This is a genomic window from Pseudomonas sp. DTU12.3 (assembly GCF_004124275.1).
In the GTDB taxonomy this organism is placed as follows: Bacteria; Pseudomonadota; Gammaproteobacteria; order Pseudomonadales; family Pseudomonadaceae; genus Aquipseudomonas; species Aquipseudomonas helmanticensis.
Window position 1 is genome coordinate 5,792,501 of the sequence record NZ_CP027218.1, and the last position, 57,518, is coordinate 5,850,018.

At 59.1% G+C, this 57,518-nt stretch carries 52 protein-coding genes (1 of these 52 cut by a window edge); 27 read left to right on the top strand and 25 right to left on the bottom strand.

The genetic code is table 11. The features are described 5' to 3' along the window. Positions 1–114: 114 nt before the first annotated feature. Positions 115–1,314: a tyrosine--tRNA ligase gene (gene tyrS, locus C2E19_RS26730; RefSeq protein ID WP_129395737.1), complete on the bottom strand. Its 1,200-nt coding sequence runs from the start codon at positions 1,312–1,314 to the stop codon at positions 115–117. A 213-nt stretch (positions 1,315–1,527) separates the two neighbouring features. Here tyrS and C2E19_RS26740 point away from each other — a divergent pair, with 213 nt between their 5' ends. Both C2E19_RS26740 and C2E19_RS26745 read left to right on the top strand, forming a co-directional pair. Then, the gene (locus C2E19_RS26740; RefSeq protein ID WP_129395738.1) at positions 1,528–2,952 is read left to right on the top strand and encodes a peptidoglycan DD-metalloendopeptidase family protein; all 1,425 of its coding nucleotides are present in this window, start codon (positions 1,528–1,530) and stop codon (positions 2,950–2,952) included. A 3-nt stretch (positions 2,953–2,955) separates the two neighbouring features. Next, positions 2,956–4,047 carry an anhydro-N-acetylmuramic acid kinase gene (locus tag C2E19_RS26745; RefSeq protein ID WP_129395739.1) on the top strand — a complete coding sequence of 364 codons (1,092 nt, stop codon included), beginning with the start codon at positions 2,956–2,958 and terminating at the stop codon, positions 4,045–4,047. Positions 4,048–4,120: 73 nt separating this feature from the next. Here C2E19_RS26745 and erpA read toward each other — a convergent pair whose 3' ends face one another. Both erpA and argC read right to left on the bottom strand, forming a co-directional pair. Then, on the bottom strand, positions 4,121–4,471 hold the full coding sequence (gene erpA / locus C2E19_RS26750; RefSeq protein ID WP_003228776.1) for an iron-sulfur cluster insertion protein ErpA: 351 nt from the start codon (positions 4,469–4,471) through the stop codon (positions 4,121–4,123). 154 nt (positions 4,472–4,625) lie between these two features. After that, the gene (argC, locus tag C2E19_RS26755; RefSeq protein WP_129395740.1) at positions 4,626–5,660 is read right to left on the bottom strand and encodes an N-acetyl-gamma-glutamyl-phosphate reductase; all 1,035 of its coding nucleotides are present in this window, start codon (positions 5,658–5,660) and stop codon (positions 4,626–4,628) included. A 134-nt stretch (positions 5,661–5,794) separates the two neighbouring features. On the opposite strand from argC, the gene hemJ reads away from it, so the two are divergent. From hemJ to coq7, 6 genes are all read left to right on the top strand, one after another. Further along, a complete protein-coding gene (gene hemJ / locus C2E19_RS26760; protein WP_129395741.1) occupies positions 5,795–6,223 on the top strand; it encodes a protoporphyrinogen oxidase HemJ in 429 nt (142 codons plus the stop codon). Between the two features lie 33 nt (positions 6,224–6,256). Next, positions 6,257–7,225: a nitronate monooxygenase family protein gene (locus C2E19_RS26765; RefSeq protein ID WP_129395742.1), complete on the top strand. Its 969-nt coding sequence runs from the start codon at positions 6,257–6,259 to the stop codon at positions 7,223–7,225. Positions 7,226–7,303: 78 nt separating this feature from the next. Then, positions 7,304–8,254 (top strand): DUF805 domain-containing protein, encoded by a 951-nt coding sequence (locus C2E19_RS26770; RefSeq protein ID WP_129395743.1) that lies wholly within the window; start codon positions 7,304–7,306, stop codon positions 8,252–8,254. 61 nt (positions 8,255–8,315) lie between these two features. Further along, entirely contained in the window at positions 8,316–9,104 is a 789-nt protein-coding gene (locus C2E19_RS26775; RefSeq protein ID WP_129395744.1) for an SDR family oxidoreductase, read from the top strand. 80 nt (positions 9,105–9,184) lie between these two features. Next, a complete protein-coding gene (locus C2E19_RS26780) occupies positions 9,185–9,523 on the top strand; it encodes a histidine triad nucleotide-binding protein (RefSeq protein WP_003228789.1) in 339 nt (112 codons plus the stop codon). A gap of 246 nt (positions 9,524–9,769) precedes the next feature. Next, positions 9,770–10,417 carry a 2-polyprenyl-3-methyl-6-methoxy-1,4-benzoquinone monooxygenase gene (gene coq7 / locus C2E19_RS26785; RefSeq protein WP_008077993.1) on the top strand — a complete coding sequence of 216 codons (648 nt, stop codon included), beginning with the start codon at positions 9,770–9,772 and terminating at the stop codon, positions 10,415–10,417. A gap of 111 nt (positions 10,418–10,528) precedes the next feature. On the opposite strand, the gene speD is transcribed toward coq7, so the two are convergent. Together speD and C2E19_RS26795 are read right to left on the bottom strand one after the other, a co-directional pair. Continuing rightward, positions 10,529–11,323, bottom strand: coding sequence for an adenosylmethionine decarboxylase (gene speD, locus C2E19_RS26790; RefSeq protein WP_129395745.1), 795 nt, complete (start codon positions 11,321–11,323; stop codon positions 10,529–10,531). 237 nt (positions 11,324–11,560) lie between these two features. Continuing rightward, a complete protein-coding gene (locus tag C2E19_RS26795) occupies positions 11,561–11,983 on the bottom strand; it encodes an OsmC family protein (protein ID WP_003228794.1) in 423 nt (140 codons plus the stop codon). Between the two features lie 236 nt (positions 11,984–12,219). On the opposite strand from C2E19_RS26795, the gene crp reads away from it, so the two are divergent. Further along, a complete protein-coding gene (gene crp, locus C2E19_RS26800) occupies positions 12,220–12,864 on the top strand; it encodes a cAMP-activated global transcriptional regulator CRP (RefSeq protein ID WP_129395746.1) in 645 nt (214 codons plus the stop codon). Positions 12,865–12,873: 9 nt separating this feature from the next. Here the strand turns inward: crp and C2E19_RS26805 are convergent, their stop codons facing one another. From C2E19_RS26805 to C2E19_RS26820, 4 genes are all read right to left on the bottom strand, one after another. Next, positions 12,874–13,572, bottom strand: coding sequence for a lipoate--protein ligase family protein (locus C2E19_RS26805; RefSeq protein ID WP_129395747.1), 699 nt, complete (start codon positions 13,570–13,572; stop codon positions 12,874–12,876). A gap of 137 nt (positions 13,573–13,709) precedes the next feature. Further along, positions 13,710–14,546 carry an indole-3-glycerol phosphate synthase TrpC gene (gene trpC / locus C2E19_RS26810; RefSeq protein WP_129395748.1) on the bottom strand — a complete coding sequence of 279 codons (837 nt, stop codon included), beginning with the start codon at positions 14,544–14,546 and terminating at the stop codon, positions 13,710–13,712. Next, positions 14,543–15,592 carry an anthranilate phosphoribosyltransferase gene (gene trpD / locus C2E19_RS26815; RefSeq protein ID WP_007918805.1) on the bottom strand — a complete coding sequence of 350 codons (1,050 nt, stop codon included), beginning with the start codon at positions 15,590–15,592 and terminating at the stop codon, positions 14,543–14,545. The genes trpC and trpD overlap by 4 nt, the downstream gene beginning before the upstream one ends. 9 nt (positions 15,593–15,601) lie before the next feature. After that, the gene (locus C2E19_RS26820; protein ID WP_095050324.1) at positions 15,602–16,195 is read right to left on the bottom strand and encodes an aminodeoxychorismate/anthranilate synthase component II; all 594 of its coding nucleotides are present in this window, start codon (positions 16,193–16,195) and stop codon (positions 15,602–15,604) included. 408 nt (positions 16,196–16,603) lie between these two features. Between C2E19_RS26820 and estP the strand changes: the two genes are divergently transcribed. Next, a complete protein-coding gene (estP, locus tag C2E19_RS26825) occupies positions 16,604–18,511 on the top strand; it encodes an esterase EstP (protein WP_129395749.1) in 1,908 nt (635 codons plus the stop codon). A 320-nt stretch (positions 18,512–18,831) separates the two neighbouring features. Here the strand turns inward: estP and trpE are convergent, their stop codons facing one another. The 10 genes from trpE to C2E19_RS26885 all read right to left on the bottom strand — a co-directional run bounded on the left by trpE (position 18,832) and on the right by C2E19_RS26885 (position 31,388). Further along, complete coding sequence (trpE, locus tag C2E19_RS26830; protein WP_129395750.1) at positions 18,832–20,310, bottom strand: anthranilate synthase component I; 1,479 nt, start codon at positions 20,308–20,310, stop codon at positions 18,832–18,834. A gap of 71 nt (positions 20,311–20,381) precedes the next feature. Next, on the bottom strand, positions 20,382–21,200 hold the full coding sequence (locus C2E19_RS26835) for a phosphoglycolate phosphatase (protein ID WP_129395751.1): 819 nt from the start codon (positions 21,198–21,200) through the stop codon (positions 20,382–20,384). Further along, entirely contained in the window at positions 21,197–21,871 is a 675-nt protein-coding gene (gene rpe / locus C2E19_RS26840; protein WP_007918813.1) for a ribulose-phosphate 3-epimerase, read from the bottom strand. Before rpe ends, C2E19_RS26835 begins: the two co-directional genes overlap by 4 nt. Before the next feature lie 79 nt (positions 21,872–21,950). Continuing rightward, positions 21,951–23,099, bottom strand: coding sequence for an iron-containing alcohol dehydrogenase (locus C2E19_RS26845; RefSeq protein ID WP_016985241.1), 1,149 nt, complete (start codon positions 23,097–23,099; stop codon positions 21,951–21,953). A 288-nt stretch (positions 23,100–23,387) separates the two neighbouring features. After that, the gene (locus C2E19_RS26850; protein WP_129395752.1) at positions 23,388–24,212 is read right to left on the bottom strand and encodes an ABC transporter permease; all 825 of its coding nucleotides are present in this window, start codon (positions 24,210–24,212) and stop codon (positions 23,388–23,390) included. Between the two features lie 12 nt (positions 24,213–24,224). Then, on the bottom strand, positions 24,225–25,472 hold the full coding sequence (locus C2E19_RS26855) for an ABC transporter permease (protein ID WP_064119278.1): 1,248 nt from the start codon (positions 25,470–25,472) through the stop codon (positions 24,225–24,227). Between the two features lie 194 nt (positions 25,473–25,666). Continuing rightward, the gene (locus tag C2E19_RS26865; protein ID WP_129395753.1) at positions 25,667–26,710 is read right to left on the bottom strand and encodes an ABC transporter substrate-binding protein; all 1,044 of its coding nucleotides are present in this window, start codon (positions 26,708–26,710) and stop codon (positions 25,667–25,669) included. A 48-nt stretch (positions 26,711–26,758) separates the two neighbouring features. After that, positions 26,759–27,883, bottom strand: a complete 1,125-nt coding sequence (locus C2E19_RS26870) for an ABC transporter ATP-binding protein (protein WP_129395754.1) — start codon at positions 27,881–27,883, stop codon at positions 26,759–26,761. A gap of 353 nt (positions 27,884–28,236) precedes the next feature. Beyond that, positions 28,237–28,866 carry a response regulator transcription factor gene (locus tag C2E19_RS26880; RefSeq protein WP_008085218.1) on the bottom strand — a complete coding sequence of 210 codons (630 nt, stop codon included), beginning with the start codon at positions 28,864–28,866 and terminating at the stop codon, positions 28,237–28,239. Between the two features lie 125 nt (positions 28,867–28,991). Next, positions 28,992–31,388, bottom strand: coding sequence for a PAS domain S-box protein (locus C2E19_RS26885; protein ID WP_129395755.1), 2,397 nt, complete (start codon positions 31,386–31,388; stop codon positions 28,992–28,994). 73 nt (positions 31,389–31,461) lie between these two features. On the opposite strand from C2E19_RS26885, the gene C2E19_RS26890 reads away from it, so the two are divergent. Further along, positions 31,462–32,451, top strand: coding sequence for an alpha/beta hydrolase family protein (locus C2E19_RS26890; RefSeq protein ID WP_129395756.1), 990 nt, complete (start codon positions 31,462–31,464; stop codon positions 32,449–32,451). Positions 32,452–32,586: 135 nt separating this feature from the next. Here C2E19_RS26890 and C2E19_RS26895 read toward each other — a convergent pair whose 3' ends face one another. Genes C2E19_RS26895 through C2E19_RS26905 form a run of 3 tightly spaced genes read right to left on the bottom strand, consistent with a single transcriptional unit; the run spans position 32,587 to position 35,043 of the window. Continuing rightward, the gene (locus tag C2E19_RS26895) at positions 32,587–33,354 is read right to left on the bottom strand and encodes a TerB family tellurite resistance protein (RefSeq protein WP_129395757.1); all 768 of its coding nucleotides are present in this window, start codon (positions 33,352–33,354) and stop codon (positions 32,587–32,589) included. Position 33,355: 1 nt separating this feature from the next. Next, positions 33,356–34,027, bottom strand: coding sequence for an N-acetylmuramate alpha-1-phosphate uridylyltransferase MurU (murU, locus tag C2E19_RS26900; RefSeq protein ID WP_129395758.1), 672 nt, complete (start codon positions 34,025–34,027; stop codon positions 33,356–33,358). Beyond that, positions 34,024–35,043 carry an aminoglycoside phosphotransferase family protein gene (locus C2E19_RS26905; RefSeq protein WP_129395759.1) on the bottom strand — a complete coding sequence of 340 codons (1,020 nt, stop codon included), beginning with the start codon at positions 35,041–35,043 and terminating at the stop codon, positions 34,024–34,026. Before C2E19_RS26905 ends, murU begins: the two co-directional genes overlap by 4 nt. A 130-nt stretch (positions 35,044–35,173) precedes the next feature. On the opposite strand from C2E19_RS26905, the gene C2E19_RS26910 reads away from it, so the two are divergent. The 11 genes from C2E19_RS26910 (at position 35,174) to C2E19_RS26960 (ending at position 49,268) form a co-directional block, all read left to right on the top strand. Continuing rightward, entirely contained in the window at positions 35,174–37,972 is a 2,799-nt protein-coding gene (locus tag C2E19_RS26910; RefSeq protein WP_129395760.1) for an LPS-assembly protein LptD, read from the top strand. Then, entirely contained in the window at positions 37,953–39,269 is a 1,317-nt protein-coding gene (gene surA, locus C2E19_RS26915; RefSeq protein WP_164979457.1) for a peptidylprolyl isomerase SurA, read from the top strand. The genes C2E19_RS26910 and surA overlap by 20 nt, the downstream gene beginning before the upstream one ends. Then, positions 39,266–40,255: a 4-hydroxythreonine-4-phosphate dehydrogenase PdxA gene (gene pdxA / locus C2E19_RS26920; RefSeq protein ID WP_129395761.1), complete on the top strand. Its 990-nt coding sequence runs from the start codon at positions 39,266–39,268 to the stop codon at positions 40,253–40,255. Before surA ends, pdxA begins: the two co-directional genes overlap by 4 nt. Next, a complete protein-coding gene (gene rsmA, locus C2E19_RS26925; protein ID WP_129395762.1) occupies positions 40,252–41,070 on the top strand; it encodes a 16S rRNA (adenine(1518)-N(6)/adenine(1519)-N(6))-dimethyltransferase RsmA in 819 nt (272 codons plus the stop codon). The genes pdxA and rsmA overlap by 4 nt, the downstream gene beginning before the upstream one ends. A 113-nt stretch (positions 41,071–41,183) precedes the next feature. Next, the gene (apaG, locus tag C2E19_RS26930; RefSeq protein ID WP_095122614.1) at positions 41,184–41,564 is read left to right on the top strand and encodes a Co2+/Mg2+ efflux protein ApaG; all 381 of its coding nucleotides are present in this window, start codon (positions 41,184–41,186) and stop codon (positions 41,562–41,564) included. Then, positions 41,564–42,445, top strand: coding sequence for a symmetrical bis(5'-nucleosyl)-tetraphosphatase (locus C2E19_RS26935; protein WP_129395763.1), 882 nt, complete (start codon positions 41,564–41,566; stop codon positions 42,443–42,445). Before apaG ends, C2E19_RS26935 begins: the two co-directional genes overlap by 1 nt. A gap of 33 nt (positions 42,446–42,478) precedes the next feature. Next, a complete protein-coding gene (gene glpE / locus C2E19_RS26940; protein ID WP_016983139.1) occupies positions 42,479–42,808 on the top strand; it encodes a thiosulfate sulfurtransferase GlpE in 330 nt (109 codons plus the stop codon). Positions 42,809–43,105: 297 nt separating this feature from the next. Beyond that, on the top strand, positions 43,106–45,028 hold the full coding sequence (locus C2E19_RS26945; RefSeq protein WP_007910115.1) for a PrkA family serine protein kinase: 1,923 nt from the start codon (positions 43,106–43,108) through the stop codon (positions 45,026–45,028). A 121-nt stretch (positions 45,029–45,149) separates the two neighbouring features. Next, positions 45,150–46,421, top strand: a complete 1,272-nt coding sequence (locus C2E19_RS26950; protein WP_008085192.1) for a YeaH/YhbH family protein — start codon at positions 45,150–45,152, stop codon at positions 46,419–46,421. Further along, the gene (locus tag C2E19_RS26955; RefSeq protein WP_129395764.1) at positions 46,418–47,980 is read left to right on the top strand and encodes a SpoVR family protein; all 1,563 of its coding nucleotides are present in this window, start codon (positions 46,418–46,420) and stop codon (positions 47,978–47,980) included. The genes C2E19_RS26950 and C2E19_RS26955 overlap by 4 nt, the downstream gene beginning before the upstream one ends. A gap of 64 nt (positions 47,981–48,044) precedes the next feature. After that, positions 48,045–49,268, top strand: coding sequence for a multifunctional CCA addition/repair protein (locus C2E19_RS26960; RefSeq protein ID WP_129395765.1), 1,224 nt, complete (start codon positions 48,045–48,047; stop codon positions 49,266–49,268). 92 nt (positions 49,269–49,360) lie between these two features. Here the strand turns inward: C2E19_RS26960 and folK are convergent, their stop codons facing one another. Beyond that, positions 49,361–49,876, bottom strand: coding sequence for a 2-amino-4-hydroxy-6-hydroxymethyldihydropteridine diphosphokinase (gene folK / locus C2E19_RS26965; RefSeq protein WP_129395766.1), 516 nt, complete (start codon positions 49,874–49,876; stop codon positions 49,361–49,363). Beyond that, entirely contained in the window at positions 49,867–50,223 is a 357-nt protein-coding gene (folB, locus tag C2E19_RS26970) for a dihydroneopterin aldolase (RefSeq protein ID WP_129395767.1), read from the bottom strand. Before folB ends, folK begins: the two co-directional genes overlap by 10 nt. Before the next feature lie 74 nt (positions 50,224–50,297). Here folB and plsY point away from each other — a divergent pair, with 74 nt between their 5' ends. Further along, positions 50,298–50,867 carry a glycerol-3-phosphate 1-O-acyltransferase PlsY gene (gene plsY / locus C2E19_RS26975; RefSeq protein WP_129395768.1) on the top strand — a complete coding sequence of 190 codons (570 nt, stop codon included), beginning with the start codon at positions 50,298–50,300 and terminating at the stop codon, positions 50,865–50,867. A 23-nt stretch (positions 50,868–50,890) separates the two neighbouring features. Here the strand turns inward: plsY and tsaD are convergent, their stop codons facing one another. Then, complete coding sequence (gene tsaD / locus C2E19_RS26980) at positions 50,891–51,916, bottom strand: tRNA (adenosine(37)-N6)-threonylcarbamoyltransferase complex transferase subunit TsaD (RefSeq protein ID WP_129395769.1); 1,026 nt, start codon at positions 51,914–51,916, stop codon at positions 50,891–50,893. A 199-nt stretch (positions 51,917–52,115) separates the two neighbouring features. Between tsaD and rpsU the strand changes: the two genes are divergently transcribed. The 4 genes from rpsU to C2E19_RS27000 form a co-directional block, all read left to right on the top strand. Beyond that, the gene (rpsU, locus tag C2E19_RS26985; RefSeq protein ID WP_002551877.1) at positions 52,116–52,331 is read left to right on the top strand and encodes a 30S ribosomal protein S21; all 216 of its coding nucleotides are present in this window, start codon (positions 52,116–52,118) and stop codon (positions 52,329–52,331) included. Positions 52,332–52,816: 485 nt separating this feature from the next. Beyond that, positions 52,817–54,781, top strand: coding sequence for a DNA primase (gene dnaG, locus C2E19_RS26990; protein ID WP_129395770.1), 1,965 nt, complete (start codon positions 52,817–52,819; stop codon positions 54,779–54,781). Between the two features lie 67 nt (positions 54,782–54,848). Continuing rightward, on the top strand, positions 54,849–56,693 hold the full coding sequence (gene rpoD, locus C2E19_RS26995; protein WP_129395771.1) for an RNA polymerase sigma factor RpoD: 1,845 nt from the start codon (positions 54,849–54,851) through the stop codon (positions 56,691–56,693). 126 nt (positions 56,694–56,819) lie between these two features. Beyond that, positions 56,820–57,518 carry the start of a bifunctional diguanylate cyclase/phosphodiesterase gene (locus C2E19_RS27000; protein WP_129395772.1) on the top strand. It continues 3,048 nt past the right edge of the window, so the window shows 699 of its 3,747 coding nt (coding positions 1–699); the start codon lies at positions 56,820–56,822; its stop codon lies off the right edge, out of view.

A 57,518-nucleotide genomic window follows, 5' to 3' on the forward strand; every position in this document is an offset into this window, starting at 1 on the left:
GCTGCCGAAACCTGCATAACTCATTGAATCTCAAGGAGTTTTCCGTTTCGACTGCGCCGGAAGTGGGGCGAATTATAGACATCTGAAATTCGCTGTCAACCCCTATTTTCAGTTTTACTCGGATTTCAGCGTAATACGTGCAAATGCCTTCTTGCCGGCCTGGCAAACATGGGTAGCGCCCAGTACATATATAAAGGAGCGATCAACCACCTCACCATCAACGCGCACACCACCGGATGCCAGCAGGTCGCGCGCCGCCGCCGAGTTCTTCACCAGACCTGCCTTATTAAGGACAGCGGCGATCGGCATGTCTTCAGCGGAAGCCAGCTCGATCTCCGGCAGGTCGTCCGGCAGCTCGCCATCCTTCATACGGTTGCCTGCCGCACGATGAGCATTGGCAGCGGCCTCTTCGCCATGGAAGCGCGCAACGATCTCTTCAGCCAACTTGATTTTGACGTCACGCGGATTGGCGCCAGCCTCAACATCAGCACGCAATGCGTTGATCTCATCCATCGAGCGGAAGCTGAGCAGCTCGAAGTAACGCCACATCAGCGCATCCGGAATCGATACCAACTTGCTGTACATGACGCCCGGGGCTTCCTGGATGCCGACGTAGTTACCCAAGGACTTGGACATCTTCTTCACGCCGTCCAGACCCTCGAGCAACGGCATGGTCAGAATGCACTGCGCCTCCTGCCCGTAACCACGCTGCAGTTCACGCCCCATCAGCAAGTTGAACTTCTGATCGGTACCGCCCAACTCGACGTCCGCACGCAAAGCCACAGAGTCATAACCCTGAACCAGCGGATACAGGAACTCATGAATAGCGATTGGCTGATTGGTGGTGTAACGCTTGTCGAAGTCATCACGCTCAAGCATGCGCGCGACGGTGTACTGCGAGGTCAGACGAATAAAGTCCGCCGGCCCCATCTGATCCATCCAGGTGGAGTTGAACGCAACTTCGGTTTTCGCCGGATCGAGAATCTTGAACACCTGAGTCTTGTACGTCTCGGCGTTTTCCAGAACCTGCTCGCGAGTCAGCGGAGGACGTGTCGCACTCTTGCCGCTCGGATCACCGATCATCCCGGTGAAGTCACCTATAAGGAAGATCACCTGATGCCCCAGCTCCTGGAACTGGCGCAGCTTATTAATAAGCACGGTATGACCCAAGTGCAGATCCGGAGCGGTCGGATCGAAACCAGCCTTGATACGCAGCGGTTGGCCGCGCTTGAGCTTCTCGATCAGCTCGGACTCGACCAATAGTTCTTCCGCACCACGTTTAATCAGCGCTAGCTGCTCTTCAACCGACTTCATAACAGACCCGCAAGGCTCAGATTCAAAGGGAACCAACCATACAAGATCGCGCACCAATTACAAGTTTTGCCCGGCGCACGGACACCAATCCACAGACAGAGTGCCTGCAGACTTGCTTCAGAGATGATTTGGTTATATTTTATACAGTTATTTCATCTTCATCATGTCATTCATCTTTTCCAATTCATCTTTTTTCAAAGTCAAAAATTACTTATGACCACAGAACCGTCTAAAGCGCCTCCGCTTTACCCGAAGACCCACCTGCTTGCCGCAAGTGGAATCGCCGCCCTTCTCAGCCTGGCACTCCTGGTATTTCCTTCCAGTGATGTTGAAGCCAAAAAGACGACCCTGAGTCTGGAACTGGAAAGTCCTGCTGAACAACTGACACAAGATCAAGACGCTGCTGACGCGGCTCAGGCCACAAATGAGCCAGTGACATCGCCGTTTGCGCAAATCGAAAACGCTGACGAAAACGCCCCGCAAACAGCAGAGAGTGCGCCTGCACCGGCGCCAACAGCTGAAAAACCAAAGTCTCCCGGCCATCGCGAAGTCGTCGTCGCCAAGGGCGATACGCTGTCTACACTGTTCGAAAAGGTCGGTTTGCCGGCCGCCGCCGTGCATGAAGTATTGGCCAGCGACAAACAGGCCAAACAGTTCAGCCAGCTCAAGCATGGCCAGAAACTCGAGTTCGAACTGAACCCTGAAGGCCAGTTGACCAGCCTGCACAGCAAGGTCAGTGACGTTGAAACCATCACCCTGACCAAGAATGACAAGGGATACGCGTTCAACCGCGTCACCGCAAAACCGACCGTTCGCACCGCTTACGTTCACGGCGTCATCAACAGCTCCTTGTCACAGTCCGCCGCCCGCGCCGGGCTGTCTCACAGCATGACCATGGACATGGCCAGCGTGTTTGGCTACGACGTCGACTTCGCCCAGGACATCCGCCCCGGCGACGAATTCGATGTGATCTACGAACAGAAAGTGGTCAACGGCAAAGCTGTCGGTACCGGCCCGATCCTGTCGGCACGCTTCACTAACCGCGGCAAGACTTACACCGCCGTGCGTTACACCAACAAACAGGGCAACAGCAGCTATTACACGGCAGACGGCAACAGCATGCGCAAGGCGTTCATCCGCACCCCGGTGGACTTTGCCCGCATCAGCTCGAAGTTCTCCATGGGCCGCAAGCACCCTATCCTCAACAAGATCCGCGCCCACAAAGGCGTCGATTACGCCGCACCTCGCGGTACGCCAATCAAGGCGGCCGGTGACGGCAAAGTGCTGCTGGCTGGCCGTCGTGGCGGCTACGGCAACACCGTGATCATTCAGCACGGCAACACTTACCGTACGCTGTATGGCCACATGCAGGGCTTCGCCAAAGGCGTGAAAACCGGCGGCACCGTCAAGCAAGGTCAAGTGATTGGCTATATCGGCACTACCGGCCTGTCCACCGGGCCGCACTTGCACTATGAATTCCAGGTCAACGGCGTTCACGTCGATCCATTGGGTCAGAAGCTGCCAATGGCCGATCCGATCGCCAAAGCCGAGCGCGCTCGCTTCCTTGCTCAGAGCCAACCGTTGATGGCGCGTATGGATCAAGAGAAGGCCACGATGCTGGCTTCGAGCAAGCGCTAAGCCATGGCTTTTTATATCGGTGTGATGTCTGGAACCAGCCTCGATGGCCTGGACATCGCCCTGATCGAACAGACCTCGGCGATCAAACTGGTCGCCACGCACTACATCCCCATGCCTGAATCCCTGCGCGCCGAGCTGCTTGGCTTGTGCGCCAGCGGCCCCGACGAGATCGCCCGCTCGGCGATTGCCCAGCAACACTGGGTCAAGCTCGCAGCGCAGGGCATCCACACTCTCCTCGATCAGCAGAAACTCAAACCCGACGTCATTCGTGCGATTGGCAGCCACGGCCAAACCATTCGCCATGAACCGGCGCGCGGCTTCACCGTGCAGATCGGCAACCCTGCCCTGCTGACGGAATTGACCGGCATCACCGTAGTCAGCGACTTCCGCAGCCGCGATGTCGCTGCCGGTGGCCAGGGTGCACCTCTGGTTCCAGCCTTCCATGAAGCGTTATTCGAAGAGCGTACCGGTAACCAGGCCGTCTTGAATGTAGGCGGTTTCAGCAATCTGAGTCTGATAGTGCCGACCAGACCTGTAGCCGGTTTCGACTGCGGCCCGGGGAATGTTCTGATGGACGCCTGGATTCACCAGCAGCGCGGCGAAAACTATGATCGCAATGGCGACTGGGCGAAAACAGGTTCTGTTGAACCGTCCCTTTTGAAGGCAATGCTCAGCGATCCGTTCTTCGTCACCAAAGGCCCGAAAAGTACCGGCCGCGAAGTGTTCAACCTGCCATGGCTGGAACAACATCTCGCACGCCTGCCAGCCTTTGCTGCCGAGAACGTGCAAGCCACCCTGCTTGAGCTGACCGCCCTGACCATTATCGAATCGCTGCAGAGCGCTCAAGCCGATACGCAAGAGCTGCTGGTCTGCGGCGGCGGCGCGCACAACGCCACACTGATGAAACGCCTGGCCGACCTGCTACCACATACAACCGTTGCGAGCACCGCGACCCACGGCGTTGATCCCGACTGGGTCGAAGCCATGGCTTTCGCTTGGCTGGCTCACTGCTGCCTCGAAGGCATCGCCGCCAATCGCCCCAGTGTCACCGGTGCACGCGGTCTTCGGGTACTCGGCGCCATCTACCCAGCCTGACTGAATCGCACACAGCAAAACGCCGCAGAACCGTAAGGCTCTGCGGCGTTTTGTTATCTGGAACGAAAAACGATCAGATCGAGAACGAAGACCCACAACCACACGTCGTGGTGGCGTTCGGGTTCTTGATCACGAAGCGCGAGCCTTCCAGACCTTCCTGGTAATCCACTTCAGCACCGGCCAGGTACTGGAAGCTCATCGGATCAACCACCAGACTTACGCCTTCGCGCTCGACGATGGTGTCGTCCTCGGCCACATCTTCATCGAAGGTGAAACCGTATTGAAACCCTGAACAACCGCCGCCCGTAACGAATACGCGCAGCTTCAAGCGATCATTCCCCTCTTCATCGACCAGGCTCTTCACCTTGTGCGCAGCACCTTGGGTGAATTGCAAAGCCGTGGGGGTGAAGGATTCGACGCTCATGCTGACTATCTCCCGGCGTTACGCCGCCATAATGCGTGATGACGCGCATTATCCGCTTGTCCTAGAAAATCGGTCAACTATTAGAGGAGCAGCGGCAAGATTCAAGCTGCGAGCTTCAAGCTTGCGGCTCACAACTTGAAGCTTGTAGCTGCCCTTATGGCAGCATACCGGCGTGCGACAGACCGAAACGCTCGTCCAGCCCGAACAGGATGTTCATGTTCTGTACCGCCTGGCCCGAAGCGCCTTTGACCAGATTATCGATCACCGACAGCACCACCACCAGATCGCCATCCTGCGGACGATGCACCGCGATTCGGCAAACGTTGGCGCCGCGCACGCTACGGGTTTCCGGATGGCTGCCAGCCGGCATCACATCGACGAACGGCTCGTTGGCATAACGCTTTTCAAACAGCGCCTGCAGGTCCACCGAGCGATCAACCACAGTCGCGTAGAGCGTGGAGTGAATGCCACGGATCATCGGCGTCAGGTGCGGAACGAAAGTAAGGCCAACGTCCTTACCCGCTGCGCGACGCAGGCCCTGGCGAATTTCCGGCAGGTGACGGTGACCTTTCACCGCGTAAGCCTTCATGCTTTCCGACGTCTCGGAGTACAACGAGCCTACAGAGGCGCCACGGCCGGCACCGCTGACGCCGGATTTGCAGTCGGCGATCAGACGCGAAGTATCCGCCAGACCGGCTTCCAGCAGCGGCAGGAAACCCAGCTGCGTAGCGGTTGGATAGCAGCCCGGCACGGCGATCAGGCGAGCTTTTTTGATCTGCTCGCGATTGACTTCCGGCAGGCCATAAACCGCTTCGTCCAGCAACTCCGGCGCGCCGTGCGGCTGACCGTACCACTTGGCCCATTCCTCAGCGTCTTGCAGACGGAAATCCGCCGACAAATCGATCACCTTGGTGCCGGCAGCGAGCAGTTCGCCAGCCAAGGCATGAGCAACGCCGTGCGGGGTGGCGAAGAACACCACATCGCAAGCGCCCAGGGTCTTGATGTCCGGCACGCTGAAAGCCAGGCCGTCGTAGTGACCGCGCAGGTTCGGGTACATGTCAGCCACAGGCAGGCCAGCCTCGGATCGGGAAGTGATCACCACCACTTCTGCCTGCGGATGCTGTGCCAACAGACGCAGCAGTTCGACACCGGTGTAACCCGTGCCGCCGACGATACCGACCTTGACCATAAACCTGCCCTCAACGAACCCACTGGAAAGCCGTCGATAATAGGGGCCGCGCGCCCCTGCGACAACCGTCAAGGTGACGTGCGGACGCTCAAGCCTCTACTATCCGGCTTACCGTGAACCTGGAATAACTAAAAATGCTCTATCTATGGATCAAAGCTTTTCACATTGTCAGCGTCGTTTGCTGGTTTGCCGGACTGTTCTATCTGCCGCGACTGTTCGTTTATCACGCGCAAAGCGAAGACACGATCAGCAAAGAACGCTTCAGCATCATGGAGCGCAAGTTGTATCGCGGCATCATGGGCCCGGCGATGATTGCCACACTGATCTTTGGCGGCTGGCTGATCTACCTCAACCCGGGCATCTTCAGCATGGGTGGCTGGATTCACGCCAAACTGACCCTCGTGGTTCTTTTGATCGGCTACCACCATATGTGCGGCGCGCAGGTAAAACGTTTCGCCCGTGGCGAGAACACCCGCAGCCATGTCTTTTATCGCTGGTTCAATGAAGTGCCGGTTCTGATATTGCTGGCTATCGTAATTCTGGTCGTGGTCAAGCCGTTCTAACTTCAATAACTACAGATCCTTGGGGTGTTCATCATGTCGCTGCCCGCTCTGCTCGAACAACATCTGCGTTTGCCTGTCGTTGCCGCGCCGATGTTCCTGATTTCCAACCCCGAGTTGGTGCTCGCCTGTTGCCGCAACGGCGTGGTCGGCAGTTTTCCGGCGCTTAACCAGCGTGAAAGCAGCGGCTTCAAGGCGTGGCTGGAACAGATCGAAGCGGGACTGGCGACTCTGGACAACCCTGCACCCTATGCGGTGAACCTGATCGTTCATAACAGCAACCCGCGCTTGCAGGCGGACCTGAATATCTGCGTCGAGCACAAAGTCCCCATCGTCATTACCAGCCTCGGCGCGGTGAAGGAGTTGGTCGACGCGGTGCACAGCTATGGCGGCCTGGTCTTCCACGACGTCACCACTCGCCGACATGCCGAGAAGGCCGCCGAAGCCGGTGTCGATGGATTGATCGCTGTCGCGGCCGGCGCCGGTGGCCATGCCGGCACCTGGAGCCCATTTGCTCTGATCGCCGAGATTCGCCAGTTCTTCGACAAAACGCTGTTGCTCGCAGGATGTTTGAACCACGGCCATGAGATTCTCGCTGCACAGCTGCTCGGCGCGGATTTGGCCTACTTCGGTACGCGATTTATCGGCACCACAGAAAGCCATGCGCCTGACGCCTACAAGGAGATGCTGCTGACAGCCAAGGCTGCGGACATCATCCATACTCCAGCGGTGTCGGGCGTCCCTGCCAGTTTCATGCGTCAGAGTCTGGAGGCAGCCGGTTTTGATATGGCCACCCTGCAAGGCAAGGGCGAGGTGAACTTCGGCGACAAGCTCAAACCGATCAGCGACGAAGCCAAAGCCTGGAAGACTGTGTGGTCGGCCGGCCAGGGCGTCGGGCAGATTGACGATCTTCCCAGCGTCGATCAGTTGATCGCTCGCCTTGACGCGGAATACCGGCAGGCCCAGCAACGCGCAGCGCAGTTGCCACAACGCTGGCCACGGTAAAAAAATCAGGCCAGTCGCTAGCGGACAGGCCTTACACTGACGATCTTTCAATCTATTCGCGACAAGGATGCCTCGGCCATGAGCGACACCCGTTATAAGATCGTTTTCGACGGTGCTCTACAGCCCGGTGTCGACATCACCACTGCCAAACTCAATCTGGCCGACCTGTTCAAAAGCGAAGTAGCCGCCATCGAACGGCTCTTCAATGGCAGTGTCGTCGCAATCAAGCGTGATCTCTCCCACAGCGATGCGCAGACCTATCTGCAAGCGCTGAACAAAACCGGCATCAATGCCCGCATCGAAAGCGAAACCCCCATCGAACTGAATCTGTCGGATGTGCACGAACACACCGCGGCCGTGATGGAACCGAGTTCGCCGTACGCGCCACCTCGCGCGAACGTCGGCGAAAGCCTGCCAGCGTTTGCCACGCTCAAACCGTTTAGTGTGGAAGGCCGGATCGGTCGTCTGCGCTACCTGGCCTGGTCGATGGTGCTGACGCTGGTGACGCTGCCGATTATCGGCATCTTTGCATTGATCGCGCTGGGACTCGTCGGTGCCGACTCCACCAGCGGCCTGATCATCGGCGGCATCTTCGCGGTCTTTCTGTTCTTGGCACTGCTCATCGCCAGCATCATGTTCAGTGTCCAACGCCTGCACGATATTGGCTGGTCCGGCTGGCTCTGGTTGCTGACCCTGGTACCTTTCGTGGGCAGCTTCTTCCCGTTTGTGGTCATGATCGTTCCGGGCAATAGCGTCGCCAACCGCTATGGCCCGCCACCGCCACCGAACAGCACGGCGGTCAAAGTCCTGTGTTCGCTGTGGATCGTGTTTATCGCGCTGTTTTTTGTCGGCGGCATTCTTGGCGGAATCTCGGCCATCCAGCAGGAATACGAAAGCAACCTGGAAAGCAGCTACGAAAGCGGCTCGGTGACCACTGACGAGATCGACGTGGAAGTCGAACCCGCAGCGAATTCCGCCGACGATGCAGCCGAAGCGGCACAGGCCCCTGTAGACTCTGCGAAAGAATGAACAGCGCTCCCCGCCGTGACACCCGCGTCGTCGGCGCGGAGCTGTTGCGATGGAGAATTGCATGACCCGTTACGCTCTGATCACTGGCGCTTCCAGCGGCATCGGCCTGGCCATGGCCGAAGCGCTGGCCCGCCGTGGCCGCAGCCTGATTCTGGTGGCACGACAGCGTGATCAGCTGGAAAGTATCGCGATAGAGTTGACCCAACGTTTCGGCGTCGAGGTACTGTTCCGCGCCTGCGACCTGGGCGAACCTTTGCGCTTGTCCGGTTTTCTGCTTGAGCTGGAAGAAGGCGACCGGCAGATCGATTTACTGGTGAACTGCGCCGGCATCGGCACCTGCGGCCCGTTCCTTGCTCAGGACTGGATGACCGAGCAGGATCTGATCGAGGTGAATATCCTCGCCCTCACCCGTCTGTGCCATGCAATCGGCAACAGCATGGCGCTGCAGGGCGGCGGGCAGATTCTCAATGTCGCCTCGGTGGCGGCGTTCAATCCCGGGCCATGGATGAGCACGTATTACGCCAGCAAGGCTTACGTGCTGCACTTCTCCGAGGCGCTGCGGGTTGAACTCAAGCAAAGTGCGGTGAAGGTTTCGGTGCTCTGCCCCGGCCCGACCCGCACGGCATTTTTCCGCACGGCGCAACTGAACAGCGACAAACTCAAAGACAGCAAGTTGTTGATGAGCCCCGAGGAAGTCGCGCTGTACACCGTGCGCGCCCTCGCCAAGAACCGCGCGATCATCATTCCGGGACGACGCAACCGCTGGTTCGCCTTCCTGCCACGGCTCGGCTCGCGCTGGCTCAATCGCACCATCGTCGGCATGGTCAACAAGGCTTACTGCCCACGCTGAACGGTCCTGCGGCAAAACACTGGGCGGGTTGATTTCCCATGAGTACACTCAGGCCAGCCCATACAACGGAGAAAACAGCAGTGGATACTCTGTTCACCAAGATCATCAACCGGGAAATCCCGGCCAAGATCATTTACGAGGACGACCAGGTTCTGGCCTTCCACGATATCGCCCCTCAGGCACCGGTACATTTCCTGGTGATCCCGAAAAAACCGGTGCGCACCCTCAATGACCTGACTGAAGACGACAAGGCATTGGCCGGGCATATCCTGTTCACCGCGCAGCGCCTGGCGCTGGAGCTAGGTTGCGAGGAAGGCTTCCGGGTCGTGATGAACTGCAATGAAAAGGGCGGGCAGACCGTCTATCACATTCATATGCACGTCCTCGGTCAGCGCCAGATGAACTGGCCACCGGGTTAAGACTCACCGCGACCGGTATGTTTGTGCGTGTGTTTGTTTGTTTGTGTAGGAGCTGCCGGAGGCTGCGATCTTTTGATCTTGTTTTTGAGACCTGGAAGATCAAAAGATCGCAGCCTTCGGCAGCTCCTACATAAAACACATCAAACAGATCCAACGCATCGCACATCAAGCACAGAATGACCCAGCGCAAACCTTCCCCGGCCGATTCGGTTAAACTGGCCGCCGAGATTCTTCCCGGAGGTCAGCATGACTACCCAACGTCACTACTCGCCGATTGACCGTCTTCTGCTGCAAGCCGATGCCGCGATGCGTACCTTGCTGCCCTTCAGTGGCCAGCCGTACCGTCCGTCGCCAGCAATCCTGCAGCCGGACACGCAGATGAGCGACGAAGACACCCGTCACGTCGCCGGCCTGATGCGCATCAACCACACGGGTGAAGTCTGCGCCCAGGCGCTGTATCAAGGCCAGGCGCTGACCGCCAAGCTGCCGCAGGTACGCGAGGCCATGGAGCACGCTGCCGAAGAGGAGATCGATCATCTGGTCTGGTGCGAACAGCGCATTCACCAGTTAGGCAGCCATACCAGCGTTCTCAATCCGCTGTTTTATGGCATGTCGTTCGGCATCGGCGCAGTTGCCGGATTGATCAGCGACAAGGTCAGCCTCGGGTTCGTCGCGGCGACCGAGCATCAGGTGTGCAAACATTTGAATGAACATCTGGAACAATTGCCGGCCGAGGACGAAAAGTCCCGGGCGATTCTCGAGCAGATGCGCATTGATGAAGAACATCATGCGGAGAGTGCGCTGGAGGCTGGGGGTTTCCGTTTTCCAGCGCCGGTGAAGTTCGGGATGAGTATTTTGGCTAAGGTGATGACCAAGAGTACTTATCGGATTTGAGGTCTGTGTTGGTGCTGAGGGCCTCTTCGCGAGCAGGCTCGCTCCCACAGGGGGTTATGGCAGACATGAAAAAGGCGACCGAAAGGTCGCCTTTTTTTGTGCCCGGAAATCTTAGGTCGGCATGTTGCGCGCGTAGAAGATTTCGAGCATTTCGTGTTTCACCCGATCAGTCACCTGAGCACGCTGCTCGGCGGACAGGTTGCTGGTGGCGTCGCCGAACAGGTAGTTATCCAGTTCGAAGTTCTTCAGCAGCATTTTGGTGTGGAACAGGTTTTCCTGGTACACGTTCACGTCGGTCATCTGATACGCGTCGCGAGTGTCTTCGGAGAGATAGTTCTGGATCGAGTTGATCTCGTGATCGATGAAGTGCTTGTTGCCTTCAACGTCACGGGTGAAGCCGCGCACACGGTAATCCACAGTCACAATGTCCGAATCGAACTGGTGAATGAGGAAGTTGAGCGCTTTCAACGGTGAAATTACGCCACAGGTCGACACGTCGATGTCCACACGGAAAGTCGCAATACCAGCGTCCGGATGGATCTCCGGATAGGTGTGCACCGTGATGTGACTCTTGTCGAGGTGGGCAAGGATGATTTCGGGCAATGGACCCGGGGATTCTTCGATCTGACTTTCAGTCGGGGTCACCGGCTCTTCAGAAATCAGAATCGTGACGCTGGCACCCTGAGGCTCGTAGTCCTGACTGGCAATGTTCAGGATGTTGGCACCAATGATCTCGACAACTTCTGTGAGAATCTGCGTCAGGCGTTTCGCGTTGTACTCTTGATTGATGTACTCGACGTAAGCCTGCTGGTCTTGCGGGGTTTCCGCGTAGCAGATGTCATAGATGTTGAAGCTCAAGGTCTTTGTCAGGTTATTGAACCCGTGGAGCTTGAGTTTGCTTTTCACCGTTAAAAACTCTCTATGTATGCGGCCCGGCCGCGTGATCAAGCATGCCCGTCAAATGCGAACAACGCACCTGCGTAGGACGGTTAACACCTCTTCGCGATGGCGATTTTGGTTATCTGTTCAGGCGGATGACCCGTCGACTGACCGATCACTGCCCTGAAAAAAGTGGCGCATTATGCAGACGTCAGCGGGGGATCGCCAGAGTCTGCACTGCTTTTATGATAGTTGAATGTCGGTTCAACCGAGTTCGACGATTTCGTAATCGTGGGTGATCGCCACGCCAGCCGCGCCGAGCATGATCGAGGCCGAGCAATATTTCTCCGCGGACAGTTCGATGGCGCGTTTGACCTGAGCTTCTTTCAGGCCACGGCCCTTGACCACAAAATGCATGTGAATCTTGGTGAATACCTTGGGATCTTCGGTTGCGCGCTCGGCTTCGAGGAAGGCTTCGCAGCTTTCAACGGCCTGACGCGACTTCTTCAGGATGCTGACCACGTCGAAGTTGCTGCAACCGCCGACACCCAGCAGGAGCATTTCCATCGGACGAACACCCAGATTACGACCACCGGCGTCCGGCGGACCGTCCATTACCACGACATGACCGCTGCCGGATTCGCCGAGGAACATGGCTTCGCCAGCCCATTGGATGCGTGCCTTCATCGCCAAGACTCCACTGTAAAAAAAGGGTCGCCAGCTTAGCACAGGGCTTTGCTCTGGCAGCGAGCGTCGTTCCTAGGACCGATGCCTCTGCAACGTAGGTAATTTCTCGAATTTGCGACGAAGTGTCTGTTAAGCTGGCGCCAATTCGCTGGCGCCCATGTCAGCTGTGTAGCGACCGCCTTCAGCGCCTCATAAAAAAATCAAACATTACCGTGCAGTCTTTTCGGGATACAACCATGGTTGCTATTACCCCCACACCCAAAATCAAGAACCTCGACAAGCTGTTGATGCATTGTCAGCGCCGCCGTCATGCGGCCAAGAGCAACATCATCTGTGCCGGCGACCGCTCGGACACGCTGTACTTCATCATCAAGGGTTCGGTGACCATCCTGATCGAGGATGACGACGGCCGCGAGATGATCATCGCCTACCTCAATGCCGGAGATTTCTTTGGCGAACTGGGCCTGTTCGAGCAAGCAGGCCTGGAGCAGGAGCGCAGTGCCTGGGTGCGGGCCAAGGTCGAATGCGAAACGGCAGAAATCAGCTACGCCAAGTTCCGCGAACTGTCGCAGCAGGATCCGGACATTCTTTACGTGCTCAGCGGACAAATCGCACAACGCCTGCGCAATACCACGCGCAAGGTCGGCGACCTGGCGTTCTTCGACGTGACCGGTCGAGTCGCGCGTTGCCTGCTGGAACTGTGCAAACAACCCGATGCGATGACCCACCCGGACGGCATGCAGATCAAGGTGACGCGTCAGGAGATCGGCCGGATTGTCGGTTGTTCGCGGGAGATGGTCGGTCGCGTGCTCAAGGATCTTGAAGAACGCAACCTGGTCGATGTGAAGGGCAAGACCATGGTGGTCTTCGGTACCCGCTAAGGTCGAAACTCAGGCGCTGTATATCTGCGCCAGCATCAGACGAAACAGTTCATCAAGACGCGCCAAGGCATGTGGCGCGTCGAATTTCTCATGCAGGGCAATGTGGCTCTGCGCCCTCACCCGCTGCTCCAGGCCGCACGCTTCGTTGAAACGATTGACCGCTGCGACCATCGACTCGCGCTCGTTATCCATCAGCATCGCTCCGTGGACCAGACCGACCGGACGCTGTCCGCCCTGACTCTGGCGCCAGCGTTGTGCGGTGCCAACCATTTTGCGGCCGTCGAGATTGACGTTGAAACGACCATCGCAGAATGCGCCGTCGATTTCGCCCAATGATGCCGTGCCGCCCAACTCATCGAGCAACTGGCAGATCGGATCGCAGAGACGGTGGTAGCCGGTTTCGATGCGGTTCAGATCGCCTTCGCTGCGCGGTGGCGCGTAGACCAAAGCGATATTGATCGTGGCGGCGGATTGCGGGACGGGCTCGCCGCCGGTTTCACGCAGCAGGACAGGCCAGCCGGCAGCGGCGGAGACTTCGCAGGCGTGGTCGAAAGCGGGTAAGCGGTTGAGGCGGCGTGGCATGACCAAGGCGCGATCGCTGGGTTGCCAGAATAGAAGGCCGAATTCTGAGTCGCCGGCGCAGACCGAGGCCAGCAAGTCTTGTTCGGCTTGCAGGCCGGCTTCGATAGTCAGGGGGGTGGGAGTCATCAAGTTATCCGCCAGACAATCAATCTGTAGAGTTTCTTAAGCAGCCTTCGCGAGCAGGCTCGCTCCCACAGGGGGAAATGCATTCCAAATGTGGGAGCGGGCTTGCTCGCGAAGGGGTCGACTCGGTCTGGAGCGAATCAGTCCAGGGTCGAACCGCTGATCGAAGTGCCACGCTCCGGGAAGAACAGGCGCTGCAGTTCAGTGCCCGGATTTTCCGCACGCATGAACGCTTCGCCGACCAGGAACGAATACACGTCGCTGATTTCCATCAGTTCGACATCGGCACGATTGAGGATGCCGCTCTCGGTAATCACCAGGCGGTCGCGCGGAATGCGCGGCAGCAGGTCGAGGGTAGTTTCCAGGCTGACTTCAAAGGTGTGCAGGTTGCGGTTGTTAACCCCCACCAGCGGCGTGTCGAGGGTTTTCAGCGCGCGCTCCAGCTCATCGCCGTCGTGCACTTCCACCAGCACATCGAGGCCGACGCTTTTGGCGACGGCGGCCAGCTCGGCCATTTTCACGTCATCCAGCGCGGAGACGATCAGCAGCACGCAGTCGGCGCCAAGCGCGCGGGCTTCGACGATCTGGTACGGATCAATCATGAAGTCCTTGCGGATCACCGGCAGGCTGCACGCGGCACGGGCCTGCTGCAAATAAGCATCGGCGCCCTGGAAGTAATCAATGTCGGTCAGTACGGACAGGCAGGTCGCCCCACCCTTCTCGTAGCTTTTGGCGATCTCGGCCGGAACGAAGTTCTCGCGAATCACACCTTTGCTCGGCGAAGCCTTTTTGATTTCGGCAATCACCGCAGGCTGCTTTTTCTTCGCTTGCGCCAGCAACGCATTGGCAAAACCGCGAGGTGCATCGGCCGCCTTGGCCAGACTTTCCAGCTCGCTCAGGCTGACGCGGGCGCTACGCTCGGCGACTTCCTGAACTTTGCGCGCCAGAATGTTTTCCAGAACCGTCGGTACACTCATCCCTCATTCTCCACTCTGAATACCGCGGTAAAGGCACCCAACTCCTCGAGCTTTTCCCGAGCGAGACCGGTGTGCAGAGCGTCGTGCGCTAGCTCCACGCCCTGTTTCAAACTGCTGGCCACGTCGGCGGCATACAGCGCGGCGCCGGCGTTGAGCACAATCATTTCGGCGGCCTTCTGGCCATTCTCGGTTTTGCGCTTGCCCAGTGCATCGCGGATCAGCGCCAGAGACGCCTCCGGGCCTTCGACTGAAAGACCGTGCAGGCTCTGGCTCTTCATGCCGAGATCTTCCGGCTCGACCCAATACTCAGTGATTTCGTTGTTCTTCAGCTCGGCAACAAAAGTCGGCGCGGCGAGACTGAACTCGTCCAGGCCATCCTTCGAATGCACCACCAGCACATGCTTGCTGCCCAGACGCTGCAACACTTCGGCCAATGGCCGGCACAGTGCCTGGGTGAACACGCCCACCACCTGATGTTTCACACCGGCCGGATTCGTAAGCGGGCCGAGCATGTTGAACAGCGTACGCAGGCCGAGATCGCGGCGCGGGCCGGCGGCGTACTTCATGGCTTTGTGGTGGGTCTGGGCGAACATGAAACCGATGCCGACGTTGTCGATGCAACGTGCGACCTGAACCGGCGTCAGGTTCAGGTAGATGCCGGCAGCTTCGAGCAAGTCGGCGCTGCCGCTCTTGCCCGAGACCGCGCGGTTACCGTGCTTGGCCACCGTGCAGCCAGCTGCCGCAACAACGAACGACGAAGCCGTCGAGACGTTGAAGATGTTCGCACCGTCACCGCCGGTGCCGACCACATCGACCACGCCGTCGAGCGTTTTCAGTTCAACCTGATCGGCCAGCTCACGCATGACCGACACGGCGCCGACGATCTCGTCGATGCTCTCGCTCTTCATCCGCATGGCCATCATGAACGCGCCGATCTGCGCGTCAGTGCATTGGCCGGTCATGATTTCACGCATCACATCGCGCATTTCATCGGTGCTGAGGTCGAGGTGATCGACGATACGGCTCAGGGCTGTCTTGATATTCACGGGAAGTCCTTAGCGCGTGCCGCCGGTTTGTTTGAGGAAGTTGGCAAACAGTTCATGACCCTGCTCGGTCAGGATCGACTCGGGGTGGAACTGTACGCCCTCAATGTTCAGGGTCTTGTGACGCAGGCCCATGATTTCGTCGACCGAACCGTCATCGTGCTGAGTCCACGCGGTCAGTTCCAGGCAATCGGGCAAAGTATCGTGTTTGACGATCAGCGAGTGATAGCGGGTAACCGTCAGCGGATGATTCAGACCGGCGAAAACACCCTTGTCCTCGTGAAATACCGGACTAGTCTTACCGTGCATTACCTGACGCGCACGCACGACGTCGCCGCCAAAGGCCTGACCGATGGACTGGTGGCCGAGGCAGACGCCGAGGATCGGCAGTTTGCCGGCGAAGTGCTTGATGGCTTCGATGGAGATGCCGGCTTCGGTCGGCGTGCAAGGGCCTGGCGATACCACGATGCGCTCAGGCTTGAGTGCTTCGATTTCGGCGATGGTCAATTCGTCGTTGCGCACCACTTTGACCTCGGCACCCAACTCGCCGAGGTATTGCACAACGTTGTAAGTAAAGGAGTCGTAGTTGTCGATCATCAGCAACATGGCGTTTCGAACCTCTTGAATTCTGACTTGGAGACAGCCTTCAGATGACTTGCCCGCAGGGCGCTGCACGATGTCGGACGCAGGTAGACGCGTCGGCACAGCGGCATTTCAAACAGGCAAGGAAGGCAAAGCGATACAGATCCGGCGGGGCCGGCAGAAAAGATTCAGGCGCGCCAACGCCAGCGGGCGTGTGCCTTGATGACTTGATCCAGAAGTTTGCTGGTGATCAACACGGGGAAGGTCTCGTTCATACGTTCCGGCACAGTAACTTAGCTGGGCGGAGCGTGCAATATGGCCGGGGCTTTGGGGGATAAATCCAGGGGAGGATTAGCGACCGATGGCAAAATGCCGGAAGTTTTTGGTACTGTCGTTTCGTTCACCTACAACAATAAATAAACGGACTTGCTCATGATCAAACAGACGTTGTTTGTACCGCTGGCCGGCTGCCTCCTCGCACTGGCCTGTGCCCAGGCGAATGCGGCACCCAATCCTTACTCGAATTTCGTGGTGTTTGGCGACAGCCTCAACGATGCCGGCACCTTCAGAGACACCGGCGGCCCGGCCGGTGCCACCCAGCGTTACACCAACCGCACCGGCCCGGTTTACCTGGATGGCAGCGGCGAAGTACGTTCGCTGAACTCCACGCAATTACTCGGTGGACGACTGGGCTTCACCCCGGATCAGACAGCTTCATCGAGTTCGGCAGTGCGCGCCGAAAACGGTCAGCCCGACGGCAATAACTGGGCGGTTGGCGGTTATCGTACCGATCAGATCCTCGATTCGATTACTACACAATCCGCCACAGGCGAACGCACCCGCGCCGGCTACTTGCCATCGAACGGCTTCCGTGCCGACCCGAATGCGCTGTATTACATTTCCGGCGGCGGTAACGACTTCCTCCAGGGTCGCATTCTCAGCCTGCCGCAAGCCAATGCCGGCGCCGATCGCCTGGCCGACAGTGTGCAGGCGCTGCAAACCGCCGGCGCCAAATACGTGATGGTCTGGTTGCTGCCTGACGTCGGCCTGACTCCGGCGATCAATGGCACACCGCTGCAGTCGTTCAGCAGCCAGCTCGCCGCGCAATTCAACAGCCAGTTGGTGACACGCCTGCAAGGCATCAACGCCGAAATCATTCCGTTGAACATTCCGGTACTGCTGTCGGAAGTGTTCGCCAATCCCGGGCGCTTTGGCCTGGCCACCGATCAGAATCTGACCGCGACCTGCTTCAGCGGCAGCAGTTGCCCGGAAAACGCCCGTTACGGCATCAACAGTGCGACCCCGGATCCGAGCAAGCTGATCTACAACGACGGCGTGCACCCGACCGAAGCCGGCCAGAAACTGATCTCCGACTACGCCTATTCCCTGCTGGCGGCGCCATGGGAACTGACATTGCTGCCGGAAATGGCCCACGCCACCGTCCGCGCGCATCAGGATGAACTGCGCAGCCAATGGCAAGCCGATTGGGAAAACTGGCAAGCGGTTGGCCAATGGCGCGCGATCGTTTCCGCGGGTGGCCAGCATGTCGACGTCGACAGCCAAAGCAGCGGCGCCAGCGCCGATGGCAGCGGTTACAACCTCAACGTCGGCGGCAGCTATCGTCTCAACGAGGCGTGGCGTGTCGGTGTGGCGGGCGGTTTCTACCGGCAGAACCTCGAGGCTGGTCATAACGATTCCGACTACAAACTCAACAGCTACATGGCCACCGCGTTCGCCCAGTTCCAGCAGAATCGCTGGTGGGCTGACATGGCGTTGACCGGCGGCAAACTCGAGTACGACAACCTCAAGCGCAAGTTTGATCTGGGCGTCAGCGAGGGTGCAGAGAAAGGCGATACCGACGGCAGCCTGTGGGCGTTCAGCACGCGTATCGGTTATGACATTGCCCAGCCGGGCAGCGAGTGGCACCTGTCGCCGTTCATCAGCGCCGACTACGCCAGCGTCGATGTCGACGGTTACTCGGAGAAAAGCAACCGCGCCACGGCGCTGACCTTTGACGACCAGACCCGCGATTCGAAACGCCTCGGCCTCGGTTTGCAGGGCAAGTACAACTTCACTTCGCAAACCCAGGTGTATGGCGAGTACGCCCACGAACGTGAGTACGAGGATGACGTGCAAAAGGTCAACATCGCACTCAATACCTTGCCGGCGAACGACTTCAAACTTGAGGGTTACACGCCGCAGAGCCATTTGAACCGGTTGAGTCTGGGCGTGAGCCACAAGCTCACTGCTGATCTGGCGCTGCGTGGCGGGTATACGTTCCGCAAGGATGATGACTTTACCCAGCAGGGTGTGAATGTTGGGGTGGTGCTGGATTTTTAAGCGGTAGATCGAAAGATCGCAGCCTGCGGCAACTCCTACAGGGGTTGTTGCAGGTCATAAAAAAGCGGCGCCCTCACAGGCGCCGCTTTTTATGGATCATTTCTGGGGTGAGAGACATTAACCTGTGGCGAGGGGATTTATCCCCGTTGGGGTGCGAAGCAGCCCCTAAACCAAACACCGCGGTGTATCAGGCAAACCGCATGTAATGGTTTTACGACTGCTGCGCAGCCGAGCGGGGATAAATCCCCTCGCCACAATGAATCCCACACCACAGATAAATCCCCTTACCACACATGGCCTCTCCCACAGGGGATCGGTGGTCAGTCAGGGGTTTGTTCGGCCAGGGCGACGGCGCGGAACATCGCGCGGCGTTTGTTCAGGGTTTCTTCCCATTCCAGCGCCGGTACCGAGTCGGCGACGATGCCGCCACCGGCCTGAACGTGCAGTTCGCCGTTCTTGATCACCGCCGTGCGAATCGCAATCGCAGTGTCCATGTTGCCGTTCCAGGCGAAGTAACCGACCGCGCCGCCATACACACCACGCTTGACCGGTTCCAGTTCGTCGATGATTTCCATCGCACGAATCTTCGGCGCGCCGGACAAAGTGCCCGCCGGCAGAATCGCCCGCAGTGCGTCCATCGCCGTCAGCCCGGCCTTCAACTGGCCGGTGACGTTGGAGACGATGTGCATCACGTTGGAATAACGCTCGATGACCATCTTCTCGGTGAGTTTCACCGAACCGATTTCCGATACGCGACCGGTGTCGTTACGACCCAGATCGATCAGCATCAAGTGCTCGGCGATTTCTTTGTCGTCCGACAGCAGATCTTCTTCCAGCGCCACATCGGCTTCTTCGGTCGCGCCGCGTGGGCGGGTGCCGGCAATCGGGCGCACAGTGATCAGGTTGTCTTCGACCCGCACCAGCACTTCCGGCGAACTGCCGACGACGTGGAAGTCGCCGAAGTTGAAGAAGTACATGTACGGCGTCGGGTTGAAGCAACGCAGCGCGCGGTACAGATCGATTGGCGCAGCCTTGAAGTCGATCGACATGCGCTGCGACGGCACGACCTGCATGCAGTCACCGGCGAGGATGTATTCCTTGATGGTATCGACGGCTTTTTCGTAGTCGTCCTGAGTGAAACTCGAACGGAACACCGGATCAGCCGACTGCTGCTTGCTGAAATCCAGGCCACGGCGCGGGGTGATCGGCTGACGCAGTTTCTCCAGCAACGCCTGCAATTGCGCCTGACCTTGTGCGAAGGCATCGGCCTGCGCAGGGTCGGCCAGCACGATCGCGTGCATTTTGCCGGCGAGGTTGTCGAACACCACGACGGCATCGGAAACCATCAGCAAAATGTCCGGCACACCCAAAGGATCCGGGTTCGGGCACTTGCCCAGGCGCTTCTCGACATAACGCACGCAGTCGTAACCGAAGTAACCGACCAGGCCGCCGTTGAAACGCGGCAGGCCATCGATGGTCGGTACGTTGTAGCGTGCCTTGAAGGTTTCGACGAACGCCAGCGGATCTTCGACGTCGTGGCTTTCAGTCTCGACGCCATCAACGGTGATGCTGACGTGATGGTCGTGAACGCGCATGACCGTGCGGCATGGCAGGCCGATGATCGAATAACGGCCCCATTTCTCACCGCCCTGCACCGATTCGAGCAGGTAGGAGTTGGGCTGGTCGGCCAGTTTCAGGTAGATCGACAGCGGCGTGTCGAAGTCGGCCAGGGTTTCGCAGGCCAACGGGATGCGGTTGTAGCCGTCAGCGGCCAAGCGCAGGAATTCTTCGCGGATCATAAGGTGCCTCGTGGTGTGAGGGGCAAATCAGTCAGGTATGCAAACGTGCCGGCAGGCCGGCGAGGAACAAGTCAGGCGCGCCAACGCCAGCGGGCCAGGGCCTTGATGACTTTCATCCAGAGTTTGCGAGTGACCACCACGATGGCGTTTCCAGAATGGGATTGAGAAGCGTCGGGCAACGTTATCTCAGCGGCCGTGACGAGGCAACCGGGAATTAGTTTGCGCAGATCGTCGATCACCAATGCCGGCGATTCCTCGGCAATTGGCCGGCCATGGTTGTAGCCATAACTCAGCGCCACGCATTTGACCCCCGCCGCTTTCGCCGCCAGTACATCGCTGCGCGAGTCGCCAACGAACAACGATTGCGAGGCGGGGATATTGGCCATTTTCATCACGAAGAACAGCGCTGCCGGATCAGGCTTCTTCTGCGGCAAGGTATCGCCGCCGATGATCCACTTGAAATAGCGACCGATCTTCATCTGATCCAGCAGCGGCGCGACGAAGCGCTCCGGCTTGTTGGTGATCAGCGCCATGACCACACCCTGCTTTTGCAGCCACTTGAGGGTGTCGCGCACGCCGGGATAGACCACGGTCAGCTCATGACTGGCGCCGTAAGCCTCCATGAACACTTCCAGCGCGTGCTCGGCCTCGACGTCATCCACCGTCGAATGATCGATGCCACCGGCCAAAGCGCGGCGCACCAATACCGGCGCGCCGTTGCCCACCCACTCGCGCACCGATTCGATGCCGGCAGGCTTGCGGCCGAGGGAGAGCAGCATGTTGTCCACCGCTGCTGCCAGGTCCGGAACCGAGTCGATCAGCGTGCCATCCAGATCGAACATCACCAGCCGAGGCAGTTTTCCCGGGAACAGCTGCTCAAACCCGCTCATGGGCGAGCCAGCGCCAGTTCGGAACGCATCTTGTCGATGACTTCCTGATAGTTCGGCGCATTGAAGATTGCCGAGCCGGCGACAAAAGTGTCAGCGCCAGCCGCAGCGATTTCGCGGATGTTGTTGACGTTGACGCCGCCGTCGATTTCCAGACGGATGTCACGGCCCGAGGCATCGATGATCGCCCGCGCTTCGCGCAGTTTGTCGAGGGTGCCCGGAATGAATTTCTGCCCGCCGAAGCCTGGGTTGACGCTCATCAGCAAGACCATATCGACTTTGTCGATCACGTATTTGAGCACGTCCAGCGGGGTCGCCGGGTTGAACACCAGACCGGATTTGCAGCCGCCTTCACGGATCAGTTGCAGCGAACGATCGACGTGCAGCGTGGCTTCCGGGTGGAAGGTGATGTAGGTCGCGCCGGCTTCGATGAAGTCGCCGACGATACGGTCTACCGGGCTGACCATCAGGTGCGCGTCAATTGGCGCGGTGACGCCATACTTGCGCAACGCCGCGCAGACCATCGGGCCGATGGTCAGGTTCGGTACGTAGTGGTTGTCCATGACGTCGAAGTGAACGAAGTCGGCGCCAGCGGCGAGAACGTTGTCCACTTCCTCGCCGAGGCGGGCGAAGTCGGCGGAGAGAATCGACGGAGCAATTACGAAGGGCTGCATGACGCACCTTTTCTGAGCTAAATCACGATGGCGCGCATTGTAGCCTCATGCTTGAGCGCGCGCACCGTGACCGCGATGATCAGTACGCCGCTCGGTAGATCTTCTCGATATCGACGGCGCTGAGTTTGCGCGGGTTATTGCGCATCAAGCGCTCGATCCCCGCGGCTTCCACCGCCATGGCCGGGATCGCCTCTTCCGGCACACCGAAACTGCGCAAACCGGCCGGAATTTCCACCGCTGCACACAAATCGGTCATCGCCTGCACGGCTTTGTCCGCCGCCTCGGCTGCGCTCAGATGAGCAGTCTTTACGCCCATGGCTTCGGCAATATCCTGCATGCGTTCGACACAGGCCATCTTGTTCCAGGTCATGACATACGGCAGCAACAAGGCATTACTGACGCCATGGGCAATGTTGAAACGCCCGCCCAGCGGATACGCCAGCGCATGCACCGCGCCGACCCCGGCATTACCAAACGCCATGCCGGCCATCAAACTGGCGGTGGCCATGTCTTCGCGGGCTTGCAGGTTGGCGCCATTGGCGTAAGCCTTGGGCAGGGCTTTGGCGATAAGTTTTATCGCGCCAATGGCCAGGGAGTCGGTGATCGGCGAGGCGTTCACCGACAGATAGGATTCGATGGCGTGCACCAACGCGTCGACGCCACTGGCGGCGGTAACGCTGCGTGGGCAGGTCAGGGTCATCTGTGGGCTGACCAGCGCGACGTCCGGTAATAGAAAGTCGCTGACGATGCCTTTCTTCAGTTGTGCGACTTTGTCCGAGAGGATCGCCACGTTGGTGACTTCGGAACCGGTGCCGGCGGTGGTCGGGATGGCGATCAGCGGCGGGCCTTTGCGCGGCACCTGGTCGACGCCGAACAGATCCTCCAGCGCACCGTGATATCCGGCGTAGGCCGCAACACTTTTGGCGATGTCGATGGCGCTGCCGCCACCGAGGCCGATCAAGCCGTCATGCCCGCCTTCGCGGTACACACGCATGCAATCCTCGACGATGGCGATTTCCGGGTCGGGCAGCACGCGGTCGAAAATCTCGTAGTCACGCCCACCGAGTTGCACCAGCGCCAGCTCGACCGTGCCGGATTTGACCAGCGCTGCGTCGGTGACGATCAATGGGTTGTCGATGTCGAGGCGCGTGAGTTCGGCGGCCAGTTGTTCGATGGCGCCGGCACCGGTGATCAGTTTGTGAGCGATTTTGAACTGGGAAAGACTCATCGTGCGCAGCCTCTTATAGATGTGGGAGCTGGGCACAAGATTAGCTGGGGATTTGGGGTTGTCTGCTATTCAGGTGGTGAATGACCCATTGAGGGCAAGAGCAAGAGCCCCTCACCCTAGCCCTCTCCCCGAGGGAGAGGGGACTGACCGAGTTGTACTCTCGCAATACGCCGACCTGAATTATCGAGTCGAACTCAGGTTTTGAAAACCATAAAGATCTGCTCCCTTTCCCCCTCTCCCCCATGGGGGAGAGGGCTGGGGTGAGGAGGTAAGCTCTTGATCTGGACCTTAAATCTGAGCGGTGCGCAGTTTTTCGCTACGGCCGCGTAGCCATTCCAGGGTCAGCAGCAGGATCACGGAGAAGGCAATCAGCAAAGTAGCCGCCGCAGCAATCGTCGGACTGAGGTTTTCGCGAATCCCGCTGAACATTTGCCGGGGCAATGTCGCCTGCTCGGGACCTGCGAGAAACAGCGTCACCACCACTTCATCAAACGAAGTCGCAAACGCAAACAGCGCGCCGGAAATCACCCCCGGCGCAATCAGCGGCAAGGTCACCCGACGGAACGCCGTCAGCGGTGAAGCACCGAGACTCGCGGCAGCCCGCACCAGGTTGTGGTTAAAGCCCTGCAACGTCGCCGACACCGTGATGATCACAAACGGCACACCCAACACCGCGTGCACCACAATCAACGAGAAGAAGCTGTTGCCCAATCCCAACGGGGCGAAGAACAGATAACTCGCCACACCGATGATCACCACCGGCACCACCATCGGCGAAATGACCAGCGCCATCACCAGCGCTTTACCGGGAAAGTCACCGCGCGTCAGACCAATCGCCGCCAGCGTACCGAAGACCATCGCCAGCACCGTCGCCGCCGGGGCAACGATGATGCTGTTCTTCAGTGCACGCATCCATTCCGCCGAGGCAAAAAAGTCCTGGTACCAGTGCAGCGAAAAGCCTTGCAGCGGATACACGAGGAAACTGCCCGAGTTGAACGACAGCGGGATAATCACCAGCACCGGCAGAATCAGGAACAGCAGGATCAAGCCGCAGAGGATCCGCAAGCTGTAGAACCACACCCGTTCGATGGGTGACATGTAAGGACTCAGCATCTCGAATTCCCCTTAGCTCAGGCGCAGGCGACTGGCGCCGACCAGCCAGCTGTAAATCAGATAAAGCACCACGGTCGCCAGCAGCAACAGCCCGCCCAGTGCGGTGGCCATGCCCCAGTTGATGCTGGTGTTGGTGTAGAAGGCAACGAAGTAACTGACCATTTGATCGTTGGGGCTGCCGAGCAGCGCCGGGGTGATGTAGTAGCCAATGGCAAGGATGAACACCAGCAGGCAACCGGCGCCGACACCGGCATAGGTCTGCGGGAAGTACACCCGCCAGAAACTGGCGAACGGATGGCAACCGAGGGAAATCGCCGCGCGCATGTAGGTTGGCGAGATGCCTTTCATCACGCTGTAGATCGGCAGGATCATGAACGGCAGCAGGATGTGCACCATCGAGATGTACACACCGGTGCGGTTGAACACCAGTTCCAGCGGTTTATCGATGATGCCCATGGCCATCAGGCCACTGTTGATCAGACCGCCCGATTGCAGGAGCACGATCCACGCGGCGACGCGCACCAGAATCGAGGTCCAGAACGGCAACAGCACCAGAATCATCAGCAGATTGCTTTGGCGCGAGGGCAGGTTCGCCAGCAGGTACGCCAGTGGATAAGCGAGTAGCAGGCAGATCACGGTGATGATGAGGCCCATCCAGAACGTGCGGGCGAAGATGTCGAGATAGATCGCCTGATCCGGAGTGGCCGGGGCGATTTCGCCGAGGTCGTCGATACGGTGATCGACCGCTGCCAGCAGGTAATACGGGGTGATGCTGCTGGTGTTGCGTTTGACCGCTTGCCAGTAGGCCGGGTCGCCCCAACGTTCGTCGAGACCTTCCAGGGCTTCTTTATAAGAGGCCGGTTCGCTGGCGAAGGGCAGCGCCCGGGCGGTTTTGGTCAGCAGGCTGCGATAGCCGGCCAACTCCATGTTCAAGCGCTTGGACAGATCGCCCAGCGTCTGGTTTTTGCGTGCTTCGGCGAGGTCTTCGCCGGCGGCTTTGTAGACCGGTTCAGCGGGCAGGCCGCGACCGTCCCAACTGGCGATGGCCGCCACGGTGCGCGGCATGCCGCCGACCACTTCGGGGTTGCCGACGCTTTTGTAGAGCAGCGCCACGATCGGCACCAGAAACACCAGCAGCAGAAACAGCACCAACGGCGCGATCAGCGCTTGAGCCTTCCAGCGGTTGACCCGCTCGGCGCGCTTGAGCTTCTGCTTCAAGGTGGGGCTGTTGCCCTCGTTCAGGGGAACGGCGATGGCCATGACGTACTCCGCAAATCTTTGATCGTTACAGAGGTGGCGAACCACCTCTGTTGTGTTGAAACACAGCTACCTGTGGGAGCGAGCCTGCTCGCGAAGAGGCCAGCACATTCAACATCTATGCTGGCTGATCTACCGCTTTCGCGAGCAGGCTCGCTCCCACAGGGGTGGGCCAACCCACCCTCACCAGGTTCGGATTACTTCGCAGCCCAGGAGTTGAAGCGCTGCTCCAGTTGCTCGCCGTTGTCAGCCCAGAAGCTGACGTCGATCTGCACCTGGTTGGCGATGTTTTCCGGAGTGGTCGGCATGTCTTTCAGGACATCCTTGGCCAGCAGCGGCACAGCCTGGGTATTGGCCGGGCCGTAGGCGATGTTTTCCGAGTAGGTCTTCTGCTGCTGCGGCTGTACCGAGTAAGCGATGAACTTCTTCGCCGCTTCGGCACGCTTGGCGTCGAGACCTTTCGGAATCGCCCAGGCATCGAAGTCGTAGATGCCGCCGTTCCACACCACTTTCAGGTTGGATTCTTTTTGCACGGCAGCGATGCGCCCGTTGTAAGCCGAGCTCATCACCACGTCACCGGAAGCGAGGTATTGCGGCGGTTGTGCGCCGGCTTCCCACCACTGAATGCTCGGTTTCAGCTCATCGAGTTTCTTGAATGCGCGATCCTGACCGTCCTTGCCGGCCAGCACTTTGTAGACGTCTTTCGGCGCCACGCCATCCGCCATCAGAGCGAACTCAAGGGTGTACTTGGCGCCTTTGCGCAGGCCACGCTTGCCCGGGAATTTCTTGGTATCCCAGAAATCCGCCCAACTGGTTGGCGCGGTTTTCAGCTTGTCGGCGTTGTAGGCCAGCACGGTCGACCAAACGAAGAAGCCCACGCCGCACGGCTGAATCGCGCCTTTGACGTAGTCTTCGGATTTGCCGAACAGCGCCGGGTCGAGTTGCTCGAACACGTCTTCGTCGCAACCACGGGACAGCTCTGGCGATTCAACTTCGACCAGATCCCACGACACGCTCTTGGTGTCGACCATGGCTTTGACCTTGGCCATTTCGCCGTTGTATTCGCCGGCGACGATCTTGCCGTTGCCCGCCGCTTCCCACGGTGCATAGAAGGCTTTGACTTGCGCCGCCTTGTTCGCCCCGCCAAACGACACCACAGTCAAATCGGGGCCTGCGGCCATCGCGCTTGCCGCACCCATCAGGCCCAGGGTCAGGGCGGTGAACTTCAGGGATCTCAACATTTATTGTTCTCTCCACGTGCAGGGTTGGTGTTGGTATTGCCGGGGCGATTAATGCGCCTCTAAAAGTGGATCAAGCGCGCGAACGTGCTCGACCTGCCAGCCAAGCGGTACCACGTCACCGACAGCGAGCGCGGGATCGAGCTCGGCAATCGGTTGTTTCACGAAGAAGTCGGTCTTGCCGCAGACTTCCAGGCGCACCCGGACGTGGTCGCCCAGATAGATGAATTCCGCCACCCTCCCTGAGAAGCGGTTAACGCATTGATCGCTGGAACCGTTGAGGCTGACGCGCTCCGGACGAATCGAAAGGGTCACCGGCTCGCCGGTCTGGCCGACGTTGACCGCCAATGCCTCGACCTTTTCGCCACGAGCCAATTCGACCACGCAACGCTCGCCGGTCTGGCTGAGCAAGCGACCGTTGAGGCGGTTGTTCTCGCCGATGAAGTTGGCGACGAAGGTGTTTTTCGGTTCTTCGTAAAGTGTGCGCGGCGGGGCGATCTGCTGGATTTCGCCTTGATGGAAAACCGCGACGCGGTCGGACATGGTCAGCGCTTCACCCTGGTCGTGTGTCACGTAGACCACGGTCACACCGAGGCGCTGGTGCAGGTGTTTGATTTCCATCTGCATGTGTTCACGCAGTTGTTTGTCGAGGGCGCCGAGGGGTTCATCCATCAGCACCAGTTGCGGCTCGAACACCAGCGCGCGGGCCAGTGCCACCCGTTGCTGCTGACCGCCGGACAGTTGCGCCGGATAGCGCGAGGCGAACGCGTCGAGCTGAACCATGCTGAGGACTTTCTTCACGCGGTCGCTGACGTCGCTTTTGTTCAGACCGCGCACGGTCAGCGGGAAGGCGAGGTTTTCAGCCACGGTCATGTGCGGGAACAGCGCGTAATTCTGGAACACCATGCCGATGTCACGCTTGTGCGGCGGCACGTTGTTGATCGAACGCCCGGCCAGCAGGATTTCACCGGCAGTCGGCGTTTCGAAACCGGCGAGCATCATCAGGCTGGTGGTCTTGCCGGAACCGGACGGCCCGAGCAGGGTGAGAAATTCGCCTTTGCGAATGTCCAGGTTAAGGTCTTTGACGATCAGGTTCTCGCCGTCGTAGCTCTTCTGCACTCCACGAAAGCTGACCAGCACATCACTGGCCCCTGCGTTTGTATCGACCTGGCTCATACCCGCACCTTTGTTGTTGATGACTGCTTGTGGGTTAAGCCTAGTGGCTGCTGACAGGCGCGCAAATCGGGGCGCAGGAGAGAATTGCCTCAGCCGGATGGAAGGTTGGGGGTAGGGATTGCCCTACAAGGATGGCGCGGATTGGCAAGCCAGCGGCAAGTTTCAAGCCGCAAGCCGCAAGCAAGGGCAGAAGCGCTTGTCGCTAACAGATACGCCCAAGATGCCAGCCTCAAAGCACATCCCTTGTGGGAGCGGGCTTGCTCGCGAATGCGGTGGGTCATTCAACTCATTCGGCGACTGGTACACCGCTTTCGCGAGCAAGCCCGCTCCCACAGTTTTAATTGCGGTGATCTTCAGAGGAGTTTGTGTTCCATCGCGTATTTGACCAGTTCGGCCAGCGAGGTGATGTTGAGCTTCTGCATCAGCCGCGCCTTGTGGGTACTGATGGTTTTGCTGCTCAGGGCCAGTTGCTGGGCGATGTCGTTGACGTTGGCGCCCTGGGCCAGGCGCTCGAACACCGAGAATTCGCGCTCGGACAATAGCGAATGCAGCGGCCGGGCATCGGTCAGGCCGACTTCGAAGACCATGCGATCGGCCAGATCCGGATCGATATATCGCCCACCCGCCGCGACTTTACGGATTGCCGTGAGCAACAGCGCCGGATCGCTGTCCTTGGTCGCATACCCGGCCGCACCGACCTTCAGCGCGCGGGCGGCCATCTGCGCTTCATCGTGCATCGACAGCACCAGAATCGCCGGCGGATTGTTCAGTGCGCGAATCCGTGGGATCGCTTCGAGGCCGTTGACGCCGGGCATGGAGATATCGAGCAGCACCACTTCGCACGGAACATGGCGCAGCGTCTCCAGCAGTTGCTCGCCGTTGCTCGCCTCGCCCACCACTTGCAGATCCTTGGCCAGGCCGATCAACTGTTTAATGCCTTCGCGGACGATGGTGTGGTCTTCGGCTACCAATACACGGATCACTTTTTTCTCCTCGTTACTTCCGAGCCAAGATCATTCGCGAGCAAGCCCGCTCCCACAGGAGAATGCATTCCAACATGTGGGAGCGGGCTTGCTCGCGAAGGCGTCAGCATTCACACCACAAACTATCAGGCCTCACTCACCGGCACGCGCACCACCAGACTGGTGCCCTCCCCCGGTTCACTCTCCAGCACCAACCGCCCACCCATGATCAACACCCGTTCACGCATGCCGACCAGGCCAAACGAGGTCGGCCTACCCGTAGCGGCGACAAATCCTACGCCATCATCACTGACCGTCAGACACAATTCGTCGCCCGCAAGCTCCAATGTCAGTTCCACAGTATGCGCCTGAGCATGGCGCATCACGTTGGTCAGCGCTTCCTGCAATATCCGGAACAGCCCGATCGCCTTGGCATCGCTGAGCGGCGGCAGGTTGTCCGGCACCTGCACCAGACACGGAATCTGCGTACGCGCCTCGAACCGTCGTGCCTGCCACTCGATCGCCGAAGCAATCCCGGCATCGAGAATCGGCGGACGCAACGCCGTCGCCACATCCCGCACCAACTGAAACAACTGGGCGATCAGGCGCTTCATGCTGTTCAGCCGTTCATTCAGGCCTGGGTCGAGTTGCGCGTAGGCCAATTCGCACATCGACGTCTCCAGTTTCAGCACGGTGAGCATCTGCCCCAGTTCATCGTGCACTTCGCGGGCGATCCGCGCCTTTTCCTCTTCGCGCACGCTCTCAAGGTGCGCCGACAGTTCGCGCAGTTGTTCGCGAGAGTCGGCCAGTTCCAGCTCGATGCGCTTGCTCTCGGTGATGTCCCAGACGATGCCATCCCACACGTAAGCGCCATCCTCCAGCTGGCGGGTGATCGCCTTGATCTCGGCCCAGCGTTGTTCACCCTGACGCGTGACGATCCGGCCCTGCCACGACCAGTCACTGTCGGTGTCCAGCGCCTGATCCTGGGTGCGGTGATAACTGGCCTTGTCGTCCGGGTGCACCAGACTGCGCAGGCCCATGTCACGGTGGGCAATCACGGCCGGCGCGTAGCCGACCAGGCTTTCACTGCCCTCGCTGATATAGGCAAAGTCGATCTGCCCGGTCACCGGCGCCCGCTCCAGACGGAACACCAGGCCCGGCACGTTGGCGGCGATGCCTTGCAGGCGCGCCTCACTTTCCTGCAACGCGGCCAATGCACGGCGACGCTCGGTGACGTCGTTGAGATAAACCACCAGATACTCACTGTCGCGAAAGCGCAGAAAACTCAGCGACACATCCGCCGGCAAGACACTGCCATCGGCGCGCACGCAATTGGTTTCGAAACTCAGCGGCCCTTCTTCGCTGGCCCGCGCGCGCTTCCACAGATTGAGCCAGCGATCCATGTGCAGGCCTGGCTCGAAGTCGATCAAAGGTCGCTCGATCAGCCCGCCCGAGGGATAACCGAGCATGATTTCCGCCGCGCGATTGGCGTAACGCACGTGGCTGTCCCAATTGACCCAGAGAATGCCGACGGTACTTTGATCGATGGAAAATTGCGTCAGCCGCAGGGCTTCCTCACTTGCCGCGCGCAGGGCGATGTCTTCGCGGGCGGCGAGCAGACGCTGTTCGAGACTGTGCTGCTGACGCCGCTGCCAGAACACGATCGCCACGCAACTGAGCAACATCACTGCGAACAACAGACTGAGGTTCTGCCAAAACCCCGGTGACTCGGACAGTCGCGGATATTTCGGTTGCAGCCATTGATTGTGCAGGCGCTCCAGGTCTTTCCCCGGAATCGCACGCAAGGCGCTCTGCACGATGCCGGCAAGCTCGGGCCAGTCGCGGCGCGTGGCGATGCGCAGCAATTGCGGCAAACCGATATCGCCGACCACCAGCAGTTCGGCGAACTCGGACTCTACCGACAAACGTCCGAGCTGCGCTTCATCGATCACCGCATAAGACGCCTGCTGACTCAACAGCAACTGCAACGCCTGACGGTCCAGCGGCACGCCTTGCAGGTTCAGATGTGGATAGTTGCCGCGCAGATAGTCTGCCGTCGTGCTCGGCATGCGCACGGCAACGCGGGTCTGGCTGTCGAGCTTTTCCAGATCGATGGCGCCGCTGGCCTTTTGATCGCTGACGATCAACTGCGGCACGCGCATGTACGGATCGGAAAACTGCCACAGGCGCAACGCGCTCGGTGTCTGTGTCAGGCCGGGGGCGATATCGATTTCACCCGCGCGCAGGGCCGCTTCCAGTTGCGCGAGGTCTTGAAAATTGCGCCAACTCAGTTCGACATTGAGCGCTTTGGCCAGCAACTTCATCACCTCAACGTTGGCCCCGGACAGGCGTTGCGAGCGCCGGTCATATTGCGCATAGGGCGCTTGCAGCACCAGGCCGACGCGCAATTCAGCATGCTGCGCCAACCATTGCTGCTGACTCGATGACAATTGCGCGAGGTGTGCCGGTGGCGCAGGCGCCGCCCAGCCCATCAAGGGAAACCACAAACAGCCGATAACCCACAGGCAGCAAAATCGCTTCATTGAAGTCTCATACACTGACAAATTCTGACCAACCCATTAGGCTGCCGGGATACTTTCTGGCCTGGAATAACCGATGCCCTCTGTTTATCGCCTGGCAATGCCAGCATTGTGCCTGTCGCTGATCCTGCCTTGTGCGTTTTCCGTTGAAGCCGCCGACCCGGCGCCCGCCGCCACGGCAGAAAAACCTGCCGAAGAAAAACCGGCCGAACGCCAGCCACTGCTTGAGCGTAGTCAGGAAGAGGCCGCCGCACTGGAACGTAAGGTGCCGGCGCAGGAACAACAGCAATTGCAGGCTGGCAGCGACACCTTTCTGGCCCTGTGGAAACCGGCCAACACCGCCGAACCCAAAGGAGCGGTGATTATCATCCCCGGCGCCGGCGAGACGGCTGACTGGCCGCAGGCAATCGGTCCGTTGCGGCGCAAACTGCCGGATGTCGAGTGGAGCAGCCTGAGTATCACCCTGCCCGATCTGCAAAGCGATGCCATCGCACCGCGTGTAATCGAGCCCGCCGCCGCACCGAAAGCAGCAGAAACCGGCAGCAAGGATTCGACCACCGCACAACCGATCGAACAAGCCGCCGGAGGGGAAGCCGAAGTCGCCGATCAGGTCGTTGCCGAAACCACCGAAGAACAAGCCAAAGCCGACGCCGAACGCATCTTCGCGCGCATTGATGCCGCGATTGGCTATGCCGAACAGCAGAGTGCGCGACGCATTGTCGTACTCGGCCATGGCACGGGGGCCTATTGGGCGGCGCGTTATCTGAGCGAGAAGCAAACCGCGCAGGTGGAGAAGTTGGTCATGGTCGACGCGCAGATGCCGGCCAAGGCCAAGCCGCAACTGGCGGAGCTGACACCGACACTGAAGTTGCCGACCGCAGACATTTTCTACATGGACAAACCGCTGGATCGCAACGCAGCGCTGGAACGTATGCAGGCGAGCAAACGCTTGAAGACGTCAGCGTTCAGCCAGGTGGCGTTGAAGGCGTTGCCGGATAACAAAGCCGAACAGGAACAGTTGTTCCGCCGGGTGCGCGGCTGGTTGAGTCCGCAGAACACCGATTGATCGATAGACCGAGTTGCCCCATTCGCGAGCAAGCCCGCTCCCACATTTGATTTCATTCCAACTGAAGGAATCCGATCCAATGTGGGAGCGGGCTTGCTCGCGAAGAGGCCCTAACCCGCAACACACATCTAACGACTAGCGAAAATCCCGCCGTTCACGAATCAACGTGTAGGCGTTGTGCAGCTCCCGAGTACGTTCGGTCGCGTCACGCACCTGCGCCGGCGTCGCCCCGCTGCCGGCGATCTTGTCCGGATGATGACGACTGAGCAAACGCCGATAAGCGCGTTTGATCTGCGCCGGCTCACTGGTCGCTGACACGCCAAGCAGTTTCATCGCCTCCTGATAACTCACCGCCGCACTGACGATCGGCCGTTTGCCGGGTTCGTAGTCACTGGCCAGCGCCTGCACCTGATGCGTCGTCCAGCCCAGCCATTTGCCCCACTGCGCGAGTAATTCACGCTCACTCACGCCTGCGCGACCGTCAGCCCAGACCATTCGCCAACACGCGCGCAACACCCCTTCGGCGGCATGCGGCTGCGCACTCAGACGGCGCAGGTAACCGCGCAGACTATCGCTGCCGGACTTGCCGCGATTGAACGCGGCGATGGCCCGCCGCTGCGCAGGCTCTCCCATCTCCAGCGCGCGCATCTCGTTGCGCGCCTGATGGATATGGCCGTCAGTAACCCGCCCGTCACTCTTGGCCAGCCGCCCGAGCAACACAAAAAGCAATTCGTCGTTGCGCAGCATTGGCCGACCGCCAAGCTTTTCACGCAATTGTCCCCAGCTCTGCAGGTGCAGGCGCCGATCCAGCGCCTGCCCCAGCAATGCACCAAGCATGGCCCCCGGAATGCTCGCGATAGCAAAACCTGCTCCGGCTCCAATCAGAGTCCCTGGCCACAACATATCAGCGACTCGCTTCTATCAGGTGTTCAGCTTCCGCCAGCCGCTCATGCGTACCGACATCCACCCAATGACCTTTCAGACGCTCGCCAGTGATCTGTCCGGCGGCCATGGCTATGCGCAACAGCGGCGCCAGTTTGAAGGCGCCGTCCGCGCAGCCGTCGAACAATTGCGGATGCAGCACGGCGATGCCGCTGTAGGTCAGGGTCGGCAGATCTGCCTGACCGTCGCGCACTTTGCCGTCGACGAGCATGAAATCGCCCGCCGGGTGATGCGGCGGATTGTCGGCCAGGACCAGATGCGCCAGCCCGTTGATCGGCTGATGCAGCACGCTGAAGTCGTAATCGGTCCAGATATCGCCATTGACCACCAGGAACGCGTCGTCGCCGAGCAATGGCAGTGCACGGAAAATCCCGCCACCGGTTTCCAGCGGCTCGCCTTCCGGCGAGTACTCGATGCTCACGCCAAACTGCGCACCGTCACCGAGGTAATCCTCGATCTGCTGACCGAGCCAGGCATGGTTGATGACGATTTCGCTGAAACCTGCCGCTGCCAGCGCGCGCAGGTGATATTCGATCAGGGGAACACCGCCGGCACGCACCAGCGGTTTCGGTGTGGTCAGGGTCAGCGGGCGCATGCGCTCGCCTTTGCCTGCCGCCAGAATCATTGCCTTCATGCCGTCGCTCCGCCTCGCAGGCTGGTGAACAGCGTTTGCAGCTCCGCCAGTTCCGGGCGACGGGCGATCACTGCTTCTATATAAGAGAAGAAGCGCGGCACGTCGGCCAGATAACGTGGTTTGCCGTCGCGATGGCAGATGCGGGCGAAGATGCCGATGACTTTCAGATGGCGCTGGACGCCCATCAGGTCGCTGGCGCGCAGGAAATCTTCGAAGTCCGGCTGGACTGGAATATTCAGCGCCGAAGCCTGTTGCCAGTAGCTTTCCAGCCAGCCGCGCACGCGCTCTTCAGGCCAACTCAGGAAAGCGTCCTTGAACAGGCAGGTCACGTCGTACGTCACCGGGCCATAGACCGCGTCCTGAAAATCCAGCACGCCAGGGTTCGGTTCGCTGATCATCAGGTTGCGCGGCATGTAGTCGCGGTGAACCAGCACTTTGGGCTGCGCCAGGGCGCTGTCGATCAACAGATCACTGATGCGCTGCCATTGTTGCTGCTGGGTCGCATCGAACTCGATACCGAGTTCACGCTTCACGTACCACTCCGGGAACAGTTCCAGCTCACGGCGCAGCAACGCCACGTCGTAACTCGGCAACGGTGCAACCATCGGCAACTGCTGAAAAGCCAGCAGCGCTTGCAGGGCATCGCTGAACAATTTGTCGGCATTTTCGTCATCGATCACGTCGAGATAGGTCTTGTTGCCCAGGTCATTGAGCAAAAGAAATCCACGCTCGAGGTCTTCGGCATAAATTTTCGGCACGTTTATTCCGGATTTCGCCAGCAAAAAAGCGATATCCACGAACGGTTTGCAGTTTTCCTGCGGTGGCGGCGCGTCCATCACGACGAAGCTGCGACCGGCACCTTCCCAGCGGAAGTAACGGCGGAAACTCGCGTCGCTACTGGCCGCAGTCAACGTGGCCGGGGGCACGGCGCCCCAACCCTGATCTGCAAAAAGGATTGCCAACTGCTCATCGAGCCAAACTTTCAGGTGTTGCAAGCGTACATCTTGATCAGGCATTGCAAGGGTCTCCGACGGCGCTAGCCGTCAAGCGGGTCATGCTTTATTATCCAGCATCTTTTTCAGACCATCGAGAGGCGTGCGGCCCACACCGCGGGCAGATGGCACGCAGGAAGCCCGGACTAATAAGATGGCATTGAAATCCCCCGCGTTTCGTAAAAAATTTCCGTTGTTGGTAACCGGCAGTCTGCTGGCTATGCAACCTCTGGCCAGTCAATTCGTTGTCGCCGCCGAGCAGTATGACTGCTCCGTCTCGGCTTCGGGTGGTTGGGCCTGTGCGCCCAAATCAACCGCTGCAGCTTTGCCGCCACGACCAGTGCATGACGGCAGTGCCGTCAGTGCCACCGGCGAAGCGGCGAGCGAGAACGGTTCGGTTGCCGACACAGGCCCTAAAACGGCACTGGTCACCGAAGCCAAGGGCCGTGGCCTGAAATCCCGTAGCGAAGACTTCAGTCACCTCGACTGGGTTCCGCGCGAGAAGCTCACCGCCGCCCAACTGGCCGAGACCGGTCCTTATTGCTCGGGTGCCTACATCGAGCCGACTCGTCCTGGCATGAATGACAAGACGAACAAAAGCGATGCTCCGACCTTTATCGGCGCAAAAGCCTCGCGCTATAACACCGATGATCAAGTCGGTACGCTGGCCGGTGATGTTGTCCTGCGTCAGGGCAGCATGCAGGTCGAATCCGACGAGGCGAGCCTGTACCAGGCCGAGAGCCGCGCCGAACTCAGTGGCGACGTGCGCATCCGTGACAATGGCGCACTGATCGTCGGCGACCACGCCGATGTACAGCTCGACACCGGTGAAGCCAAGGTCGACAACGCCGAATACGTGATGCACAAATCGCGCATCCGCGGTAACGCGCTGTACGCCAAGCGTGCGGAAAACGCGATCATCCGCTTGAAGGACGGCACGTACACCACGTGCGAACCGAACAGCAACGCGTGGCAACTCAAGGGCAACAACATCACCTTGAACCCGGCGACCGGTTTCGGTACCGCGACCAACGTGACGCTGCGCGTCAAAGACATCCCGATCCTGTACACGCCGTACATCTACTTCCCGATCGATGACCGTCGTCAATCGGGCTTCCTGCCGCCGACCATCGGCACCGGCAGCGATACCGGCTTCATGCTGGTCACCCCGTACTACTTCAACCTGGCGCCGAACTACGATGCCACGTTGTACCCGCGCTACATGGCCAAGCATGGCATGTTGGTGGAGGGTGAGTTCCGTTACCTGACCAAGTCCAGCGAAGGTCAGTTCGGTGCGGCGTATCTGAACGACGAAGATACCGATCGCAGCAAGCAGACCGATTACGAAAAAAATCGCTACATGTACAACTGGCAGCACAAGGGCGGTCTCGACTCGCGTGTATTCACTCAGGTGGACTACACCAAGATCAGCGATCCGTATTACTTCCAGGATCTACAGACCGATCAGATCGGTGTAAAAAGCGAAGACTACGTGAACCAGCAAGGCTCCGTCAGCTATCGTGGCGACAGCTATACCGCTCGCTTGAATGCTCAGGCGTACCAACTGGCGACTGTTTCGAACATCACGCCATATGACCGTCTGCCGCAGATCACTTTCAATGGTCAGCTGCCATACAATCCGCAAGGACTGCGTTTCGATTACGAGACGGAGCTGGTTCGCTTTGACCGTGATCTGAAAGACGGCAACTTCGTCAACGAAGACGGTTCTGTCGAGCGTCGGCTGGATAACAACGTGACCGGGCTGGCCCGGGCCACTGGCGACCGACTCAACCTGAAGCCAGCTATCAGCCTGCCGATGGACTGGACTTATGGCTTCCTGAAGCCATCGGTCAAATACCAGTACACCCAGTACCAGCTTGACCTGGACGGTACCGGCAAGTCGCAGATCGCAGCCTTGAGCCCTGAGCAACAGAAGCTGAACGGCCGATTCGACAGCAACGAGAATCGCGGTGTACCGATCGTCAGCATCGACAGTGGTCTCTACTTCGATCGCAATACCACTTGGTTCGGCAAGAACTATCGCCAGACCCTGGAACCTCGCCTGTTCTACCTCTATGTGCCTGAGAAAGATCAAGGCGACATCCCGGTATTCGACACCGGCGAATACACCTTCAACTATGCATCGCTGTTCCGCGACAACCGCTTCTCTGGCTCCGACCGTGTCGGTGACGAGAACAAGCTGTCGCTGGGTGTGACCAACCGCTGGATTGAAGAAGACGGCTTCGAGCGTCAACGCATCAGTGTCGGTCAGGCGCTGTATTTCAAGGATCGCGAAGTTCAGTTGCCGGGTATCGATGCTAAAACCCGCGAAGACGCGCACTCCAATGTTTCTCCGTACGCGCTGGAATACGAATACCGCTGGAACCGCGACTGGCGCACCACTGCCGATTACAACTGGGATCCGGACAGCCGCAGCCCGCGTTCAGGCAGTGCGATGTTCCACTACCAGCCTGAAGCCAACCCGAACAAGGTCATCAACGCTGGCTATCGCTATCGCAATGACCAGGTACGTTATGACCAGAACACCGGTAAGTGGTCGGTGGGCGGCGGTGACTACGGCACCCCTGGCACTCCTGGCTACGTGAAGGATTACTACAAGATCCAGCAGCATGACTTCTCGGTCATCTGGCCGATCGTTCCACAGTGGAACGCGATCAGCCGCTGGCAGTACGACTACAACCGCAACCGTACACTGGAAGCCTTCGGTGGTTTCGAGTACGACAACTGCTGCTGGAAACTGCGCCTGATTAACCGTTACTGGGTCAGCTATGACGAAAACAGTCAGGACGCCCCACAAAACGAAAAAGGCGACCACGGCGTCTTCCTCCAAATTGTTCTGAAGGGACTCGGCGGCCTTACCGGCGCCAAGGTAGAGAGCTTCCTCGACAAAGGCATCCAAGGTTATCGTCAACGTGAAGACCAAGCTTTCTGATTGTCTGCGCCCGCTGATGCTGGGCGCGTTGTTCCTGGGTACGGCGGCCAACGCCGCCGTACAGTCCATCGATAAAGTGGTAGCGATCGTCGACAACGACGTGGTCATGCAGAGCCAACTGGACCAGCGTGTTCACGAAGTTCAACAGACCATCGCCAAGCGTGGGGGTGGCTCGCCACCTCCAGGCGTACTGGATCAGCAGGTGCTTGAGCGCCTGATCGTCGAAAACCTGCAATTGCAGATCGGCGAACGCTCCGGCATCCGCATCACCGATGAAGAACTGAACCAGGCTGTCGGTACGATTGCCCAGCGCAACAATATGACCGTGGATCAATTCCGCGCCGCCCTGGCTCACGATGGTCTGTCTTATGACGACGCCCGTGACCAGATCAAGCGTGAGATGATCATCAGCCGTGTTCGTCAACGCCGTGTGGCAGAGCGCATCCAGGTTTCCGAGCAGGAAGTGAAAAACTTTCTCGCCTCCGACCTGGGCAAGATGCAACTGTCCGAAGAACTGCACCTGGCCAACATCCTCATCCCGACACCGGAAAGCGCCAACTCTGAAGCCATTCAGAGCGCTGCCCGTCAGGCCATGGACGTTTACCAGCAACTCAAGCAAGGCGCTGACTTCGGTCAACTGGCCGTTGCCAAATCCGGTAGCGACAACGCCCTGGAAGGCGGCGACATGGGCTGGCGTAAAGCCGCGCAACTGCCACCGCCGTTCGACCGCGAGCTGAGCAGCATGGCGGTCGGTGACATCACGCAGCCTGCACGCACTCCGGGTGGTTTCATCATCCTGAAGCTGCTGGCCAAGCGTGGCGGCGAAGCGCAGATGCGCGACGAAGTGCATGTGCGCCACATTCTGGTCAAGCCAAGCCCGATCCGCGACGAAGCCAAGACCAAGGCGCTGGTTCAATCCTTGTATGACCGCATCCTGGCAGGTGAAGATTTCGCCGAACTGGCGAAGAGCTACTCCGAAGACCCGGGTTCGGCCCTCAACGGCGGCGATCTGAACTGGATCGATCCGAACGCACTGGTACCGGAATTCCGCGAAGTGATGGCCAAGACTCCACAAGGTCAGCTGTCCAAGCCATTCCAGACCCAATACGGCTGGCACGTTCTCGAAGTCCTTGGCCGTCGTGCCACTGACAGCACCGAACAGGCCCGTGAGCAGCAAGCGATGACCGTACTGCGTAACCGCAAATACGACGAAGAGCTGCAAACCTGGCTGCGTCAGATCCGTGACGAAGCGTACGTAGAGATCAAACTCCCTGGTGCAGACCAGGCAGCGCAGTGAAACCCAAACGTTTCGCGCTGACACCCGGCGAACCAGCCGGCATCGGTCCCGACCTGTGCCTGCTGCTCGCCTCGCAAGCCCAGCCACATCCCCTGATTGCCATCACCAGCCGCGACCTGCTCAAAGAGCGGGCCGCGCAGCTGGGGCTGGCCGTCAATCTGCTGGATGTCGCGCCAAGTCACTGGCCGGACGCTCCGGCACCCGCAGGCAGCCTGTATGTCTGGGATACGCCGCTCAGCGCCCCGGTGGTGGCCGGGCAACTGGACAAGGCCAACGCCGCTTTCGTCCTCGAAACCCTGACCCGTGCCGGCAACGGCTGCCTCAACGGCGACTTCGCCGGGATGATCACTGCGCCGGTGCACAAAGGCGTGATCAACGAGTCGGGCATCGCATTCTCCGGACACACTGAATTTCTCGCAGACCTGACCCATACCGCCCAGGTCGTGATGATGCTGGCGACACGCGGCTTGCGTGTGGCACTCGTCACCACTCACCTGCCCCTGCGCGAGATCGCCGATGCGATCACGCCGCAGCGGCTGGAACGGGTCACGCGGATCCTGCACAGCGACCTGCAAAACAAATTCGGCATCGCCCGGCCACGCATTCTGGTTTGCGGGCTTAACCCGCACGCCGGTGAAGGCGGCCACCTGGGCCATGAAGAAATCGACATCATCGAACCCACATTAGAGCGCCTGCGCGGCGAGGGCATGGACCTTCGTGGCCCGCTGCCTGCCGACACTCTGTTTACCCCCAAATATCTGGAGCACTGCGACGCAGTGCTGGCGATGTACCACGACCAGGGTTTGCCTGTGCTCAAGTACAAAGGCTTCGGCGCTGCCGTCAACGTGACACTGGGCCTGCCGATTATCCGCACCTCGGTCGACCACGGCACCGCCCTGGATCTGGCCGGCAGCGGCAAGATCGACACCGGCAGCCTGCAAGTCGCCCTGGAAACCGCCTACCAGATGGCCGAGACCCGTTTATGACCGAGCTATATCAACACAAGGCGCGCAAACGCTTTGGCCAGAACTTCCTGCACGATGCCGGCGTCATCGACCGCATCCTGCGCTCCATCCACGCCAAAGCCGACGACCGCCTGCTGGAAATCGGCCCGGGCCAGGGCGCGCTGACCGCCGGCCTGTTGTCCTCCGGCGCGCAACTCGATGTGGTGGAACTGGACAAGGATCTGATCCCGATCCTCAACCAGCAGTTTGCCGGCAAGAGCAATTTCAACCTGCACCAGGGCGACGCGCTGAAGTTTGACTTCAACTCGCTCAATGCCGCGCCGAACAGCCTGCGAGTGGTCGGTAACCTGCCGTACAACATCTCGACGCCGCTGATTTTTCACCTGTTGAACAACGCCGGCATCATTCGCGACATGCATTTCATGTTGCAGAAGGAAGTGGTCGAGCGTCTGGCCGCAGGCCCTGGCGGCGGTGACTGGGGTCGCCTGTCGATCATGGTTCAGTACCACTGCCGCGTAGAGCACCTGTTCAACGTCGGTCCGGGCGCGTTCAACCCGCCGCCGAAAGTCGACTCGGCCATCGTCCGACTGGTGCCGCACGCGGTGCTGCCGCACCCGGCCAAGGATCACAAACTGCTGGAGCGCGTCGTCCGCGAAGCCTTCAACCAGCGCCGCAAAACCCTGCGCAACACACTCAAGCAATTGCTCAGCAATGCCGAGATCGAAGCCGCCGGTGTCGATGGCAGCCTGCGTCCGGAGCAACTGGACCTGGCCGCGTTCGTACGCCTGGCCGACCAGCTCGCCATACAAGTCCCGGCCTCCCCCGCCGCCGACTGACAAGCGATGAACGCTATCGGGCAGGACGCCACTCTGGTTTACTGCCCGATACTTGCCTAGACTGATTCCCCATCAGCTACGCCCCGCGTTCCGCTTCGTTTAAGGCCTTTTGCATGTCCGATTCCCGTTACCAGGTCGATGTCAGTGTCGTTACCCGCTATCTGGCAGACCAATCGCAACCCGAGCACGACCGCTTCGCCTTCGCCTACACCATCACCGTGCAGAACAATGGCGAGCAGCCTGCGCGCCTGATGTCGCGACATTGGGTGATCACCGATGGCGACGGGCATGTCGAAGAAGTGCGCGGCGCCGGTGTCGTCGGCCAGCAACCTCTGATCGACGCAGGCCAGAGCCATACCTACAGCAGCGGCACGGTGATGACCACCAAGGTCGGCACCATGCAGGGCACTTACGAAATGGTCGCCACCGACGGCAAACATTTCGACGCCATCATCAAGCCGTTCCGTCTCGCCGTACCCGGAGCTCTGCACTGATGGCAACGTATGCCGTCGGCGACCTGCAAGGCTGCCTCGAACCGCTCAAGTGCCTGCTCAAGCAAGTGGCGTTCGACCCCAAGCTCGATCGCCTGTGGCTGGTCGGCGATCTGGTCAACCGTGGCCCGCAATCGCTGGAAACCCTGCGTTTTCTGTACGGCATGCGCGAATCGCTGGTCTGCGTACTGGGTAATCACGATCTGCATTTGCTGGCAGCGGCGAAAAACATCGAGCGCCTGAAGAAGTCCGACACCCTGCGCGAGATTCTCGAGGCGCCGGACAGCGCCGAATTGCTGGAATGGGTACGCCAGCAAAAGCTGATGCATTACGACGAAACACGCGATGTCGCCATGGTGCATGCCGGCATTCCACCGCAATGGTCGCTGAGCCGCGCGTTGAAGTGCGCCGCCGAAGTCGAAGCCGTCCTGCGGGACGACAATCTGTTCCCTGCCTACCTCGACGGCATGTACGGCAACGATCCGGCGAAATGGGACAACGATCTCAAAGGCGTGACCCGTTTGCGCGTCATCACCAACTATTTCACGCGCATGCGCTTTTGCACCGCCGAAGGCAAACTCGACCTCAAGAGCAAAGAAGGCCTCGACACTGCCCCTCCCGGATTCAAACCTTGGTTCCAGCACAAGGAGCGCAAGACCCGCGGCTTGCGGATTATCTTCGGTCACTGGGCAGCACTCGAAGGCAACATCCATGAGCCGGGTATCTCGGCGCTGGACACCGGTTGCGTCTGGGGCGGCAGCCTGACCCTGATGAACGTCGACAGCGGCGAACGCCTGTCATGCAAATGCGACGAACACGGCGGCCTCGCCCAGACTGTCGCACCACTTATCCCCGAAACTTCGCCAGTCAGCGCACCGCGTTAGACTGCGCTTTCAGCCGAGCAACAGGAACCCGCCATGAGCGAATTCAAACGAATCCCCCCGGAACAGGCCCAGGCCCTGCGTGAACAAGGTGCTGTCGTCGTCGACGTACGCGACCCGGCGACTTTTGCCGCCCTGCACATCAGCGGCTCGAAGCATCTGGACAATCATTCCCTGCACGCTTTCATCCAAGGCGCCGACCTTGATGCACCGACCGTGGTTGTCTGCTACCACGGCAATTCCAGTCAGGGTGCTGCGGCTTACCTGATCAGCCAAGGCTTCTCCGACGTCTACAGCATGGACGGCGGCTTTGAGCTGTGGCGTACGACTTATCCTGCGGAAACTGCCCAAGGCACCGCCGAATAATTTTTTTGCAACGCGCAGGCCCCGGCTCCCGTGGGCCTGCGCGGGCAGACGAACGGTCTTGCCACACATAATTACGTATCTCGCCTTTACCTCCCGAATTCCCAACTATCCTTAAGCCCAGGCCATCCAAAACAGGGGAGAGCCGGTACACCGGCGCACGGGTCATCGGGAGTGACTTTCGCGATTGTCGATCGTGAAAGTGTTCTGGGGGGTAAACAAACAGCTGCCGTAGCGGTTGTTTGCCAGCATCGACTGAGTGATCCGGCGTCGGCTCCACGTATCGAGCGAGGTGACGTCATGAGTATCTTTAGCCACTTCCAACAACGCTTCGAGTCCACACGCCAGGAAGAACTCTCGCTGCAAGAGTACCTGGAGCTGTGCAAGAAAGACCGTAGCGCCTACGTTTCCGCCGCCGAGCGTCTATTGCTGGCCATCGGCGAACCGGAACTGCTCGACACCTCGACCAACTCGAGGCTGTCACGCATCTTCTCCAACAAGGTGATCCGTCGCTATCCGGCCTTCGAAGACTTCCACGGGATGGAAGAATGCATCGACCAGATCGTCTCGTATTTCCGCCACGCCGCCCAAGGCCTGGAAGAGAAGAAACAGATCCTCTATCTGCTCGGCCCCGTCGGTGGCGGTAAATCGTCGCTGGCCGAGAAGCTGAAACAGCTGATCGAAAAAGTGCCCTTCTACGCGATCAAGGGTTCGCCGGTATTCGAATCGCCTTTGGGCCTGTTCAACGCCACCGAAGATGGCGCGATCCTCGAAGAAGACTTTGGTATCCCGCGGCGCTACCTGAACACCATCATGTCGCCTTGGGCGACCAAGCGCCTAGCCGAATTCGGCGGCGACATCAGCCAGTTCCGTGTGGTCAAACTGTACCCATCGATCCTCAATCAGATCGCGGTGGCCAAGACCGAACCGGGCGACGAGAACAACCAGGACATCTCGGCGCTGGTCGGTAAGGTCGACATCCGCAAACTCGAGGAATACCCACAGAACGACGCCGACGCCTACAGCTATTCCGGCGCGCTGTGCCGGGCCAACCAGGGCCTGATGGAATTCGTCGAAATGTTCAAGGCACCGATCAAGGTGCTGCACCCTTTGCTGACCGCGACCCAGGAAGGCAACTACAACAGTACCGAAGGGCTTGGCGCGATTCCGTTCACCGGGATCCTGCTTGCCCACTCCAACGAATCGGAGTGGCACACCTTCCGTAACAACAAGAACAACGAAGCGTTCATCGACCGGATCTACATCGTCAAAGTGCCGTATTGCCTGCGCGTCAGCGACGAAGTGAAGATCTACGACAAGCTGCTGTTCAACAGTTCGCTGGCCAAGGCGCATTGCGCACCAGATACCTTGAAGATGCTTGCGCAGTTCACCGTGCTTTCGCGCCTCAAGGAGCCGGAAAACTCCAACATCTATTCGAAGATGCGCGTCTACGACGGTGAAAACCTCAAGGACACCGATCCGAAAGCCAAGTCGATTCAGGAATACCGCGATTCGGCGGGTGTCGACGAGGGCATGAACGGTCTGTCTACGCGCTTCGCGTTCAAGATCCTCTCCAAGGTCTTCAACTTCGATCCGCATGAAATCGCCGCCAACCCGGTGCACCTGCTCTATGTGCTGGAACAGCAGATCGAACAGGAACAGTTCCAGGCCGAGACCCGCGAGCGCTATCTGCGCTACCTGAAGGAATACCTGGCGCCGCGTTATATCGAATTCATTGGCAAGGAGATCCAGACAGCTTATCTCGAGTCTTACAGCGAGTACGGCCAGAACATCTTCGACCGTTACGTGCTGTACGCGGACTTCTGGATTCAGGATCAGGAATACCGCGATCCGGAAACCGGCGAGATCCTCAACCGTGTTGCCCTCAACGAAGAACTGGAGAAAATCGAGAAACCGGCCGGCATCAGCAATCCGAAGGATTTCCGCAACGAAATCGTCAACTTCGTACTGCGCGCACGGGCCAACAACAACGGCAAGAATCCGACCTGGCTCAGCTACGAAAAACTGCGGGTGGTCATCGAGAAGAAAATGTTCTCGAACACCGAGGATCTGCTGCCAGTCATCAGTTTCAACGCCAAGGCCAGCAAAGAGGATCAGCAAAAGCACAACGACTTCGTCACTCGAATGGTCGAACGCGGCTACACCGACAAACAGGTACGGCTTCTTTCCGAATGGTACCTGCGGGTACGGAAGTCGCAGTGAAGCAGCTGCAAGCTTCTAGCTACGAGCTGCAAGAACAAAGCGCGTAACCCACGGATGCCCGGGAAACTGCTTTTACTTGCAGCTTGAGGCTCACAACTTGAAGCTGCCCGGAGGGCTTCCTATGAGTTATGTGATCGACCGACGTCTCAATGGCAAGAACAAGAGCACGGTGAACCGCCAGCGTTTCCTGCGGCGTTACCGTGACCACATCAAGAAGGCTGTCGAAGAGGCGGTCAGCCGCCGTTCCATTACCGATATGGAGCACGGCGAACAGATCAGCATCCCCGGTCGCGACATCGACGAGCCGGTGCTTCACCACGGCCGCGGCGGCAAGCAGACCGTGGTTCATCCCGGCAACAAGGAGTTCACTGCCGGCGAGCACATCGCCCGACCACCGGGCGGTGGCGGCGGACGTGGCCCGGGCAAGGCCGGTAATTCCGGCGAAGGCATGGACGAGTTCGTCTTCCAGATCACTCAGGAAGAATTCCTCGAATTCATGTTCGAAGACCTCGAACTGCCCAACCTGGTCAAACGCAACCTGAGCGGCACCGACACCTTTAAAACCGTACGTGCCGGGATCAGCAACGAAGGCAATCCTTCGCGCATCAACATCATCCGCACTCTGCGTTCGGCCCATGCACGACGCATCGCCCTGTCCGGCAGCAGCCGGGCAAAACTGCGTGAGGCTAAAGAAGAACTTGAACGGCTGAAACGCGAAGAGCCGGACAACTTCGGCGATATTCAGGAACTCGAAGCAGAAATCGAGAAACTCAGCGCGCGTATTCATCGCGTACCATTCCTCGACACCTTCGACCTGAAATACAACCTGCTGATCAAACAACCGAACCCCAGCTCGAAAGCCGTGATGTTCTGCCTGATGGACGTGTCCGGCTCCATGACCCAGGCGACCAAGGACATTGCCAAACGCTTTTTCATCCTGTTGTACCTGTTCCTGAAACGGAACTACGACAAGATCGACGTGGTGTTCATCCGCCACCACACCAGCGCACGGGAGGTCGACGAGGAGGAGTTTTTCTATTCGCGGGAAACCGGCGGCACCATCGTTTCCAGCGCATTGAAACTGATGCAGGAGATCATGGCCGAGCGTTATCCAAGCAACGAGTGGAACATCTACGCGGCGCAGGCTTCCGACGGTGACAACTGGAACGACGACTCTCCGATCTGCCGCGACATCCTGATCAACCAGATCATGCCGTTTGTGCAGTACTACACTTACGTGGAGATCACCCCGCGCGAACATCAGGCCTTGTGGTACGAATACGAACGCATCGCCGACGCCTTCTCTGACACTTTTGCCCAGCAGCAACTGGTCTCGGCCGGGGATATCTATCCGGTCTTCCGTGAACTCTTCCAGCGCAGGTTAGTGACATGACCGCCAAAGAGCAGAAGCGCCAACCCATTTCCACCGGCTCCGAATGGACGTTCGAGCTGATCCAGACCTACGACCGCGAAATCGCCCGTATCGCGGCCGGCTATGCGCTGGACACCTATCCCAACCAGATCGAAGTGATCACCGCCGAGCAGATGATGGACGCCTATGCCTCGGTGGGTATGCCGCTGGGTTACCACCATTGGTCCTACGGCAAGCACTTCCTCAGCACTGAAAAATCCTACAGTCGCGGGCAGATGGGCCTGGCGTACGAAATCGTCATCAACTCGGATCCGTGCATCGCTTATCTGATGGAAGAAAACACCATCTGCATGCAAGCGTTGGTGGTTGCCCACGCGTGCTATGGCCACAACAGCTTTTTCAAGGGCAATTACCTGTTCCGCACCTGGACCGATGCCAGCTCGATCATCGATTACCTGGTGTTCGCCAAGCAGTACATCATGCAGTGCGAGGAGCGCCATGGCATCGACGCGGTGGAGGACTTGCTCGATTCCTGCCATGCGCTGATGAACTACGGCGTTGACCGCTATAAACGCCCCTACCCGATTTCCGCCGAAGAAGAACGGCGCCGGCAGAAAGATCGCGAGGAACACCTGCAGAAGCAGATCAACGATCTGTGGCGGACCATTCCCAAAGGCGCGGACAAATACAGCGACAAGGACAACGCACGTTTCCCGGCCGAGCCGCAGGAAAACATCCTCTATTTCATCGAAAAACACGCCCCCCTGCTGGAGCCGTGGCAGCGCGAGATCGTACGGATCGTGCGCAAGATCGCCCAGTATTTTTATCCACAGCGTCAGACTCAGGTCATGAACGAAGGCTGGGCGACGTTCTGGCACTACACGCTGATGAACGACCTGTATGACGAGGGCCTGGTGACCGACGGATTCATGATGGAGTTTCTGACGTCACACACCAGCGTGGTGTTCCAGCCTGGCTTCGACAGCCCTTACTACAGCGGAATTAATCCCTACGCGCTGGGTTTTGCCATGTACCGCGACATTCGGCGCATGTGCGAAGAACCTACCGAGGAGGATTATCACTGGTTCCCGGAAATCGCCGGGACCGACTGGCTATCGACCATCAAGTTCGCCATGAGCAGCTTCAAGGATGAGAGTTTCATCCTGCAGTACCTGTCACCCAAGGTGATCCGTGACCTGAAGCTGTTCAGCATCATGGATGACGATCAGAAGGACGACTTGCTGGTGCCGGCAATCCATGACGAACCCGGTTACCGGATCATCCGCGAAACCCTGGCGGCGCAGTACAACCTGGGCAATCGTGAGCCGAACGTGCAGATCTACAGCATCGACCGGCGTGGTGACCGTTCGCTGACCCTGCGTCACCAGCAGCACGACCGCAAACCGCTCGGTGATTCCACTGAGGAAGTGCTCAAACACCTGCACCGCTTGTGGGGCTTCGACATTCATCTGGAAACCCTGCAAGGCGACCAGATCATGAAAACCCATCACGTTCCGCCACGCAGTGAACACAGCGAAGGGGATTACGGTCGGCTCGACCTCGCCGTCATCCATCTTTGATACGGTTCTGGCCTCCGAAAGTCTGACGCAAGGGTTATCCTGTCGGGCTAACGGAGGTTTTTTTATGCAGATTTTCAAGGTTGGCGGCGCGGTTCGTGATCGCTTGCTGGGCAAACCGGTCACCGATATCGATTGGGTCGTCGTCGGCGCATCCACAGAGGAAATGCTCGCCAAAGGCTATCGTCCGGTCGGCGCAGATTTCCCGGTATTTCTTCATCCGAAAAGCGGAGAGGAATACGCCCTCGCCCGCACCGAACGCAAGAGCGGGCGTGGTTACGGCGGTTTCACCTTTCACGCAAGCCCGGAAGTGACGCTTGAAGAAGATCTGATCCGCCGTGACCTGACCATCAATGCCATGGCCGAGGACGATCAGAAAAACCTCACCGATCCGTACCACGGCCAGCGCGATCTTGAACAGCGTATCCTGCGCCACGTTTCCCCGGCGTTCGCTGAAGATCCCCTCCGTGTTCTGCGTGTTGCCCGCTTTGGCGCGCGCTATGCCGGGCTAGGATTTACCGTCGCGCCGGAGACGATGGAACTGATGCGTCAACTCAGCGAATCCGGCGAACTGCAAGCGCTGACCGCTGAACGCAGCTGGAAGGAAATCTCCCGGGCGCTGATGGAAGATCAGCCGCAGGTATTTATCCAGGTACTGCGCGACTGTGGCGCACTGAAAGTACTGATGCCGGAAGTCGACGCGCTGTTTGGTGTGCCGCAACCGGAAGCCCATCATCCGGAAATCGACACTGGCCTGCACACTCTCAGCGTGCTGGAGCAATCGGCGCTGCACAAACAACCGCTGACCGTACGCTGGGCCTGCCTGCTGCATGACCTTGGCAAAGGCCTGACGCCTGAAGAAGAATGGCCACGGCATATCGCCCATGAGCATACCGGACTGAAGCTGATTAAAGCCGTAAACGAACGCTTCAAGGCGCCGAAGGATTGTCAGGAATTAGCCTTGCTGGTGGGCAAGTATCACACCCATGGGCACCGGGCACTGGAGTTGAAGGCATCGACGCTGCTGGAACTGTTGCAGAGTTTCGATGTTTATCGCCGGCCACAGCGGTTTGAAGAGTTTATTGCCGCGTGCGAGATGGATGCGCGGGGCCGTAAAGGACTGGAGCAGCGCAGTTATCCACAGGCGGATTATTTGCGCGGGGCGGCGAAGGTTGCGCGGGAGGTCGCGGTGCAGCCGTTGCTGGAGAAGGGATTCAAAGGGCCTGAGTTGGGCGAAGCGCTGAAGCGTGAGCGGCTCAAGGCCTTGAAGGCTTACAAAGACAACGCTTGAAGCAAGATCAAAAGATCGCAGCCTGCGGCAGCTCCTACATGGAAAATACGCGTTTTTCTGTAGGAGCTGCCGCAGGCTGCGATCTTTTGCTTTTAAAGGTTCTCAGGCGTGAGCTGCTCGCCGCGCCACTCAAACCCGACCGGTGCCAGCACCTGATCAATCTGCGCCTCTGCCCACAACGTCGCGAAGCTTTTTCCCACACCCGGATGCACGCGATCCGGCGCAATCAGCGACAACGGCCACAGCACAAAGGCATTCTTCAGAATTTCAGCACGCGGCAGCACCAGGCCGTCAAAGTTACCGACCAGCTCGCCATACAGCAGCACGTCGATATCCAGCGGCAAACCCTTGCGATCCGGCGCGTAACGGCCGTTATCCGCCTCGATGAATTTCAAGCGGCGATCCAGTTCCATCAACGGCAGATCGGTATAGGCCGAGACCACAAAGTTGATGAACGGCCCGCTCTTGATCCCCACAGGCGCGCTCTCGAACACCGCCGAACAGCGGATATCGACAAGAAACTTCGCCAATGCATCGAGGCCTGCGCGCAAATGGGTTTCGCGCTCGATATTGCTACCGAGCCCGAGATAGACCTGAGTCAGCGACATCCGCGCTCGATCTCCACACCCACGCCACCCTTCGCAGCCGGTACAGCGCCAGGCTTGGTCAGCTTCAAGCGAACCCAATTAATCTTGAACTCGCTCATCAGCACTTCGACCAGACGCTCGGCGAAGGTCTCGACCAGTTGAAACTGCGCCTGCTCGGCAAAGGCCTGGATGCGCGTGGAAACACTGGCGTAGTCGAGCGCCAGGGTCAGATCGTCACCGGCGGCGGCCGGACGATTGTCCCAGGCGAAGCTCAGATCAAGGCGCAGGCACTGTCGGATGCCGCGCTCCCAGTCGTAGGCACCGATCACGGTGTCAACTTCCAGGCCCTCGATAAACACTCTGTCCAAGCACTTTTCTCCGCTGCACGACAAGGGCGCAATGCGCCGTTAGAATCAGGGCGTCCTCGCCCGGAATAGTTAGCATGTTTTGGTTACTGGCGACTCTCGCCTACCTGCTCGGCTCGCTGTCCTTTGCCATTTTGCTCAGCCGCCTGACCGGAAATCCGGATCCGCGAATGAGTGGCTCGGGTAATGCCGGCGCCACCAACATGCTGCGCCTGGTCGGTCGCAAACTGGCGATCCTGACCTTGCTGGGTGATCTGTGCAAAGGCCTCGTGCCGGTGCTGATCGCAGCGGCTGTGGGCCTTTCTCTTCAGGATCAGGCGTGGATCGGCGTGTGTGCCGTAATCGGTCACCTGTTCCCGCTGTATTTTCGCTTCCGTGGCGGCAAAGGCGTCGCCACCGCTGCCGGCATGCTGCTGGGTCTGTATCCCCCCGCCGCGCTGCTGGCAGTATGCGCCTGGTTGCTGACGTTTTACCTGACCCGCACCAGCTCGCTCGCTGCGCTGATCGCCACGCCACTGACCCTGCCGTTGCTGGCCTGGCAGGAACCGGAGGCGCTGTTGCCGATGAGCGCGCTGACACTGCTGATCGTCTGGCGTCACCGCGGCAATCTACGCGACCTGTTTGCCGGGCGCGAACGGCATTTTTAAATACCGCTCATGAGCGCCGCTCATCACAACGCCGACAACTGCTCCATCGGCCAACGTGCCTGCACGCTGATCGCCAGGCTTTCCTGCTGACCGGCCTGCAAACGCTGGCAACCGGCAAACGCGATCATCGCGCCGTTGTCGGTGCAGAATTCAGGACGGGCATAAAACACATCGCCCTTCATGTCGCCGAGCATTTTCTCCAGCGAAACGCGCAAGGCCTTGTTGGCACTGACGCCGCCAGCGATCACCAGACGCTTCATGCCCGCCTGTTTCAGGGCACGCTTGCACTTGATGGTCAAAGTCTCCACCACGGCCTGCTGGAACGCCAGCGCGATGTCGCAACGGGCTTGCTCGTTGTCGTCCCCGGCGCTGACGCACTGCTGCCAGGCGTTGAGCGCAGAGGTTTTCAGACCACTGAAGCTGAATTGCAGACCCGGGCGATCGCACATCGGACGCGGAAAGGTGAAACGTCCTGCGACGCCCTGCTCCGCCAACTTGGCGATTTCCGGCCCACCCGGATAATTGAGGCCCATCATTTTCGCGGTTTTGTCGAATGCTTCACCGGCAGCGTCGTCGAGCGTCTCGCCGAGCAGGCTGTATTGGCCGATGCCATCGACCTGAACCAGCTGCGTATGACCGCCGGAGACCAACAAAGCGACGAACGGGAATTCCGGCGGTTCTGGCTCCAGCATCGGCGCGAGCAAATGCCCTTCCATGTGGTGCACGCCAAGCGCCGGAATGCCCCAGGCAAACGCCAGCGCCTGGGCGCAGGAAGCACCGACCAACAGCGCGCCAACCAGGCCAGGACCCGCGGTATAGGCGATTGCATCGATCTCGGTCGGCACGCAGCCTGCCTCGGCCAACACCTGACGAATCAAGGGCAGCATGCGCTTGACGTGGTCACGCGAGGCGAGTTCCGGCACCACACCGCCATAGGCGCGGTGCAGGTCGATCTGGCTGAACAGTGCGTCAGCCAGCAGGCCGCGTTCACTGTCATATAATGCGACGCCGGTTTCGTCGCAGGAGGTTTCTAATCCCAGTACTAGCATGGGTTTGCGCCTTGTTTAGGCTGAATTCGAAGGCGCGCATAATAGTCGTCGCGGGATGCCCCGACCAGCGGTTTTCGATCAGAGGCTTTGCATTCCGAGCGATGAGGGGTTAACATCCGCAACCCTTAAAAACCGACGTCTTCAAGTGCTCTTTTGCCGCGAGGATGTTGACCCCGGTAATGAATGAAGGTAGCTCTGGATGCCAGCCGTCAAAGTTAAAGAGAACGAACCCTTCGACGTAGCTCTGCGTCGTTTCAAGCGCTCCTGCGAAAAAGCCGGTGTACTGGCTGAAGTTCGTAGCCGCGAATTTTACGAGAAGCCAACTTCTGAGCGTAAGCGCAAAGCAGCAGCCGCTGTTAAGCGTCACGCCAAGAAAGTTCAGCGCGAACAGCGCCGCGCCGTTCGTCTGTACTAATACACAGACGTTCGTAGCAAGCTTCTTGCCTAAGCCCGGCTCTGAGCCGGGCTAATGGCATTTGCGTAAAACGCTTGATGCTTCAATGTCGAAGCCGCACACGCGACCGAGACAAATCTGCTTCAAACGTCAGACCTGGCTCTTTTGCCAGCGGTGCACGTCTTTTCTGACGAGCCTTTCAAGGCTACTGACGAGCACACCCACTGATTCCTCTTACGACGATCAGCCCAAGGCACCTGCATGCGTGCCCGCTTTATTGAGCTATCCGAGGCCCTTTACCGGCCGCCAGCGGATTCAGCGCAACACTTTCAAATAGTCGAAAACTGATGGGTACTAACGTCAGTGAATTTTCGGCAGATACACTTCCCGACAGCGATTACGCAGACGACACCGGTCGAGCCGCACCTTTTGCGCGCTTCAAACAACGACCCGTGCCCGCCAGCCTTACGCATCGGACTTATTGCAGCGCAGACGACGAGAATGCCATGGCCGGGCTAATTCCCCAGAGCTTCATTGACGACCTGCTGAACCGCACCGACATCGTCGACGTGGTCAGCTCGCGCGTGCAATTGAAGAAGGCCGGCAAGAACTACACCGCCTGTTGCCCGTTTCACAAAGAGAAAACTCCATCCTTCAGCGTCAGCCCCGACAAGCAGTTCTATTACTGCTTCGGCTGCGGCGCCGGCGGTAATGCCCTCGGCTTTCTCATGGATCACGACAACCTGGATTTCCCCCAGGCGGTCGAGGATCTGGCGAAAGCCGCCGGCATGGAAATTCCCCGCGAAGAAAGCGGCCGCGCGCACAAACCGCGCCAGCCGACCGATTCGCCGCTGTACCCGTTGCTCACCGCCGCTGCCGACTTTTACAAGCAGGCGCTCAAGAGCCATCCATCGCGCAAAGCTGCGGTGGACTACCTCAAGGGCCGCGGCCTGACCGGTGAGATCGCCCGGGATTTCGGCCTTGGCTTCGCGCCGCCGGGCTGGGACAACCTGTTCAAGCACTTGAGCAGCGACACGCTTCAGCAAAAAGCCATGATCGACGCCGGCCTGCTGATCGAGAACGCCGAAACCGGCAAACGCTATGACCGCTTCCGCGATCGCGTGATGTTCCCGATCCGCGACACCCGTGGCCGCATCATCGCCTTCGGTGGTCGCGTACTCGGCGACGACAAGCCCAAGTACCTGAACTCCCCGGAAACCCCGGTATTCCACAAAGGCCAGGAACTCTACGGTCTTTATGAAGCACGCAAGAACAACCGCAACCTCGACGAAATCATCGTCGTCGAAGGCTACATGGACGTCATCGCTCTCGCCCAGCAAGGCCTGAAGAATGCCGTCGCGACGCTGGGCACTGCGACCAGCGAAGAACATTTGAAGCGCCTGTTCCGCGTCGTACCGAACGTGCTGTTCTGCTTCGACGGTGACCAGGCTGGCCGTAATGCCGCCTGGCGCGCACTCGAAGCAACGCTGTCGAGCCTGCAGGACGGCCGTCGTGCGCGCTTTCTGTTTCTGCCAGAAGGCGAAGATCCGGACACCTTGGTTCGCGCCGAAGGCACTGACGCGTTCAAGGCGCGGATCAATCAGCACGCGCAGCCGCTGGCCGACTATTTCTTCCAGCAATTGACCGAGGAAGCCGATCCGCGCTCGCTCGAAGGCAAGGCCCACATGGCCACCCTCGCCGCACCGCTGATCGACAAGGTGCCAGGTGCCAACCTGCGCATCCTGATGCGTCAGCGCCTGACCGAAATCACCGGCCTGAGCAGCGAAACCGTCAGTCAGTTGGCGCAAAGCGCGCCGCAGGAAGCGCCGCCGGCCTACGATCCGGGCATCAATTACGACGCAATGCCGGACTACAGCGACTACCATCAGCCGCAGGCACAGGACATGTATGTGCCGCAGCAGGAATGGACGCCGAAGAAACCCGGTGCCGGCGGCAAGAAATGGGACAAGAAGCCCTGGGACAAGAACGGCAAGCGTGGCGGTGATCGCGATCAGCAACGCCCGCGCACGCCGATTGGCGTCGAGTCGCCGACCCTGACCGCCCTGCGCACACTGCTTCATCACCCGCAATTGGCCGAGCGCGTCGAAGATGCCGGGCACATTGCCGACGAAAATCAGACCAACGCCCAGCTACTTGTGGCGCTGCTCGAAGCCGTACAGAAGAATCCCAAGCTAAACTCATTTCAGTTGATCGCGCGATGGCACGGCACTGAACAGGGTCGCTTGCTCAAGGCACTGGCAGAAAAGGAATGGTTGATTGACGGAGATAACCTTGAACAACAGTTTTTCGACACCATTACTAGCTTGTCAGCCCGCCAACGCGAGCGAAATCTTGAACAGTTACTCAGGAAAGCGCGTCAAGGCGAACTGAGTCTCGAAGAGAAAAATCAACTGCGCGACCTTCTAAGTCGCAATGTTTCCGCATCAAACCCGACCTCAACTGGCGCGTGAGGTCATAGCTCAGGTATAATCCTCGGCTTGTTTTTTGCCCGCCAAGACCTTCAGTGGATAGGGTGTTATGTCCGGAAAAGCGCAACAGCAGTCTCGTATTATTGAGTTGATCAAACTGGGTCGTGAGCAGAAGTATCTGACTTACGCCGAGGTCAACGACCACCTGCCCGAGGATATTTCAGATCCAGAGCAGGTGGAAGACATCATCCGCATGATTAACGACATGGGGATCCCCGTACACGAGAGTGCTCCGGATGCGGACGCCCTTATGTTGGCCGACGCCGATACCGACGAGGCCGCTGCGGAAGAAGCAGCCGCTGCGTTGGCAGCGGTGGAGACCGATATCGGTCGCACCACTGACCCAGTGCGCATGTACATGCGTGAAATGGGTACGGTCGAGCTTCTGACTCGTGAAGGCGAAATCGAAATCGCCAAGCGGATCGAAGAGGGCATTCGTGAAGTGATGGGCGCAATCGCGCACTTCCCTGGCACGGTTGACCACATTCTCTCCGAGTACACCCGCGTCACCACCGAAGGTGGTCGCCTGTCCGACGTCCTGAGCGGTTATATCGACCCGGACGACGGCATTGCGCCGCCTGCTGAAGTGCCGCCGCCAGTCGAAGCGAAAGTCGCGAAAGCCGACGACGAAACCGACGACGAAGAAGCTGAATCTTCCGATGACGAAGAAGAAGCCGAAAGCGGTCCGGATCCGGTCATTGCTGCACAGCGCTTTGGCGCCGTGGCTGATCAGATGGAAGTCACCCGCAAGGCGCTGAAAAAGCACGGTCGCAGCAATAAGGCAGCGATTGCCGAATTGCTGGCTCTGGCCGAGCTGTTCATGCCGATCAAACTGGTACCGAAGCAATTCGAAGGTTTGGTCGAGCGTGTTCGCGGTGCCCTGGATCGTCTGCGTCAGCAAGAGCGCGCGATCATGCAACTGTGTGTACGTGATGCACGTATGCCACGCGCCGATTTCCTGCGTCAGTTCCCGGGCAATGAAGTCGACGAAAGCTGGTCCGACAGCCTGGCCAAAGGCAAGAGCAAGTACGCCGAAGCCATCGGTCGCGTTCAGCCGGACATCATTCGTTGCCAGCAGAAACTGATTGCGCTGGAAACCGAGACCGGTCTGACCATCGCTGAAATCAAGGACATCAACCGTCGCATGTCGATCGGTGAGGCCAAGGCCCGCCGCGCGAAGAAAGAGATGGTTGAAGCCAACTTGCGTCTGGTGATCTCGATCGCCAAGAAGTACACCAACCGCGGCCTGCAATTCCTCGATCTGATCCAGGAAGGCAACATCGGTCTGATGAAAGCGGTGGACAAGTTCGAATACCGTCGTGGTTACAAGTTCTCGACTTATGCCACCTGGTGGATCCGTCAGGCGATCACTCGCTCGATCGCCGACCAGGCACGCACCATCCGTATTCCGGTGCACATGATCGAGACGATCAACAAGCTCAACCGTATTTCCCGGCAGATGTTGCAGGAAATGGGTCGCGAACCGACCCCGGAAGAGCTGGGCGAACGCATGGAAATGCCTGAGGACAAGATCCGCAAGGTATTGAAGATCGCTAAAGAGCCGATCTCCATGGAAACGCCGATCGGTGATGACGAAGACTCCCATCTGGGTGACTTCATCGAAGACTCGACCATGCAGTCGCCAATCGATGTCGCCACTGTTGAGAGCCTGAAAGAAGCGACTCGCGAAGTACTGTCCGGCCTCACTGCCCGTGAAGCCAAAGTACTGCGCATGCGCTTCGGTATCGACATGAACACCGACCATACACTCGAAGAAGTGGGCAAACAGTTTGACGTAACGCGTGAGCGGATCCGTCAGATCGAAGCCAAGGCGCTGCGCAAGCTGCGCCACCCGACGCGAAGCGAGCATCTGCGCTCCTTCCTCGACGAGTGATACCAGAACCCCCGGCCCAGGCCGGGGGTTTTGTTTATATGGCAGATTAAATTCCTCGCACCCCCCCTCCCCCGCATACCCCGTCTACACTCGAAACAATCATCCCCGAGCCATAACGAGAGCGTTATGCCCAGACTGGCGTCCGTGCTTTTTTTGCTGTCACTGATGATCTGGACCGCAACGGCTGACGCGCTGACTCTGACCGATGAAGAACGTAGCTGGCTGGCGGCTCACCCGGATTTGCACCTTGGTGTGGACGCGTCGTGGCCGCCGTTCGAGTTTCGCGACGACCAAAACCGCTACCAAGGACTGGCAGCCGACTATATCGACGTTATTCGGCAACGCCTCGCGATCAAACTCACGCCCATCGAACCCGTGAGCTGGACAGAGGTGCTGGAGCAGGTCAAACAAGGCAAGATCGATCTGTTGCCAGGGATCATGTCGACCCCGGAACGCCAGACCTACCTGTCATTCACCCGACCGTACCTCGACTTCCCGATTGTCATCCTCGCCCACGTCGGAGGCGCGCAGCCGCGCAAACTCGAAGACCTCTACGGTCTGAAAATCGCCGTGGTGGAAAACTACGCGCCGCATGAGCTTTTGCGCACGCACCACCCGGATCTGAATCTGGTGGCCATGCCCAATGTCAGTTCCGCCTTGCAGGCCTTGGCCACCGACGAGGTCGACGCGGTGGTCGGCGACCTCGCTTCCAGCGTCTGGAGCCTGCGCCAGCTCAAACTCGACGGTTTGTACGTCAGCGGCGAAACCCCCTATCGCTATCAACTGGCGATGGCCGTACCCCGTGACAACAAAATGCTGGTGGGC

What these genes read in the sequence shown, in the direction of transcription:
- tyrS (WP_129395737.1), bottom strand. Translation starts at nt 1,314, where the DNA reads ATGAAGTCGGTTGAAGAGCAGCTAGCGCTGATTAAACGTGGTGCGGAA.
- C2E19_RS26740 (WP_129395738.1), top strand. Translation starts at nt 1,528, where the DNA reads ATGACCACAGAACCGTCTAAAGCGCCTCCGCTTTACCCGAAGACCCAC.
- C2E19_RS26745 (WP_129395739.1), top strand. Translation starts at nt 2,956, where the DNA reads ATGGCTTTTTATATCGGTGTGATGTCTGGAACCAGCCTCGATGGCCTG.
- erpA (WP_003228776.1), bottom strand. Translation starts at nt 4,471, where the DNA reads ATGAGCGTCGAATCCTTCACCCCCACGGCTTTGCAATTCACCCAAGGT.
- argC (WP_129395740.1), bottom strand. Translation starts at nt 5,660, where the DNA reads ATGGTCAAGGTCGGTATCGTCGGCGGCACGGGTTACACCGGTGTCGAA.
- hemJ (WP_129395741.1), top strand. Translation starts at nt 5,795, where the DNA reads ATGCTCTATCTATGGATCAAAGCTTTTCACATTGTCAGCGTCGTTTGC.
- C2E19_RS26765 (WP_129395742.1), top strand. Translation starts at nt 6,257, where the DNA reads ATGTCGCTGCCCGCTCTGCTCGAACAACATCTGCGTTTGCCTGTCGTT.
- C2E19_RS26770 (WP_129395743.1), top strand. Translation starts at nt 7,304, where the DNA reads ATGAGCGACACCCGTTATAAGATCGTTTTCGACGGTGCTCTACAGCCC.
- C2E19_RS26775 (WP_129395744.1), top strand. Translation starts at nt 8,316, where the DNA reads ATGACCCGTTACGCTCTGATCACTGGCGCTTCCAGCGGCATCGGCCTG.
- coq7 (WP_008077993.1), top strand. Translation starts at nt 9,770, where the DNA reads ATGACTACCCAACGTCACTACTCGCCGATTGACCGTCTTCTGCTGCAA.
- C2E19_RS26795 (WP_003228794.1), bottom strand. Translation starts at nt 11,983, where the DNA reads ATGAAGGCACGCATCCAATGGGCTGGCGAAGCCATGTTCCTCGGCGAA.
- crp (WP_129395746.1), top strand. Translation starts at nt 12,220, where the DNA reads ATGGTTGCTATTACCCCCACACCCAAAATCAAGAACCTCGACAAGCTG.
- C2E19_RS26805 (WP_129395747.1), bottom strand. Translation starts at nt 13,572, where the DNA reads ATGACTCCCACCCCCCTGACTATCGAAGCCGGCCTGCAAGCCGAACAA.
- trpC (WP_129395748.1), bottom strand. Translation starts at nt 14,546, where the DNA reads ATGAGTGTACCGACGGTTCTGGAAAACATTCTGGCGCGCAAAGTTCAG.
- C2E19_RS26820 (WP_095050324.1), bottom strand. Translation starts at nt 16,195, where the DNA reads ATGTTGCTGATGATCGACAACTACGACTCCTTTACTTACAACGTTGTG.
- estP (WP_129395749.1), top strand. Translation starts at nt 16,604, where the DNA reads ATGATCAAACAGACGTTGTTTGTACCGCTGGCCGGCTGCCTCCTCGCA.
- trpE (WP_129395750.1), bottom strand. Translation starts at nt 20,310, where the DNA reads ATGATCCGCGAAGAATTCCTGCGCTTGGCCGCTGACGGCTACAACCGC.
- C2E19_RS26835 (WP_129395751.1), bottom strand. Translation starts at nt 21,200, where the DNA reads ATGAGCGGGTTTGAGCAGCTGTTCCCGGGAAAACTGCCTCGGCTGGTG.
- rpe (WP_007918813.1), bottom strand. Translation starts at nt 21,871, where the DNA reads ATGCAGCCCTTCGTAATTGCTCCGTCGATTCTCTCCGCCGACTTCGCC.
- C2E19_RS26845 (WP_016985241.1), bottom strand. Translation starts at nt 23,099, where the DNA reads ATGAGTCTTTCCCAGTTCAAAATCGCTCACAAACTGATCACCGGTGCC.
- C2E19_RS26850 (WP_129395752.1), bottom strand. Translation starts at nt 24,212, where the DNA reads ATGCTGAGTCCTTACATGTCACCCATCGAACGGGTGTGGTTCTACAGC.
- C2E19_RS26855 (WP_064119278.1), bottom strand. Translation starts at nt 25,472, where the DNA reads ATGGCCATCGCCGTTCCCCTGAACGAGGGCAACAGCCCCACCTTGAAG.
- C2E19_RS26865 (WP_129395753.1), bottom strand. Translation starts at nt 26,710, where the DNA reads ATGTTGAGATCCCTGAAGTTCACCGCCCTGACCCTGGGCCTGATGGGT.
- C2E19_RS26870 (WP_129395754.1), bottom strand. Translation starts at nt 27,883, where the DNA reads ATGAGCCAGGTCGATACAAACGCAGGGGCCAGTGATGTGCTGGTCAGC.
- C2E19_RS26885 (WP_129395755.1), bottom strand. Translation starts at nt 31,388, where the DNA reads ATGAAGCGATTTTGCTGCCTGTGGGTTATCGGCTGTTTGTGGTTTCCC.
- C2E19_RS26890 (WP_129395756.1), top strand. Translation starts at nt 31,462, where the DNA reads ATGCCCTCTGTTTATCGCCTGGCAATGCCAGCATTGTGCCTGTCGCTG.
- C2E19_RS26895 (WP_129395757.1), bottom strand. Translation starts at nt 33,354, where the DNA reads ATGTTGTGGCCAGGGACTCTGATTGGAGCCGGAGCAGGTTTTGCTATC.
- murU (WP_129395758.1), bottom strand. Translation starts at nt 34,027, where the DNA reads ATGAAGGCAATGATTCTGGCGGCAGGCAAAGGCGAGCGCATGCGCCCG.
- C2E19_RS26905 (WP_129395759.1), bottom strand. Translation starts at nt 35,043, where the DNA reads ATGCCTGATCAAGATGTACGCTTGCAACACCTGAAAGTTTGGCTCGAT.
- C2E19_RS26910 (WP_129395760.1), top strand. Translation starts at nt 35,174, where the DNA reads ATGGCATTGAAATCCCCCGCGTTTCGTAAAAAATTTCCGTTGTTGGTA.
- rsmA (WP_129395762.1), top strand. Translation starts at nt 40,252, where the DNA reads ATGACCGAGCTATATCAACACAAGGCGCGCAAACGCTTTGGCCAGAAC.
- apaG (WP_095122614.1), top strand. Translation starts at nt 41,184, where the DNA reads ATGTCCGATTCCCGTTACCAGGTCGATGTCAGTGTCGTTACCCGCTAT.
- C2E19_RS26935 (WP_129395763.1), top strand. Translation starts at nt 41,564, where the DNA reads ATGGCAACGTATGCCGTCGGCGACCTGCAAGGCTGCCTCGAACCGCTC.
- glpE (WP_016983139.1), top strand. Translation starts at nt 42,479, where the DNA reads ATGAGCGAATTCAAACGAATCCCCCCGGAACAGGCCCAGGCCCTGCGT.
- C2E19_RS26945 (WP_007910115.1), top strand. Translation starts at nt 43,106, where the DNA reads ATGAGTATCTTTAGCCACTTCCAACAACGCTTCGAGTCCACACGCCAG.
- C2E19_RS26950 (WP_008085192.1), top strand. Translation starts at nt 45,150, where the DNA reads ATGAGTTATGTGATCGACCGACGTCTCAATGGCAAGAACAAGAGCACG.
- C2E19_RS26955 (WP_129395764.1), top strand. Translation starts at nt 46,418, where the DNA reads ATGACCGCCAAAGAGCAGAAGCGCCAACCCATTTCCACCGGCTCCGAA.
- C2E19_RS26960 (WP_129395765.1), top strand. Translation starts at nt 48,045, where the DNA reads ATGCAGATTTTCAAGGTTGGCGGCGCGGTTCGTGATCGCTTGCTGGGC.
- folK (WP_129395766.1), bottom strand. Translation starts at nt 49,876, where the DNA reads ATGTCGCTGACTCAGGTCTATCTCGGGCTCGGTAGCAATATCGAGCGC.
- plsY (WP_129395768.1), top strand. Translation starts at nt 50,298, where the DNA reads ATGTTTTGGTTACTGGCGACTCTCGCCTACCTGCTCGGCTCGCTGTCC.
- tsaD (WP_129395769.1), bottom strand. Translation starts at nt 51,916, where the DNA reads ATGCTAGTACTGGGATTAGAAACCTCCTGCGACGAAACCGGCGTCGCA.
- rpsU (WP_002551877.1), top strand. Translation starts at nt 52,116, where the DNA reads ATGCCAGCCGTCAAAGTTAAAGAGAACGAACCCTTCGACGTAGCTCTG.
- dnaG (WP_129395770.1), top strand. Translation starts at nt 52,817, where the DNA reads ATGGCCGGGCTAATTCCCCAGAGCTTCATTGACGACCTGCTGAACCGC.
- rpoD (WP_129395771.1), top strand. Translation starts at nt 54,849, where the DNA reads ATGTCCGGAAAAGCGCAACAGCAGTCTCGTATTATTGAGTTGATCAAA.